This window comes from Rhodoferax sp. LS1P39 (assembly GCF_056521425.1).
The window spans coordinates 57,408-113,325 of record NZ_JBWMAV010000015.1 but is presented as its reverse complement, the minus strand read 5'-3'; the positions used below and the strand labels follow the sequence as shown (position 1 = coordinate 113,325).

At 64.5% G+C, this 55,918-nt stretch carries 56 protein-coding genes and 1 pseudogene (2 of these 57 only partly in view); 30 read left to right on the top strand and 27 right to left on the bottom strand.

All coding sequences use genetic code 11. The annotated features are described in order from the left end of the window. Positions 1–1,693, bottom strand: partial view of a PhoX family protein gene (locus tag AC097O_RS20245; RefSeq protein WP_479594654.1) — the 5' portion only. 215 nt of this gene lie to the left of the window's left edge; the window shows 1,693 of its 1,908 coding nt (coding positions 1–1,693); the start codon lies at positions 1,691–1,693; its stop codon lies off the left edge, out of view. Positions 1,694–1,802: 109 nt separating this feature from the next. Between AC097O_RS20245 and AC097O_RS20240 the strand changes: the two are divergent. After that, positions 1,803–1,994: pseudogene (locus AC097O_RS20240) on the top strand (methyl-accepting chemotaxis protein); the annotation flags it as partial. 84 nt (positions 1,995–2,078) lie between these two features. Here AC097O_RS20240 and AC097O_RS20235 read toward each other — a convergent pair. The 7 genes from AC097O_RS20235 to AC097O_RS20205 form a co-directional block, all read right to left on the bottom strand. Next, on the bottom strand, positions 2,079–2,414 hold the full coding sequence (locus AC097O_RS20235; RefSeq protein WP_479594653.1) for an SMR family transporter: 336 nt from the start codon (positions 2,412–2,414) through the stop codon (positions 2,079–2,081). A 201-nt stretch (positions 2,415–2,615) separates the two neighbouring features. Next, positions 2,616–3,701 carry an ABC transporter ATP-binding protein gene (locus AC097O_RS20230; protein WP_479594652.1) on the bottom strand — a complete coding sequence of 362 codons (1,086 nt, stop codon included), beginning with the start codon at positions 3,699–3,701 and terminating at the stop codon, positions 2,616–2,618. A 10-nt stretch (positions 3,702–3,711) separates the two neighbouring features. After that, positions 3,712–5,958 carry a glycoside hydrolase family 2 protein gene (locus AC097O_RS20225; protein WP_479594651.1) on the bottom strand — a complete coding sequence of 749 codons (2,247 nt, stop codon included), beginning with the start codon at positions 5,956–5,958 and terminating at the stop codon, positions 3,712–3,714. A gap of 12 nt (positions 5,959–5,970) precedes the next feature. Continuing rightward, complete coding sequence (locus AC097O_RS20220) at positions 5,971–6,789, bottom strand: carbohydrate ABC transporter permease (protein ID WP_479594650.1); 819 nt, start codon at positions 6,787–6,789, stop codon at positions 5,971–5,973. Then, positions 6,789–7,619 (bottom strand): carbohydrate ABC transporter permease, encoded by an 831-nt coding sequence (locus AC097O_RS20215; protein WP_479594649.1) that lies wholly within the window; start codon positions 7,617–7,619, stop codon positions 6,789–6,791. The genes AC097O_RS20220 and AC097O_RS20215 overlap by 1 nt, the downstream gene beginning before the upstream one ends. Positions 7,620–7,748: 129 nt before the next feature. Further along, positions 7,749–9,023, bottom strand: a complete 1,275-nt coding sequence (locus tag AC097O_RS20210) for an ABC transporter substrate-binding protein (protein WP_315187364.1) — start codon at positions 9,021–9,023, stop codon at positions 7,749–7,751. A 282-nt stretch (positions 9,024–9,305) separates the two neighbouring features. Continuing rightward, positions 9,306–10,130 carry an HDOD domain-containing protein gene (locus AC097O_RS20205; RefSeq protein ID WP_479594648.1) on the bottom strand — a complete coding sequence of 275 codons (825 nt, stop codon included), beginning with the start codon at positions 10,128–10,130 and terminating at the stop codon, positions 9,306–9,308. 210 nt (positions 10,131–10,340) lie between these two features. Here AC097O_RS20205 and AC097O_RS20200 point away from each other — a divergent pair, with 210 nt between their 5' ends. The 4 genes from AC097O_RS20200 to AC097O_RS20185 all read left to right on the top strand — a co-directional run bounded on the left by AC097O_RS20200 (position 10,341) and on the right by AC097O_RS20185 (position 14,727). Then, on the top strand, positions 10,341–11,165 hold the full coding sequence (locus tag AC097O_RS20200; protein WP_479594647.1) for a creatininase family protein: 825 nt from the start codon (positions 10,341–10,343) through the stop codon (positions 11,163–11,165). A 34-nt stretch (positions 11,166–11,199) separates the two neighbouring features. Next, on the top strand, positions 11,200–12,333 hold the full coding sequence (locus tag AC097O_RS20195; protein WP_479594646.1) for a YncE family protein: 1,134 nt from the start codon (positions 11,200–11,202) through the stop codon (positions 12,331–12,333). A gap of 45 nt (positions 12,334–12,378) precedes the next feature. Further along, the gene (locus tag AC097O_RS20190; RefSeq protein WP_479594645.1) at positions 12,379–13,782 is read left to right on the top strand and encodes an exonuclease domain-containing protein; all 1,404 of its coding nucleotides are present in this window, start codon (positions 12,379–12,381) and stop codon (positions 13,780–13,782) included. A gap of 93 nt (positions 13,783–13,875) precedes the next feature. After that, a complete protein-coding gene (locus tag AC097O_RS20185; protein WP_479594644.1) occupies positions 13,876–14,727 on the top strand; it encodes an HDOD domain-containing protein in 852 nt (283 codons plus the stop codon). 83 nt (positions 14,728–14,810) lie between these two features. Here the strand turns inward: AC097O_RS20185 and AC097O_RS20180 are convergent, their stop codons facing one another. Then, the gene (locus AC097O_RS20180; protein ID WP_479594643.1) at positions 14,811–17,015 is read right to left on the bottom strand and encodes a 3-hydroxybutyrate oligomer hydrolase family protein; all 2,205 of its coding nucleotides are present in this window, start codon (positions 17,013–17,015) and stop codon (positions 14,811–14,813) included. Positions 17,016–17,172: 157 nt separating this feature from the next. Then, positions 17,173–18,066: a LysR family transcriptional regulator gene (locus AC097O_RS20175; RefSeq protein ID WP_479594642.1), complete on the bottom strand. Its 894-nt coding sequence runs from the start codon at positions 18,064–18,066 to the stop codon at positions 17,173–17,175. Between the two features lie 75 nt (positions 18,067–18,141). On the opposite strand from AC097O_RS20175, the gene AC097O_RS20170 reads away from it, so the two are divergent. Further along, complete coding sequence (locus tag AC097O_RS20170; protein ID WP_479594641.1) at positions 18,142–18,948, top strand: DODA-type extradiol aromatic ring-opening family dioxygenase; 807 nt, start codon at positions 18,142–18,144, stop codon at positions 18,946–18,948. Positions 18,949–18,962: 14 nt separating this feature from the next. After that, complete coding sequence (locus AC097O_RS20165; RefSeq protein WP_479594640.1) at positions 18,963–19,646, top strand: alpha/beta hydrolase; 684 nt, start codon at positions 18,963–18,965, stop codon at positions 19,644–19,646. 67 nt (positions 19,647–19,713) lie between these two features. Here the strand turns inward: AC097O_RS20165 and AC097O_RS20160 are convergent, their stop codons facing one another. After that, positions 19,714–21,474 (bottom strand): putative bifunctional diguanylate cyclase/phosphodiesterase, encoded by a 1,761-nt coding sequence (locus AC097O_RS20160; RefSeq protein ID WP_479594639.1) that lies wholly within the window; start codon positions 21,472–21,474, stop codon positions 19,714–19,716. 63 nt (positions 21,475–21,537) lie between these two features. Further along, complete coding sequence (locus AC097O_RS20155; protein ID WP_479594638.1) at positions 21,538–21,927, bottom strand: PAS domain-containing protein; 390 nt, start codon at positions 21,925–21,927, stop codon at positions 21,538–21,540. 126 nt (positions 21,928–22,053) lie between these two features. Between AC097O_RS20155 and AC097O_RS20150 the strand changes: the two genes are divergently transcribed. Beyond that, the gene (locus AC097O_RS20150) at positions 22,054–22,554 is read left to right on the top strand and encodes a hypothetical protein (RefSeq protein WP_479594637.1); all 501 of its coding nucleotides are present in this window, start codon (positions 22,054–22,056) and stop codon (positions 22,552–22,554) included. On the opposite strand, the gene AC097O_RS20145 is transcribed toward AC097O_RS20150, so the two are convergent. Together AC097O_RS20145 and AC097O_RS20140 are read right to left on the bottom strand one after the other, a co-directional pair. Continuing rightward, entirely contained in the window at positions 22,551–23,012 is a 462-nt protein-coding gene (locus tag AC097O_RS20145) for a hypothetical protein (protein WP_479594636.1), read from the bottom strand. The genes AC097O_RS20150 and AC097O_RS20145 overlap by 4 nt on opposite strands. Positions 23,013–23,146: 134 nt before the next feature. Continuing rightward, positions 23,147–23,791: an NAD(P)-dependent oxidoreductase gene (locus tag AC097O_RS20140; RefSeq protein ID WP_479594635.1), complete on the bottom strand. Its 645-nt coding sequence runs from the start codon at positions 23,789–23,791 to the stop codon at positions 23,147–23,149. A gap of 97 nt (positions 23,792–23,888) precedes the next feature. On the opposite strand from AC097O_RS20140, the gene AC097O_RS20135 reads away from it, so the two are divergent. The 6 genes from AC097O_RS20135 to ppsR all read left to right on the top strand — a co-directional run bounded on the left by AC097O_RS20135 (position 23,889) and on the right by ppsR (position 28,803). Next, a complete protein-coding gene (locus tag AC097O_RS20135; RefSeq protein WP_479594634.1) occupies positions 23,889–24,791 on the top strand; it encodes a LysR family transcriptional regulator in 903 nt (300 codons plus the stop codon). Positions 24,792–24,918: 127 nt separating this feature from the next. After that, entirely contained in the window at positions 24,919–25,500 is a 582-nt protein-coding gene (locus AC097O_RS20130; protein ID WP_479594633.1) for a nucleotidyltransferase domain-containing protein, read from the top strand. Beyond that, positions 25,487–25,906 carry a hypothetical protein gene (locus tag AC097O_RS20125; protein ID WP_479594632.1) on the top strand — a complete coding sequence of 140 codons (420 nt, stop codon included), beginning with the start codon at positions 25,487–25,489 and terminating at the stop codon, positions 25,904–25,906. The genes AC097O_RS20130 and AC097O_RS20125 overlap by 14 nt, the downstream gene beginning before the upstream one ends. A gap of 433 nt (positions 25,907–26,339) precedes the next feature. Further along, on the top strand, positions 26,340–27,284 hold the full coding sequence (locus AC097O_RS20120; protein WP_479594685.1) for a carbohydrate kinase family protein: 945 nt from the start codon (positions 26,340–26,342) through the stop codon (positions 27,282–27,284). A 4-nt stretch (positions 27,285–27,288) separates the two neighbouring features. Beyond that, a complete protein-coding gene (locus AC097O_RS20115) occupies positions 27,289–27,945 on the top strand; it encodes a transaldolase family protein (RefSeq protein WP_479594631.1) in 657 nt (218 codons plus the stop codon). A 36-nt stretch (positions 27,946–27,981) separates the two neighbouring features. Then, positions 27,982–28,803: a posphoenolpyruvate synthetase regulatory kinase/phosphorylase PpsR gene (gene ppsR / locus AC097O_RS20110; protein WP_315187428.1), complete on the top strand. Its 822-nt coding sequence runs from the start codon at positions 27,982–27,984 to the stop codon at positions 28,801–28,803. Positions 28,804–28,820: 17 nt separating this feature from the next. Here the strand turns inward: ppsR and AC097O_RS20105 are convergent, their stop codons facing one another. Continuing rightward, a complete protein-coding gene (locus AC097O_RS20105; RefSeq protein ID WP_479594630.1) occupies positions 28,821–29,111 on the bottom strand; it encodes a hypothetical protein in 291 nt (96 codons plus the stop codon). 226 nt (positions 29,112–29,337) lie between these two features. On the opposite strand from AC097O_RS20105, the gene AC097O_RS20100 reads away from it, so the two are divergent. Further along, positions 29,338–31,047 (top strand): diguanylate cyclase domain-containing protein, encoded by a 1,710-nt coding sequence (locus tag AC097O_RS20100; RefSeq protein ID WP_479594629.1) that lies wholly within the window; start codon positions 29,338–29,340, stop codon positions 31,045–31,047. Positions 31,048–31,150: 103 nt separating this feature from the next. Here the strand turns inward: AC097O_RS20100 and AC097O_RS20095 are convergent, their stop codons facing one another. Both AC097O_RS20095 and AC097O_RS20090 read right to left on the bottom strand, forming a co-directional pair. After that, positions 31,151–31,702, bottom strand: coding sequence for a hypothetical protein (locus AC097O_RS20095; protein ID WP_479594628.1), 552 nt, complete (start codon positions 31,700–31,702; stop codon positions 31,151–31,153). 162 nt (positions 31,703–31,864) lie between these two features. Next, complete coding sequence (locus AC097O_RS20090) at positions 31,865–32,668, bottom strand: beta/gamma crystallin-related protein (RefSeq protein WP_479594627.1); 804 nt, start codon at positions 32,666–32,668, stop codon at positions 31,865–31,867. Positions 32,669–33,016: 348 nt separating this feature from the next. Here AC097O_RS20090 and AC097O_RS20085 point away from each other — a divergent pair, with 348 nt between their 5' ends. After that, positions 33,017–33,427, top strand: a complete 411-nt coding sequence (locus AC097O_RS20085) for a response regulator transcription factor (RefSeq protein WP_479594626.1) — start codon at positions 33,017–33,019, stop codon at positions 33,425–33,427. Between the two features lie 20 nt (positions 33,428–33,447). Here the strand turns inward: AC097O_RS20085 and AC097O_RS20080 are convergent, their stop codons facing one another. Next, complete coding sequence (locus tag AC097O_RS20080) at positions 33,448–34,080, bottom strand: response regulator transcription factor (protein WP_315187443.1); 633 nt, start codon at positions 34,078–34,080, stop codon at positions 33,448–33,450. Positions 34,081–34,139: 59 nt separating this feature from the next. Between AC097O_RS20080 and AC097O_RS20075 the strand changes: the two genes are divergently transcribed. From AC097O_RS20075 to AC097O_RS20045, 7 genes are all read left to right on the top strand, one after another. Next, complete coding sequence (locus AC097O_RS20075; RefSeq protein ID WP_479594625.1) at positions 34,140–35,504, top strand: CHASE3 domain-containing protein; 1,365 nt, start codon at positions 34,140–34,142, stop codon at positions 35,502–35,504. 175 nt (positions 35,505–35,679) lie between these two features. Next, positions 35,680–35,844, top strand: a complete 165-nt coding sequence (locus AC097O_RS20070) for a DUF1328 family protein (protein ID WP_315187450.1) — start codon at positions 35,680–35,682, stop codon at positions 35,842–35,844. Positions 35,845–35,876: 32 nt separating this feature from the next. Then, on the top strand, positions 35,877–36,263 hold the full coding sequence (locus AC097O_RS20065; protein WP_479594624.1) for a hypothetical protein: 387 nt from the start codon (positions 35,877–35,879) through the stop codon (positions 36,261–36,263). A 19-nt stretch (positions 36,264–36,282) separates the two neighbouring features. Continuing rightward, positions 36,283–36,660, top strand: a complete 378-nt coding sequence (locus tag AC097O_RS20060; protein ID WP_479594623.1) for a hypothetical protein — start codon at positions 36,283–36,285, stop codon at positions 36,658–36,660. After that, positions 36,657–37,160, top strand: a complete 504-nt coding sequence (locus AC097O_RS20055) for a hypothetical protein (protein WP_479594622.1) — start codon at positions 36,657–36,659, stop codon at positions 37,158–37,160. Before AC097O_RS20060 ends, AC097O_RS20055 begins: the two co-directional genes overlap by 4 nt. A gap of 7 nt (positions 37,161–37,167) precedes the next feature. Beyond that, positions 37,168–37,449, top strand: a complete 282-nt coding sequence (locus AC097O_RS20050) for a circadian clock KaiB family protein (RefSeq protein WP_479594621.1) — start codon at positions 37,168–37,170, stop codon at positions 37,447–37,449. A gap of 7 nt (positions 37,450–37,456) precedes the next feature. Then, on the top strand, positions 37,457–40,216 hold the full coding sequence (locus tag AC097O_RS20045; RefSeq protein WP_479594620.1) for a bifunctional diguanylate cyclase/phosphodiesterase: 2,760 nt from the start codon (positions 37,457–37,459) through the stop codon (positions 40,214–40,216). Between the two features lie 2 nt (positions 40,217–40,218). Here AC097O_RS20045 and AC097O_RS20040 read toward each other — a convergent pair whose 3' ends face one another. The 6 genes from AC097O_RS20040 to AC097O_RS20015 form a co-directional block, all read right to left on the bottom strand. Next, positions 40,219–41,046, bottom strand: a complete 828-nt coding sequence (locus tag AC097O_RS20040; RefSeq protein WP_479594619.1) for a universal stress protein — start codon at positions 41,044–41,046, stop codon at positions 40,219–40,221. Between the two features lie 20 nt (positions 41,047–41,066). After that, entirely contained in the window at positions 41,067–41,465 is a 399-nt protein-coding gene (locus tag AC097O_RS20035; protein ID WP_479594618.1) for a DUF2177 family protein, read from the bottom strand. 147 nt (positions 41,466–41,612) lie between these two features. Beyond that, positions 41,613–42,989, bottom strand: coding sequence for a cardiolipin synthase (cls, locus tag AC097O_RS20030; RefSeq protein ID WP_479594617.1), 1,377 nt, complete (start codon positions 42,987–42,989; stop codon positions 41,613–41,615). 18 nt (positions 42,990–43,007) lie between these two features. Beyond that, the gene (locus AC097O_RS20025; protein ID WP_479594616.1) at positions 43,008–44,312 is read right to left on the bottom strand and encodes a PQQ-dependent sugar dehydrogenase; all 1,305 of its coding nucleotides are present in this window, start codon (positions 44,310–44,312) and stop codon (positions 43,008–43,010) included. A gap of 1 nt (position 44,313) precedes the next feature. Beyond that, positions 44,314–44,472: a DUF3309 family protein gene (locus AC097O_RS20020; protein WP_479594615.1), complete on the bottom strand. Its 159-nt coding sequence runs from the start codon at positions 44,470–44,472 to the stop codon at positions 44,314–44,316. 71 nt (positions 44,473–44,543) lie between these two features. Beyond that, positions 44,544–44,762, bottom strand: a complete 219-nt coding sequence (locus AC097O_RS20015) for a hypothetical protein (protein WP_479594614.1) — start codon at positions 44,760–44,762, stop codon at positions 44,544–44,546. A 109-nt stretch (positions 44,763–44,871) separates the two neighbouring features. Here AC097O_RS20015 and AC097O_RS20010 point away from each other — a divergent pair, with 109 nt between their 5' ends. Continuing rightward, on the top strand, positions 44,872–45,609 hold the full coding sequence (locus tag AC097O_RS20010) for a Crp/Fnr family transcriptional regulator (RefSeq protein ID WP_479594613.1): 738 nt from the start codon (positions 44,872–44,874) through the stop codon (positions 45,607–45,609). A gap of 74 nt (positions 45,610–45,683) precedes the next feature. Here AC097O_RS20010 and AC097O_RS20005 read toward each other — a convergent pair whose 3' ends face one another. From AC097O_RS20005 to AC097O_RS19995, 3 genes are all read right to left on the bottom strand, one after another. After that, complete coding sequence (locus tag AC097O_RS20005) at positions 45,684–47,705, bottom strand: AsmA family protein (RefSeq protein ID WP_479594612.1); 2,022 nt, start codon at positions 47,703–47,705, stop codon at positions 45,684–45,686. Between the two features lie 34 nt (positions 47,706–47,739). Then, complete coding sequence (locus tag AC097O_RS20000) at positions 47,740–48,237, bottom strand: pyridoxamine 5'-phosphate oxidase family protein (protein WP_479594611.1); 498 nt, start codon at positions 48,235–48,237, stop codon at positions 47,740–47,742. A gap of 109 nt (positions 48,238–48,346) precedes the next feature. After that, a complete protein-coding gene (locus tag AC097O_RS19995) occupies positions 48,347–48,835 on the bottom strand; it encodes a hypothetical protein (RefSeq protein WP_479594610.1) in 489 nt (162 codons plus the stop codon). Positions 48,836–49,094: 259 nt separating this feature from the next. Here AC097O_RS19995 and AC097O_RS19990 point away from each other — a divergent pair, with 259 nt between their 5' ends. The 6 genes from AC097O_RS19990 to AC097O_RS19965 all read left to right on the top strand — a co-directional run. Beyond that, positions 49,095–49,337: a hypothetical protein gene (locus AC097O_RS19990; protein ID WP_479594609.1), complete on the top strand. Its 243-nt coding sequence runs from the start codon at positions 49,095–49,097 to the stop codon at positions 49,335–49,337. Between the two features lie 32 nt (positions 49,338–49,369). Continuing rightward, a complete protein-coding gene (locus AC097O_RS19985) occupies positions 49,370–51,568 on the top strand; it encodes a catalase (RefSeq protein ID WP_479594608.1) in 2,199 nt (732 codons plus the stop codon). A gap of 81 nt (positions 51,569–51,649) precedes the next feature. Further along, positions 51,650–52,471, top strand: a complete 822-nt coding sequence (locus AC097O_RS19980; protein WP_479594607.1) for an alpha/beta fold hydrolase — start codon at positions 51,650–51,652, stop codon at positions 52,469–52,471. 95 nt (positions 52,472–52,566) lie between these two features. Further along, positions 52,567–53,382: a glycine-rich domain-containing protein gene (locus AC097O_RS19975; RefSeq protein WP_479594606.1), complete on the top strand. Its 816-nt coding sequence runs from the start codon at positions 52,567–52,569 to the stop codon at positions 53,380–53,382. A gap of 52 nt (positions 53,383–53,434) precedes the next feature. Further along, on the top strand, positions 53,435–54,454 hold the full coding sequence (locus AC097O_RS19970) for an SPFH domain-containing protein (RefSeq protein WP_479594605.1): 1,020 nt from the start codon (positions 53,435–53,437) through the stop codon (positions 54,452–54,454). A 9-nt stretch (positions 54,455–54,463) separates the two neighbouring features. Then, on the top strand, positions 54,464–55,918 hold the 5' portion of the coding sequence (locus tag AC097O_RS19965) for a DUF4178 domain-containing protein (RefSeq protein ID WP_479594604.1). Its footprint extends 54 nt past the window's final position; only the first 1,455 of its 1,509 coding nucleotides appear in the window; it begins with the start codon at positions 54,464–54,466; the stop codon falls past the right edge of the window.

The window sequence follows — 55,918 nt, the reverse complement described above, 5'->3', positions numbered from 1 at the left end:
CGGTGAGGAAGCGGCGGGTGTCGCCCGTGGCCGGGTCACAAGCCAGCATCTGGTTGTTGCCAATATTCTTCATCTCACCCTTGTACATGGCGGCGGCGGCGGCATCGGTTTGAATCCACAACACGCCGCGTTTGTCGATGCGGATGCCGTCCGGGCAGCAGTAGATGTCGCCATTGATGTTGCCTCTGGCATCGGCCCGTTCATTCGCCGGGTCGCCCGCCAGCACCAGGTGGTTCCACGCAAAACCAGCGCCGTCAAAATCGCCATCGTCCTTCCAGCGGATGATTTGGCCCATGGTGTTGTTGGCGCGCGGGTTGGCGGCGTCCACACCGGGCTGGTCAGGCTGGCCCCGGTTGCTGTTGTTGGTCAACGTGCAGTAGACCCAGCCACTTTGGGTGTCAATCGTCAACCACTCGGGGCGGTCCATTTTGGTGGCCTTCAGGGCATCACTGGCCTGACGTGCCTTGATCACCACTTCGCCCTGGTCGGCAAAACCGTTGGCCACCGTGAGTGGCCCCTGGCCATGCACCAGCGGCAACCACTGGCCGCGCCCGCCCGCATCAAAACGCGCTACGTACAAGGTGCCGTGGTCCAGCAGTTCGCGGTTGGCTTTGGCACCACCGGGGGCAATTTTGTCGCGGCTGACAAATTTGTAGATGTACTCAAAGCGTGAATCTTCACCTGAATAAACCACCGCCCGCCCGTCTTTGGTCACCCCCACCCAAGCGCCCTCATGCGCGGCGCGGCCCATCGCCGTGCGCTTGACGGGTGTGCTGGTGGGGTCCATGGGGTCTACTTCCACCACCCAGCCAAAACGGTTGGGTTCGTTGGGGTTTTTCACGGCATCAAAGCGCTCATCAAACTTGTCCCACATGTAAGCGCCATCTTTGCGGGCACCCCAGCGTTTCTGGTGGTCGGTGAGTTTGTCGCCGTGGCCAAAGTAACCCATCCAGTTTTCTTCACCTGACAAATAGGTGCCCCAGGGAGTCTGGCTGCTGGCGCAATTGTTCAGTGTGCCCAGCACGATGCGCCCGGCGGGGTCGGCAGCGGTTTTCATCATGGCGTGGCCAGCAGCTGGGCCACCCACGGTGAAGGGCGCATCCATGGTGAAGCGCCGCGCATAACGCGATGGCCGCACCATCTGCCAGTTGCCGCCTTTGAGCTCCACCTCATAAACAGCAAGACCGTGGGCGTTTTGTGCCTTCTTCACTTTCTCGGCGTTCATGTTGTTGAAGCCGCCCACGTGCAGCAAACCGTCATCGGTGTACTCATGATTGATGGCGATCAGGCCGCGTGTTGAGCTGCCCTCCAGCGGGAAGAACTCAACGCCGTCATGGTGCATGCCCATCTGCACCGCCTGGTCGGCAGCACTGTTGGAGGCATCGTATTTGAAGGCGGGCATGTTGCCCGGCACGCCAATCGGCTCGCCCCAGGCGGCAATGGCCGTGGCGACATAACCCTCTGGCACCACCAGCTTGTCCCCCATACCCACCGGAATGCCCTTGAAGCCCAGCCTGGGGCCACTGGCCATCCCACCTGTTGTGGCACAGCCTGCCAACGGCCCCATCACCGACAGCATCGCGGCAATGGCGCCGCCCCGCAGCACGATGCGCCGCTGCGGGTCTGAAACCTCGTGAATGCTGGAGTTGGACGAGCGGTTGCTGTCCTCCATCGAGCTGAAATCTTTTGCCATGGTTTGCTCCTCGTTGTGGAATGAAAGTCTCTGTGCCGAGACTGTCGTCAACCATAGCAGGTTCAATCCAGCAAAGGCGAGTTGCCCTGAATGAAGCACGGGTCAGGAAGTAGGGTGGAGAAACGGTGCCATGTCCGAGCAAAGCATTGCTATCAGCCAGATCAACCAGGCCGTAACCGAGATGGACCAATCTACCCAGCAAAATGCTGCGCTGGTGGAGCAATCCACCGCCGCCTCCTCGGTATTGAATGAGCGGGCGCAGAATCTATCGCGCACGGTAGCGTCCTTCAAACTGGATTGAACCCAGGTCCGGCAGTTGGACCCGCCCATGGTGGCTGCGCCACCCGCCAAAAGCCTATCGCACACCGGAACGTACAGGCCCGTCTCAGTGCCCCGCCGTCTTGGAAAACACGTTCACCACCACCACCCCGGCAATGATCAGCCCCATACCGGCGATGGCGGGCAGGTCCAGGTTTTGGCCGAACCACCACCAGCCCACCAGCGAGATCAGCACGATGCCGGTGCCCGACCAGATGGCGTAGGCCACTCCCGTGGGTATGGTGCGCAGCGTGAGCGACAGGAACAAAAAGGCGATGGCGTAGCCCACCACGGTGATGACGCTGGGCCATAGGCGGGTGAAGCTGTCCGAGCTTTTGAGGAAGCTGGTGGCCACCACCTCGGCGACGATGGCGATGAAAAGGTAGAGGTAAGCGGTGGACATGGTGGGACACAGTCTTGCCCGAATCGACCCCGCCCGCCCCTACCGGCGCGACGGCTTCTGGCCGGGGCGCGACATGGTAGTGCGCATTTACTCTTTTTTTGATAGCTGCTCGCGCTTATGGAATGGGCGGTAGGGGCTGTTTTGATATAAATCGGGAACCGACCCCCACCCCAACCCTCCCCCGGGAGGGGAGGGAGCAAGTCAGTAGATGCGTGCGCCGGTTTGGCGGTCGAACAGCAGGGCAAGTTTTGTTTGGAACCTGGCATCGAACGCCTGCCCCATGCGCAGGCCCCGGCCATGCTCGGTTTTGATGACCATCAGCCCGCCCGACTCGGCGCGGGCGTAGGCGAAGGTTTCGCCGCCCAGGTGCTCAAGCATGTCGATGGTGAGCTGCAGGTGGCCGTCGCCATCCTCGCGGAAGTGCTCGGGGCGCACGCCCACCGTCACCTCGGCCCCGGTGGCCGGTGCCGGGCCGGTGAACGGGATGGACACGACCTTGCCGCCGAAACCGGGCAGCTCCACCTGGCAGTGCGCGCCGTCCACGCCGCGCACCACACCATCCAGAAAGTTCATCTTCGGCGAGCCGATGAAGCCCGCCACAAAGGTGTTGGCCGGGTTGTCGTAGACCTCCAGCGGCGCGCCTACCTGCTCGACCTTGCCTGCGCGCAGCACCACGATTTTGTCGGCCAGGGTCATGGCTTCGACCTGGTCGTGGGTGACGTAGATGATGGTGGAGCCCAGCTCGCGGTGCAGGCGGGCGATCTCAATGCGCATGTGCACGCGCAACTCGGCATCCAGGTTGGACAGGGGCTCGTCAAACAAAAACACCTTGGGGTCGCGCACGATGGCGCGGCCAATGGCCACGCGCTGGCGCTGGCCGCCCGACAAGGCTTTGGGCTTGCGGTCCATCAGCGGGCCCAGGCCTAGGACCTGTGCCGCTGCGTCCACCTTGGTGGCCACTTCGGCCTTGGGCACACCGGCAAAGCGCAGGGCAAAGCCCATGTTCTCGCGCACCGTCATGTGCGGATACAGCGCGTACGACTGGAACACCATGGCGATGCCGCGCTTGGACGGGTCCAGGTCGTTGACGCGCAGGCCACCGATGTCCAGGTCGCCGCTGGTGATGTCTTCCAGCCCGGCCACCATGCGCAGCAGGGTAGATTTTCCGCAGCCGGACGGGCCGACGAAGACGACGAATTCGCCCTTGTTGATCTCCAGGTCCACGCCCCGGATCACATGGGTGTTGCCGAAGGATTTGGTGATTTGGGTGAGTGTGACGTCTGCCATTTCCTGCTCCTTACGCCGCTGCGAGCGTTACAACCTGGCGGCCCAGCCGCCGGGTGGACACCGCTACCTGCGTGTCCACATGCGCGCCGGTGCTCTCTACCCAGAAGCCCGCCACACCGCCTTTGAACAAGATGAGTTCCGGCCCCAGCAGCTTGGCACCGCCGCTCACTTCCACGCCCACCACATCGTCCAGAAACGGCAACACGCGGCCACACTGGTCGAGGGCGCGCACGGTGAAGCGCACCGCATCTTTTTCGCCTGCCAGCAGCGTGGTGCTGTCGGCCACCACCTCCAGCGTGGTGGGCAGCGGGTTGCCGCTGAGGGTGACGCAGGCCACAGCCTGGCCGCCCACAAAGCCAGTGATGCTGCAGTCCAGCCACTGCATGCCCCAGGCACCCACTTCGGCCATGTCCACCTGGCGGCTGTCGATGGTGACGGGGGCGTACGGCAGGTGCGGGTACTTGGCGCGGTCGGGCTCGGCGCGTTTCACGGGGAAGTCGCCGAATTGGAATTCGAGGTAGTCGCAGTTGGTCAGCACCAGCAGGGGCAGCACTTCGCAGCGGTCTTTTTCGCCGCGCGCCCAGTAGGTCACGGGCTCCAGCACCACCTGCTGCTGGGGCGGGCACTGGCTGGCGTACACCGCAGCGGCAAACTTGGGCGCGCGGAAGATGTCCATCACGCCGTGGTGGCAGATGCGGTCGCCCGCGCCAAAGTCTTTGTGGGTGTTGTAGTCGAACATGCACCAGCCAATGGCCCCGGCAATCTGCGGGTTGGCGTAGGCGGCGTTGAGCACCTCCAGGTGGCGGGTGGCGTGCTCGGCCTGGCGGTCTTCGGGGTCGATACGTTTGGTGGGGTACATGTGGCCGTTGAACTCGGTCACCAGGTAGGGCACGTCGCTGGCCAGGCCGGTCACGTCGCGGGTTTGGCGCAGTGGCGCGGGGGTACGGCCCGGCAGCCAGTCGGCGGGTGCGATGTGGAAGAAGTCGTTCATGGTGTACACGTCTTCCAGCAGTTCGCTGTTTTCAATGCAACGCACGCCGCCGGTCTGGCGGGTGGTGTCCAGGGCGCGGGCCATGGCGTTGGTGCGGGCAAAGAAGTCGTGGTTGTCGGCAGATTCGTTGATGCGCACGCCCCACAGGATGATGCTGGGGTGGTTCCAGTCGCGCTGCACCATGCGGCGCACGTTCTCCACCGACTCGTCTTGCCACACCGCGCCGCCAATGTGCTGCCAGCCCGGGATTTCTTCAAACACCAGCAGGCCGATTTCGTCGCAGCGGTCCAGAAAATACGGCGACTGCGGGTAGTGCGAGGTGCGCGCCAGGTTGCAGTGCAGCTCATTCTTCAAAATGTCGGCATCCAGCTCCTGCGCACGGCGGCCCATGGCGTAGCCCACGTAGGGGTAAGACTGGTGGCGGTTCAGGCCGCGGATTTTCAGCAGCTTGCCGTTCAGGCGGAAACCGTCGCTGGCAAAACGCGCGGTGCGAAAACCGAAGCGGGTATCCAGCGTGTCCTGGCCGTCGGGGGTATCGATGTGCAAAGCCACGCGGTAGAGCTGGGGCGAGTCCAGTTCCCACAGCGCCAGGCCTGCCAGGTTCTCGAACACCAGGCGCACCGTGTCGCCGGTGAAATTTACGGTTTGCTGCTGCAGCACCGTGCCGTCCAGCGCACACAGCTCGGCCCGCGCCGTGCCTGCCAGCGCCACGCCACGCGGGTTGGCCAGGGTGCCGATGGCGGTGACGGCTTTGGCATCGCTGAGTTCAAACGCAGTTTCCACCTTGATGCGGGCAATCGATACCGCATCGGTCACTTTGAGCCACACATCGCGGTAGATGCCGGCGTAGGTCAGGTAGTCGATCTGGCCGCCGAAGGGCGGGATGTCGGGGTTCTCGCTGCCGTCGATCTTGACGGTGACGAGGTTGTCGCCCGCCTTCAATAGCCCGGTAAGGCGCGCCTCGAAAGGCGTGTAGCCATCGGCATGCTGGGCGACCTTTTCGCCGTTGACCCACACCACCGAGTTGGCCATGGCACCGTCAAACACCAGCGCCACTTCCTGGCCCTCGAAGGCGGGCTGCCAGGGCAGGTGGAGCTGGTAGCCAAACTCTTTCTGGAACGACTTTTCGTCGAAGTAGTTCATCTCCAGATCGACCGCGTTGTGCGGCAGGCGCACGGCTTCACCGGGCTTTGCACGCGCAATCAAGTCTTGCGAAAAATCGGCGTGGAAGATCCAGCCGTCGTTGATTTTTTGAACTAAACGCATTGTGATAAAACCTTACTTCACGGAGCCGAGCATGCCTTCGACAAACTGGCGCTGCATGGCAAAAAAGACGGCGAGTGTGGGGATGGTGGCCATGATGGTGGCGACCATGATCACGCCAAAATCGGGCGTATACGACGAGCCCAGGGACGACAGCACCAGGGTGATGGTTTTGAGCTCCAGCGACTGCAACACGATCAGCGGCCACAAGAAGCTATTCCAGGTGGCCATGAACACAATGATAAAAGCAGCAGCGTAGGTAGAGCGCATCACCGGTACATACACGAACAAAAATATCTGCCACTCCTTCAGCCCATCGACCCGCGCCGCGTCGCGCAGCTCAGTGGGAAACGCCTTGGTGTTTTGCCGAAAGTAAAACACCATGTAGGCCGAGGCGATGGTGGGCAAAATCACCGCCATGTGGGTGTCGAGCATGTCGAACGAGGCCAGCAAAATGAACAGCGGAATCATCAGCGTGGCAAACGGAATCATCATCGACACCAGAATGCCCTGGTAAAAACGTTCGCGGGTGGGCGACTTGAACACCTCAAACCCATAGCCCGCCAGGGACGACACCAGCAGGGTGAGCAGCGAGCCCACGACGGCGATTTTTCCGGAATTCCAAAACACCTGGCCTACATCGAACAGGGCCGCAAACTTCTGGTAGTTGTCTACCAAGGCGTTGCCCAGGGTGATCTTGCCTTTGGTGACGTCGTTGCTCTCGTTGGTGGCGCTGATCAGCATCCACAGAAACGGAAAGATCGACAAAAACGCCATCAGCCACAAAAAGGCGTAGACCACGGCCATGCGCAGTTTCTCCGTCGAGATGGACATCATTCTTTCTCCCGCGCCAGGTAAAACTGGAAGAAGGCCAGGATCGCCACCAGGATCACGATCACATACGACACCGTGGCCGCGTAGCCAAAGTTGGGCACAAACTTGAACGACAGGTTGTAGATGTACAGCGACAAGGTCAGCGTGCTGTCGGCCGGGCCGCCATTGGTAATGTTCATGGCCTCGTCAAACATCTGCAGCGTGCCGATGGTGGAGGTGACGGTAGTGAACAGAATCACCGGTTTGAGCACCGGAATGGTGATCGACAAGAACCGGCGCGTGGCCGAAATGCCGTCGATGCGGGCGGCCTCGTAGATGGATTTGTCGACGTTTTGCATGGCCGCCAGGTAGAAGATCATGTTGTAGCCGGTCCAGCGCCAGGTGATGGCCGAGATCACCACCACCCGGGCCCAGAAGGGGTCGGTCAGCCAGGGCACCGGCTGGTCGATCAGCCCCGTCCACAGCAGCGTGGCGTTGACCAGGCCGTCGTACGAAAACATGCTTTTGAACAGCACCGAGTACGCCACCAGCGAGGTGACGCAGGGCAGAAAAATGGCGGTGCGCAGCAGGCCGCGAAAGCGCAGATTCGGCATGTTCAGGGCGGATGCCAGCACCAGCGCCAGCACAATCATGATGGGCACCTGCACGATCAGGAAGATGAAGGTGTTGGTCAACGCCCGCAGGAACATCGGGTCGTTGACCAGCCGCTCCACATTGCCCAGGCCCACAAACTGCACCATGCTGCCCTGCCCTGCGTGCAGCGACATCCACAGCGATTTGCCGATGGGGTAGACCATGAAAGTGCCGATCAGCAGCAACGCCGCCGACACAAAAGCCCATCCGTTGATATCGTAGAAAAGGCGATATCCCGGCCTGCTTGCTTGCCGCATAAAAGTCTCCAGAGTGTGGGCGATGGGGCGATGGCAACTTGACTTGCCGCACCCCATCCAGCAGGGTGTTTACTTGACCTGGGCGGCCAGTTGCTGGTGGATCTTGTCGATCAGCTGGTCTACCGGCACGCCCTGGTTCAGGGCGGGCAACTGGGCCGACACGGCGGCATCGCCTTCGTAGGTGTACATGCCGTAGTTCACGCTGGGCACCTTGGCCAGCCAATCGCTGAAGCGCAGCCACACCTGGGCCCCGCCAAAGAACAGATCGGCATCGCTGTAAGCCTTGCCTGCGCGCGAGGACATCAGGGTGCCGACCGCGCCGCGCGAGATCAGGATGGTTTGGTAGAACTCGGTGTCTTTGGCGAAGATTTCATTCAGGAAATCGACCGCCATGGCTTTCTCTTTGCCGCCCGACAGCACGTACCAGCTGGAGCCGCCCAGGTTGGAGGCGTGCGTGGCACCTGGCACGTTCAGCTTGGGCGTGGGGGCCACGGCCCACAGGCCGGCCTGGCTCTTTTCGGACTTGACCGCACCGGTGATCCACACGCCGGTGGTGATGCTGGCCACGTCGCCCTTGTTGACCGCACCTACGTACTCGGCCCAGTTGGTCACGGGCTTGACGATGCCCGCCTTGAACAGCTTGGCCTGGGTTTCCAGCGCGGCCTTGAAGGCGGGGTTGCCCTTGATGTCGAGCTTGCCGTCTTTGTCGAAGTACCAGCGCCCGGCGGACTGCATCATCACGCGGATCAGGCCGTTGTCATTGGGGTCGATGCCCAGCATCTTCTTGCCGGTAACGGCGGTGACTTTGGTGCCGATCTCGATATAGCGGTCCCAGCTGATGTTCTCCATGTCCTTCTCGGAAAAACCGGCCTTGGCCAGCAGATCCTTGCGGTAGTACATGCCGGTCACACCCGAGTCGAAAGGCAGGCCGTAGACCTTGCCGTTGACCGTCATCAGGTCCACCTTGTACTTGGCAAAACCGGCGTAGTTGACGGTGCCCGACATGGGCTCGAAAGCGCCGGGGAACGAGCGCAGGTATTTTTGCGCGTTGTAGTCCTCTACCAGCACGATGTCGGGCAGCGACTTGCTCACCCCCGAGGCCAGCATGGTTTGCAACTTTTGCTCCAGGTCGGCCTTGGACATGTCCACGATCTTGAACGTGGCATCGGGGTGCTTGGCGGTGTAGCGGGCAGCCGCGTCCTTCATGATGGCGATGTTGAAGTTCGGGTCCCAGGCCCAGACTGTCACTTCCTTGGCCGACACTGCCGCGGCAGTCATCAGGCCCACGCTGGCCAGGGCCAGGCTGGCAGCCGCGCGCACAAAGGTAGGTTTCGCAAAATGCATGGTGTGTTCTTTCGTCTCTTTGGAGGTTGCCGGGGCCGCGTGTGGAACGCCTGCAGACCCCGGGTTCAGGTGGTTTGGCCGTGGCCACTCACCTCCATTAATAATACAAATAAACCTCAGAAATCCACCAAGGGAATACCCTGAACCCCAGTGCATACCGAAAATGTCGACAAACACCCTATACGCTCACTACGTTACCGGTGACAGTCCCACCCAATCATCATATTTTTAAAGCAGTCGCCCCGAAACGGACACCAAGTGGTGCCTGCAAGCCCTGAAAGCCTAGGCGAAGTCCCGCGCCTCGTCTGGCGCGGTCCACTCGATGGCATCGCCGGTACACAGCTGCGCCTCGCCCTCGGTGCAGCCAATCGCATCGGCCACGCGGCGGGGGTACTGCTCCAGCATGCTGGGGGTGTCCAAGTCGAGTTCGTGGGCGCGCCCGCCCCAGATGGCCAGGTACACGATGCCGGCCAGGGTGTCGGTGGCCGTGTCCTCCTGCGGGTTCGGGTGGTGCCGGATGGCATCCACAATCTCCTGCGGGAAACGCCACTTGGCGGCAAAGGCCGCGCCCACATCGGCATACGAGTAACCCAGCTCGGCCATTTGCCGGGCGTAGCGGTTGCCGTCCTTGGCAAAGTCGGGCTGCATGCAGGGCTGGTCGGGCATGGCCATTTTCATCATCAGGTCGCCCACGCCGTGCAGCAGCCCGGCGGTGAAGGCCAAGCCTTTGTCCATGCGCATGGTGGCGGCCAGCGACTGGGCGATCTTGGCCACGTCCAGGCTGTTGCGCCAGAACTCGGGCATATTCACCCCGGGCACCATCCGAAAAGCCCCGCCCACCGCCGCCGCGCTGACCAACTGCTTGATGGCCTTGAGCCCCAGCAGCGGAATCGCGGCCTCCATGGTCCCAATACGGCCACCACTGCCGAAACGGGCCGAGTTCAGCACCCGCAGCACACGCACCGTCAGCCCCACTTCGGCCGACACCAGGGCCGTGATCCGGCGCACATCCGGATCGGGCTTCTGGAATTCACCAAATATCTGCGCAATGGTGGCCGGCAGCGAGGGGATCAAGGTGTCGGAAGCAATCAGTTCGTCGAGTGTCATGGAGGTCTTTTCGGTGGATGGGCACCCAAACCGGCACGCCAATGGGTCCCAATATAGTCCGATTTGGCCCGCCAATAAGTCCATGGGCCCATCAGGGCCTGTGCGTGCCATCACACCACTTTACGTTGCCTTGACGCTAAACAAAGCGCCGGGGCGGTAACTGCGGATACGCTTGCGGTTCGGTCCACGCCGCACTCCAAAGCCCTTTGTATGCACTACCCCTTCCTGCGCACGCAGACCACGCTGGCGGGCATCGCCCTGCTCCTCCTCGGCCATGCCGCCTGGGCCCAGACACCCCACACCGTGTTTCTAGAAGACCTGACCTGGACAGAGCTGCGCGACCAGGTGCGCCTGGGCAAGACCACCATCCTGGTGCCCATCGGCGGCACCGAGCAAAGCGGCCCCTATGTGGCCCTGGGCAAGCACAACGCGCGGGTCAAGGCGCTGTCGCAGCGCATCGCCGAGGGCCTGGGCAATGCCCTGGTGGCCCCAGTGATCGCCTATGTGCCCGAGGGCGGCACGGCCCCCACCAGCTCGCACATGCGCTTTCCCGGCACCATCACCGTGCCCGATGATGTGTTCCAGAAAACCCTAGCATCCGCCGCCAACAGCTTCAAAGTGCACGGCTTTCAAAACGTGGTCTTCCTGGGCGACCACGGCGGCTACCTGAAGAGCGTGCAGCAGGTGGTGGCCCAGTTGAACAAAAGCTGGGCCAGCAGCGGGGCCAAGGCCATCCTGCCCGAGGCCTACTACCGCACCAGCTCCGACGGCTACGCCCAGATCCTGCGCCAGCGCGGCATCCGCGACGATGAAATCGGCACCCACGCCGGCCTGGCCGACACCGCCCTGCTGCTCGCCGTGGCACCGCAGATGGTGCGCCAGGATGCCATGCGCAGCGGCCCTAAGGTGGGCCAGGCCGACGGCGTGTACGGCGGCGACCCGCACCGCGCCACGGCCGAACTGGGCCAGCTCGGAGTCGATGCCATCGTCGGCAAAACCGTGCAGGCACTCAAGGCGGCTACGGCAACACGCTAAATTAACGCTATTTCCTTCACCGGCTCCCTACCCCATGCACAAACTTATCCCACTTGCCGCCGCCCTGGCCCTGTGCCACAGCGTATTCGCCGCACCCGCCACCGCCCCCGGCATGCCGCCGGTAGTCAACCCCAGCAACCTGTACAGCGAAGCCGGTGCGGGCCGCCTCAGCCCTGGCGTGGCCACTGCCCTACCGCGCATCTACGTACCTAACCTGCGCTCCAACAACGTATCCGTGATCGACCCCGCCACCATGAAGGTGGTGGACACCATCCCGGTGGGCCACAGCCCGCAGCACGTGGTGCCCGCCTGGGACCTGCAAACCCTGTGGGTGGCCAACAATGCCGAGGGCAAGAACACCGGCAGCCTCACCCCCATCGACCCCAAAACCGGCAAGCGCGGCCCGGACGTGCCGGTGGACGACCCCTACAACATGTACTTCACCCCCGACGGCAAGCAGGCCATCGTGGTGGCCGAAGCCTTTGCACGGCTGGACTTTCGCGATCCCCACACCATGGCGCTGCAGTCCAGCCTGGCCGTGCCCGAGTGCAAGGGCATCAACCATGCCGACTTTTCCATCGATGGCCGCTACGCCCTGTTCACCTGTGAATTCGGCGGCAAGCTGGCCAAGATCGACATGGTGAACCGCAAGGTACTGGGCTACCTGCTGCTGGACAAAAAAGGCATGCCGCAAGACATCCGTATCTCGCCCGACGGCAAGGTGTTCTATGTGGCCGACATGATGGCCGACGGCATCCACGTGGTCGATGGCGACAGCTTCACCAAGATCGGCCAGATCCCCACCGGCACCGGTGCCCACGGCCTGTACCCCAGCCGCGACGGCACCCGGCTGTACATCTCCAACCGCGGCAGCAACATGGTGCACGGCAAGCGCAAAGGCCCAGGCAGCGTCTCGGTGCTCGACTTCGCCACCCGCAAAGTGGTCGCCACCTGGCCCGTCCCCGGCGGCGGCAGCCCCGACATGGGCAACGTCAGCGCCGATGGCAAGACCCTGTGGCTGTCGGGCCGCTTCGACGACAAGGTCTACGCCTTTGACACCAGCACCGGTGCCGTCACCTCCATCAAGGTGGGCGCTGAACCCCACGGCCTGACCGTCTGGCCGCAACCGGGCCGTTATTCGCTGGGGCATACGGGCAACATGCGCTAAAGCCCTGCGGTGCGCGGCCTAGCTCGGCAGTGCTAGGCTGTGGGGATGCATTCTGATTTCCCGCCCCTGGCCTTTGTAGACATTGAAACCACCGGCGGCAGCGCCGGTCGCGACCGCATCACCGAGGTGGGCATCGTTGAAGTAGACGGCCCCCATGTGCGCCGCTGGAGCCAGCTGATCCACCCCGGCACGCGCATCCCCGCCTTCATCCAGAAACTCACCGGCATTGACGATGCCATGGTGGCCGACCAGCCGCCCTTTGAGGCCGTGGCCGCCGACATCCTGGACCGGCTGCGCGGCAAGCTGTTTGTGGCCCACAACGCGCGCTTTGACTACGGCTTTTTGCGCGCCGAATTCAAGGCCTGCGGCATCGCCTGGCAAGCCCCCGTGCTGTGCACCGTGCAGCTCTCGCGCCGCCTGTTCCCCAGCCAGGCGCGGCACAACCTCGACAGCCTGATAGCCGCCCACAACCTGCAAATGCCCGCGCGCCACCGCGCCCTGGCCGATGCCGACGCGCTGGCCCAGTTCTGGCAGGTGCTGCACACCCGCTTCGATGCTGCCACCCTGGGCGCGGCGGTCAACGCCCTGTCGGCCCGCCCTGCCGTGCCGCCGCAGCTGGATGCCGAGCACATCGACCGTCTGCCCGAAACCCCCGGCGTGTATGTGTTTTACGATGCGCAACGCCGCCCGCTCTACATCGGCAAAAGCAAAAACCTGCGCAGCCGCGTGCTGGCCCACTTCAGCGCCGCCCTGTCCAATCCCAAAGAAATGCGCCTGAGCCAGCAGGTGGCCGATATCGACTGGCTGGAAACCGAGGGCGAAGTCGGCGCGCTGCTGCTCGAAGCCCAGTGGGTCAAACACCACCAACCCAGCATGAACGTGCAACTGCGCCGCCAGCGCGACCTGCATGCCTGGCAGCTGGACGACACCAGCGCCCTGCTAACCCCCATGGTGCCGCGCCTGGTCAACGGCCCCGACATCGCGCTGGGCGTGCAAGACAACCTGTTTGGCCCCTTCCGCTCCCGCCGCGAAGCCCTGCAGTTGCTGGAAACCCTGGCTACCACCCAGGGCCTGTGCCGCGGCGTGCTGGGCCTGGAAAAGCTCGCCCCCGGCCGCCCCTGCTTCGCCCACCAGATCCGCCAGTGCGCCGGGGCCTGCGTGGGCACCCAGCCCCTGGCCCAGCACAACCTGGCCCTGCTCACCGCCCTGACCCGCCACAAAGTGCAGCGCTGGCCCCACCCCGGCCCCATAGGCCTGCGCGAAGGCCGCGACCTGCACGTGCTACACGACTGGCGCTACCTAGGCACCGCCAAGAGTGACGAGGAAGTGGCCGAGCTGCTGGAGTCCGGCCACACCGCGTTCGACTTCGACACCTACAAGATTCTGAGCAAAGCGCTGGCCAAGGCGCGGGTGGGGCAGATTGTGCGGCTGGGCCAGGCAAATTCCTGATTTGATAGCTGCTCACGCCCATTCCATAAGCACGGGCGGCCGATTTGGCATTGAACATTGGTAGTTTTCAGCACGTGCTGTACATTGGCTTACATGTCTGCCCCCCAACTCACCCAAGCCCTGCCCGACCTCGCGGCCTGGACGCGCTACTGCACCACGGCCGAGATCCCGGTCATGGCCGAGACGGCGCAGGCGCTGGAGGTGTTGCGGGCCAAGGAAGACGAGGTGGACGCGGCCATGCTGGCCAAGGCCATCCAGACCGACCCACTGATGACCATCAAGGTAATGGCCCATGTGGCCAGCCTGCGCCGCCCCGATGTGCACGTGATGGATTCCAGCAAAACCGAAACCATCACCGGGGCCCTGGTGATGCTGGGGATTGCACCGTTCTTCCGCCACTTTGGCCCACAACCCACGGTGGAAGACCGCCTGGCCAACCAGCCGCAGGCGCTGGCCGCCGTGCGCGAGCTGTTGCAGCGGGCCGAGCGGGCCCGGCTGTTTGCGCTGGGCTTTGCAGTACACCGCGCGGATATGGATGTGGACGTGATCCTGCACGCCGCGTTTTTGCACGACTTTGCCGAGCTGCTGCTGTGGTGCCACGCCCCGGCCCTGGCGTTGCAGATCCAGGCCGCGCAGCAGGCCGACCCGGCGCTGCGCAGCGCCGCCATCCAGAAGACCGTGCTGAACATCGAGCTGGACGACCTGGCCCAGCAGCTCATGCGCCAGTGGAGCCTGCCGGCCATGCTGGTGCGCATCAGCGATGCCCGCCATGCCGAGCAGGCCAATGTGCTCAATGTGGTGCTGGCCGTGCGGCTGGCGCGCCACACGCTGCACGGCTGGGACAACCCCGCCGTACCCGACGACGTGGAAGCCATCGCCAAACTGCTAAACGCCACGCCCCGCATCGCACTGGCCTACCTGCACAAGATCGTGGCGGACTTGTAGAACATTTTGATAGCTGCCTGCGCCCTATCCATAAGCGCCAGGGCCGTTTTTATCTTCAATGCCAGTCTACCGGTGCGGCACCGTTAATTGGGCACCTGGACCGCACCGGCGGCAAAACCGATCTGGTCGGCCAGCACGGGCGCGGCGCTGATGGCCGGCAACTGGGCGGCGGTCAGGGTGGGCGCGGCCCCCGGCACACCGCCGCGAGGTGTGGTGCGCACCACCTGGTTGGGGGGCAAGTGGGCGCCGGTGCGCAGGCGGGCGTACATGGCGTTCATGGCCTGGTTAAAGTAGGCGTGCAGCGGGATGTAGCGGCTGTCAAAGCCCGAGAAGCCCAGGAAACCGTCGAAATGTTGGGCGTTGGTGACCTCGATGTAGCGCAGTTCGCTGGCATTGGCTTCCACCGACCGGTTGAAGGCGGTGTAGGCCCGCGCCGAATGGTTCACCGGGATCAGCGCGTCGCTGCGCCCGGCCACCACCAGCGTGGGTTTGCCGCGCAGGTTGCCACTCAACAGCGTCTCGCCCATGCCCGAGCGCACCGCGTCGCTCTGGGCCTTGGTAGGCGTGCTGCTGGCGCTGAGGGCGGCACCGCTGGCGGTGTCCACACCCGTCACCAGGGCCCGCTGGCACAGCGCCGCGTCCAGCGCAAAGTCGGCCAAGCCGCTGCCCGGCGACACCGCGGTTTGCCAGGAATGCGCGCCACCCACGGCATCGTTGTAGACCGGCGTAGCTGGCGCGCCGTTGGCCGTGCCGTTGCCGGTGGCATAGCTGGCGGCTTGGGCGTTGATGCCCACAGCCACGGGCACGCCGGTCGCGTCCACCGCCGCCAGGCTCATGCCACACAGGTTGTCGACCACCGAGAAACGGCCATAGGCGCTGGGGTACATGGTGGCCAGGATGGGCTGGTTGCCCAGGGCGTAGTGGGCGTTGTGCATGGTGTCGTTGTCGCTGGTCCAACCGTAGGCGCGCAATCTGGCCAGCGCATCGCTCGCCTGGTCGGCCAACGTGGCCCCGGTCAGCAGCCCTTTGGCGGCCAGCGCGGTGCAGCGGTTGGTGGCCCGCAGCGTCATGTTCGCAAACGGGATGTAGTTGAAGAGCGAGGTTTCGGCCATGGTCGCGCTGCTGGCCAAGGCGGCGCAGGGCTGGTACAGGTTGGCGTAGGTCACGTAGTCGGCCAGGGGCTTGCCGCAGGCCGCTACGGCGACACCGCCGAACTGCACGCCATAGCCGCTGGTGCTGGCTGGCTGGGCATTCGGCTCAAAGGCCACCACGCCGTCGATCAGGCCGCTGCTGTCCTGCTCGGCGGCCCGCAGCACCGCCGAGCCACCATTCGACACCGAGGCGGCGATCACCAGGGTATTGGCAGGCGTGAACCGCACCGCCTTGCCGCTAGACAGGGACTCACCGTATTCCTGGTTCAAGGCGTACAGCGCGTAGCGGGCGGCCGCCAGCGTGTCGTTACCCCAGTCCTTCTCGGGGTTCTGCTGCGAATGGGCCTGCTTCAGCGCCAGCCGGTTCGGGAATGCGGTGTTGAAGGCAGTGCGGGCGCTGTCGCTTAGCGCGGCCGCGAAATGCGCCAGGCTGCCCGCCGCCGTACGGGTGGCGCGGGTGCCGTCAATACGGTGCACCGTGTCGTCGGTCAAGTTGTACAAGCCCATGCCCTTGCCCGCGTCGGTCAAGGCCACCGCGCAGCCGCGCTTCAAGCCCCATTCGGCACCCGTGGCAATCGCACCAAAGACGCCGCGCGAACCGGACGACGGTGCCAGCACCACGCAGGGCGCGCTGACATCAAAGCTGTCGGGAATCTGCACTGCCATGGTGACGCGCTTGGTACCCGCCGCGTTGTCCAGCACGCCCAGGTATTCCAGCCCCGGCACCAGGCCCTCGCTGGCGGTGGCATTGCCGCCCAGGTCCACATTCGGCCCGAACAGGGTGCCAAAGCCGCCCTTGGCCGTGACATCCACCAGCCCCCGGTAGTTGGACTGCACCGCGTTGCGCCGCAGCTCGGACGAACTTGGCTGGGTCGGGTCGGCATAGGCGGGCAAGGCGGCGGTGCTGATCAAGCCGCTTTTGCCCAGCCCTGCCGTCAGCAAATCCTGCGTGGTCGGTGAACTGCCAGTACCCACCGTGGTGGCCCGGTAGGCCACCCGGCTGATGTGGGCCACCCCGGACGGCAAAACGTTGACCTCGGGTTCGCCGTCGCCACAGCCCCCCAACAGGACGCTGCCCAATCCCAGCAAGGCCGTGCGTTGCGCCGTTGTCCATAAACCATTCCGTGGCTGATGCATGTGTAACTCCCTTTGGTAGGCGGTTCGAGGTGATCCGCCAGGCCGGAAGGATCGCCGTTTAGGCACCTTGGCGGCAAGGAAATACCCTTGGAAAGGTCGCGGGCCGACCGGTTTTCATCCTATTTGAGGAGAACACGCGCTCTGGGTCGCCCCCGCCTCACCACCCCCCCGCCGCCAACTTCCCCGCCAAAAAGTCCACCAGCGCCCGCACCTTGGGCGACACGTGCTTGCGCGTGGGGTACACGGCGTAGACGCCCATCGTCAGCGAACGGTACTGCGGCATCAGCTCCACCAGCGTACCCGCGGCCAGGTCGCCGCCCACCAGAAACGTGGGCTGCAGGATGATGCCCTGGTGCGCCAGCGCAGCAGCGCGACAGGTGTCGCCGCTGTTGGTGTGCATGCAGGGGCGGGTTCTGGCCGTGACCGTTCCACCGGGCCCGTCGAAGTGCCATTCGTCCTTGCTGGCCCAGTAGCTATAGGCGATCACCGCGTGGTCGGCCAGGTCGGCCGGGTGCTGGGGCGTGCCGTGCGCGGCCAGGTAGGCGGGCGACGCGCACAGCACGATGCGGGTGCTGGCCAGGCGCTTGCTCACCAGGGTGGAGCTGGGCAGGGTGGCGATGCGGATGGCCACGTCATAGCCCTCCTCCACCAGGTCCACCACCCGGTCGGACAGGGTGATGTCCAGCGCCACCTGCGGGTGCATGCCGCGGAACACGCCCCACAGCGGTGCCAGGTGCAGGTTGCCAAAGGTCACCGGCGCGTTGATGCGCAGCAAGCCGCTGGCGGCAGCGCTGCGCGAGCTGGCCTCCATTTCGGCCTCGTCCACCGCGGCCAGCAGCTCCCGGCAGCGGGCGTGGAACACCTGGCCTTCTTCGGTGAGCGACAGGCGGCGCGTGGTGCGCTGCAGCAGGCGGATACCCAGCCGTGCCTCCAGCTCGCCCACGTAGCGCGACACGGCGGCCTTGGACAGGCCCAGCGCCTCGGCGGCCTTCACGAAGCTGCCCGCGTCCACCACGGCGCTAAAGGTTTGCATCTCCAGAAAACGGTCCATTGTGCTTCCAGGTGAAACAATGAATCTTATTTTAGGCTGTTTATCTCTGCAGACGCAGCTTATACAGTAGCGGCTATGACATCCACACCCACCTTAGCTCCGGTCCTGTTCGTATCCCACGGTGCCCCCACGTTTGCCGTCGAGCCCGGCACACTCGGCCCTTTGCTGGCCTCGCTGGGCCAGACGCTCACGGGCATCACCGCCGTGCTGGTGGTGTCACCGCACTGGCAAACCCGCGGCGTGCAGGTGATGGCCAGCGCCGCGCCCGAGACGGTGCACGACTTTGGCGGTTTCCCTCAGGTGCTGTACAGCCTGCGCTACCCCGCGCCCGGTGCCCCGGCCCTCGCCGCCGAGGTGCAGCGCGTGCTGGCCGAAGCAGGCTGGCCCGCCACGCTGGACGCACGGCGCGGCCTGGACCACGGGGCCTGGGTGCCCCTGCGCCATCTGCTGCCTGCGGCCAACATTCCCGTGTTCCAGGTGTCGATGCCGCACGACCTGGATACCGCCGCCGCCCTGCGCCTGGGCCAGGCCCTGGCCCCCCTGCGGGCGCAAGGCGTGCTGGTGCTGGCATCGGGCAGCATGACGCACAACCTGTACGAGTTTCGCCATGCCCACACCGGGGCGGCAGACTACGCCGTCGAGTTCGCCCACTGGATCCGCCAGGCCGTGACTGGCAACGCGGTGGACAAGCTGGTGGACTACCGCCGCCTGGCCCCCCACGCCGAGCGCGCCCACCCCACCGAAGAGCATTATTTGCCCCTGCTGGTCGCCATGGGGGCCCGCCATGCCGATGAAACCCCCACGGTAGTAGACGGCGGCATCACCCACGGCGTACTCTCCATGGAGTCGTATGCCTGGGGTCTACCCACCAGTAGCCATTGAAAAAGGAAATCACCATGCCTACCCTGCACACCAGCCCCGATTTCGCCCTGAGCTTTCGCGTGCTCCAGCCGCAACCCGCCCGTCCCACCGCCCTGGTCCTGCTGCTGCACGGCGTGGGCGGGTCGGAAACCAACCTGATGGAGATGGCTGCCGCCATTTCCGCCCAGCAGCCCGGCACCCTGGTGGTACTGCCGCGCGGCCCGCTGGCCCTGGGGCCGGGGCAGTTTGCCTGGTTCCGCGTGGCCTTCAGCCCCACCGGGCCGCGCATCGACGCAGCCGAGGCCGACAGCAGCCGCCTGGCGCTGATCCGCTTCATCGGCCAGTTGCAACAGGCCCACGGCATCGCACCCCAGCACACCGTAGTAGCGGGCTTCAGCCAGGGCGGCATCATGGGTGCGGGCGTGGGCCTCACGGCCCCGTCCACGGTGGCGGGCTTTGGCATTTTGTCGGGCCGCATCCTGCCCGAGCTGGAGCCGCACCTGGCCCCACCCGCGCAGCTCACCCAAGTGCAGGCCTTCGTGGGCCATGGCGATTTCGACAGCAAGCTACCCGTGGCCTGGGCCGAGCGCTCCGACCAGCTGCTGACCACCCTGGGGATAACCCACCAGAGCCGCCGTTACCCCATAGACCACAGCATCAGCGCAGCCATGCAAGCGGACTTTCTGGCCTGGCTGCAAGCGCTGTTGCCTACCCGGTAGAAATGCTCCTGTTTCAATAGCTTGTTGCGCTTATCGAATAAGCGCTGGAGGCCAATTTGGCACTTAACTATTCAGCCGCATTGATCCAGTGCACCAGGTCGTCGGCCCGCAGCGGTTTGCTGAACAAATAGCCCTGGCCTTTTTCGCACTGCAGGGTGCGCACCACGGCGGCCTGGGCTTCGGTTTCTATGCCTTCGGCCACCGTGCCCATGCCCAGGCTGTGGGCGACCCGCACCGTGGCCTCGATCAGCACGCGGTGGTGGTGGCTGGTATCGGCCTGGCTCACAAAAGAGCGGTCGATCTTGACGGTATCCACCGGCAGCTGGTGCAGGCTGGCCAGCGAGGAATAGCCGGTGCCAAAGTCGTCCAGCGCCAGGGTCAGGCCCAGCGCCTTGAGCGCATGCAGGCAGGTTTGCACGTTCTCGTCTTGCGCGGCCAGGCTTTCGGTCACCTCCAGCTGCAGTTGCGCCGGGGCCATGCCGGTGCTGCGCAGCAGTTCGGCCACATACGCCACCCAGCCGGGCTGGGCCAGCTGGGCCCGCGACAGGTTGACGGCCAGCAGGCGCGGTGCGCGCGCGCCCAGCTGGGCCTGCCACTGCACAAACTGGCGGCAGGCGGTGGCCAGCACAAAGTCGCCCAGCGCGCAGATCAGGCCGCATTCTTCGGCCACGCCAATGAATTCAAACGGTGGCACCACGCCCCGCGTGGGGTGCTGCCAGCGCACCAGCGCCTCGACACCCGCAGAGCGGTCCACCGAGCCATCGGCCCGCTCCGGGCCCAGCAGGCCCACCACCGGCTGGTACACCACAAACAGCTGTTCCTCGGCCAGCGCCAGGCGCAGCTCGGCTTCGATGCCCGAGCGCTGGGCGGCGCGCGCATACATAGCGGGCTCAAACACCACGTAGCGCCCGCCCCCGGCGCGCTTGGCCTCGGCCATGGCAATGCTGGCGCACTGCAGCACCGCATCCGCATCCCCCCGCGCCTGCGCGCGCAGCACAATGCCCATGCTGACGCTGCAATGCAGCTGCTGGCTGCCCATGCCATAGGGCTTGGCCAGCACGTCGAGCAGGCGCTGCGCCACCAGGTGCACATCGTCGGGGTGCTCCAGGTCGTCCAGCACCACCACAAACTCGTCCCCGCCGATGCGCGCCGCCATCTGCTCGCCGCCCTGGGGCGGGCCCTGGCGGCTGCGCGCGCGCAAGGTGGCCCGCAGGCGGTCGGCCAGCATGGACAGCACCTCGTCACCCACCGTATGGCCCTGGGCGTTGTTGATCTGCTTCAAGCGGTCGCAGTTCAAAAACAGCACGCCAAACGCATAGCCGGGGTCTGCGGGCTCCCGGTCCATGGCCCGCTGCAGGCGCTCCAGGGCCACCTCGCGTTTGGGCATGCGGGTCAGGTTGTCCATGCGTGCGGCGGCACTCAGGCGGCGGGCCAGGCCTTGCTGCTCGCGCTGCACTTCCCGGGTGATGTCGCTGAGCACGGCCATCAGCCGGTCGGGGCCGAGCTTGAGCAGGTTGAACGACAGCATCTGCGGTGCCGCCTGGCCCCGGCCATCGGCTTGCAGCGGGATGCGCACCGACTCACACACCACCCCGCTGGCCGGTGCAAAGGCTGCGACCATGCCACGCAGGTGCGGTGCCACATCGGCCAGCACGTCAAACAGGTTGTCCAGGCTGCCGTCGGGCGACACCGGCATCAGCAACTGTGCCGACATGGGGTTGGCCATCTCGATGCTGCCGTCCAGACGGGTCTGGGCCAGCCCGATCGGTGCCTGGTAGAGAAATTGGATCAGCGCCTCATAGGCTTCGGCGGCGGCATGGTCGGGCATGGGGGGGATCCTGGATGGCGGTACGTTGACCGCGGGCGGCTGGGGGAGGAACGGAACGGGGGGCTAGGCGGCGCGATACACCAGCACGTAGCGCACTGCGTGGCCGGGCTCGGCCAGCAGGCGCAGCGCCACCTTCACAGGCCGCATGCGCAGGGTCAGGACGTAGGCTAGGGTGGCATCCAGCGGCTCGGCGTTGTCATCGGCATCTTCAAAACGCTGCGCCACCAGGAAGTTGTTCATGCAGGGCGCCACCACGGTAAACAGGGGGTGGCCCAGCACCCGCTCGGGGGACAAACCGGCCGCTTGGGATTCATACACGTTGTAGCGCGTGACCACGGTGTCGGCATCGAAGCCAATCACGCCAAAATCAAGTCCATCCAATTCCACCGGGCTGAGACTCTCCAGCCGGGCCGCCATATCGGCGCTATGGAAAGTTAGTGGAGGTAGGGCCATTACGACAAACGCTCCTGTATGTATTTGTAAGCTTTCGGACCAGCGCCATTTATACCTGAACACGCCGGTAGCGGCGCCAGCCTTTGCTTTCTAAAATGGCCGGTGCTGTATGGAGAACCTAAGCCCATGACCATCGATACGCACGCGCGTTACCGCAGCCTGGCCACAGAGATTCCCCTGACCCTGCTGCACATCGGGCCGGACCACACCGAGGTCACGGTCGGCACCGGTGCCCAGGCCAACGGCAGCCTGGAGCTGGCCCTGGGCGCGCACAAGACAGCCGCCAAGTTCTTCCGCCACAACCCGCCCACGCCCGGCGAGCTGGAAAATGCCATCCAGTGGGTCGAAGACGAGGTGAACCGCGCCCGCACCCTGGTGGCGGGCCACCCCGCTCTGTGGACCACCGATACCTGGGTGTCGGACATGGCGCAGCTCGCGGGTGTAACGGGCACGGCCCTGTCCATTGACGCGGTCGAGCGCCTGTTCGACCTGCTGGCCGCCCTGTCGCAGGGCCGCCCGGCGGCCAGCGCAGGCATCCCTAACACCCCCGCCTTCGCGGCCACGCTGCTGGTGCTACGAGAATTTATGCACCACCTGGGATTTCAGGAGATCCACTGGACGGCTTAAGCCACCAAAGCCTCGGGCAGCAGCAAGGCAATACGGTCACGCAGCGCGTTGGCCCGCTCGGGTCCGGCGGCACTTTCCACCTCGGCCAGTATCGTGTGGCCGACCTCCAGCATGGAACTGCGGTCGCGGGCGTTGCGCAGGGCTTCGCGCAAGGTTTCGGCCAGAGCGGGCGCACGCCTGGCGAACATGCGCTCGCAGATGTCAAACAAAAACATGCGGGTGGTGGCCAGCGAGCGCTTGCCGTCAAACGGGTCGGCGGCCACCACGGGCTGCGTGAGGTAGCCGTCGCGCAGCAAGCGCAGCACCAGCGCCTCGCCCTCGTGCCCCAGGTAGGCCGCCATTTCCAGCGCGGTCTTGCGCCCGTCGGCCAGCAGCAGCAAGGCCCGTTCGCGCTGGCCCAGGTTGCGCTGGCCGGGCTGTAGCTCGGCGCGCGCTTTGTCGGTTTTGGTCAGCCCCATGGTCGCCTATGGAATTTAATAGGACTTACGCAGCGCCCCTGTGTCGCCCTGCGGGCTTACAGGGGGAACTTGCGTAAATCCTGTTCAAAAAACGATTGAAGCAAACCGGTGTTACGCCGGTATGACGGAGCGCGTCAGTTAGCCACGGTAAAGCGTTTCTGCACGTGCTGGGGCGTTTCAATCTCGTCCACCATGGCCACGGCCAGGTCGGCCACGCTGATGCCTGCAGGAGCCTCGCCCACACCGGGCAGCAACTCGTCGGCACCCACGCGGTACTGGCCGGTGCGCGCGCCGGGGGCGAGGGCAATGGGGGGCGAGAGGAAGGTCCAGTCCAGCGTGGTCTCGCCCTGGATTCGGTTGAGCAGCTCACGGGCGGCCAGTGCGCCCTGCTTGTACTCGGCGGGGAACGGCGGCGTGTCCACCAACTGCACGCCAGGGGCCACAAACAGGCTGCCCGCGCCGCCTACCACCAGCACGCGCTTGCCACCGGCTTTTTTAACGCCATCCAGAATCGCCTGGCTGCCTTGCAGGAACAGGTCGTGGATCTGCGGCTCGGTCCAGCCAGGGTTGTAGGCGCTGATGACGGCATCGGCACCGGCCACGGCTTGGGCTACCTGCGCAGCATCCAGCACGTCGGCGGCCACCACGGTCAGGCCGGGCTGGGCGGTGAACTTGGCCGGGTTGCGCGCCAGCGCGGTGACCTGGTGGCCGCGGCTGAGCAGTTCGGTGAGTACGGCGCTGCCTACAAAGCCGGTGCCGCCGATGAGTGCGATTTTCATGGTGAATTCCTGGTGGTTGAAAGAATAACGCTAGTGTCTGCGCTTCACGAAGCCGTGACTAGATGGTTAAATTCGCCAATACTCTGAAGTAAAACTTATGAATAATCCCACAGACCAGCTCAAACGCATGGCGGTATTTGCGGAGGTGGTGGCGGCGGGCTCGCTAACGGCGGCGGCGCAGCGGCTGGGCATGACCCCGTCGGCGGTAAGCCAGCACCTGCGCCAGTTGGAGAAGTCGCTGGGCCTGGCGCTGCTGCACCGCTCCACCCGCAAGCTCACGCTCACCGAGGCCGGAGCCCGCTACCACGTGGGCTGCGCGGCCATGGTGGCGGCGGCGCGCGCGGCCGAGCAGGCACTGAGCCTGCTGCGCGACGAGCCCGAGGGCGAGCTGCGCCTGGCCGCGCCCATCGGTTTTGCCAGCCTGTTGGCCGTGGCCCTGCAGCCGCTGCGCAGCTACCCCAAACTCACGCTGCGCCTGCTGCTGGACGACGCGGTGATTGACCTGATCGAGGCGCGGGTAGACATTGCGTTGCGCGTGGGCAGCCTGGCCAACTCCAGCCTGGTGGCGCGCAAGCTGGGCAGCATGGAGCGCAGGCTCTGCGCCGCACCCAGTTACCTGGCCGAGCACGGCTGGCCCGCGCAGCCGCAAGACCTGCTGCAGCACGCCTGGCTGGGCAGCGGCTCGGCCCACACCACGTTCGACACGCTGGAATTACACGGGCCCGGCGGCGCACGGCAAACGGTGCAGCTCGAAGGCCGGGTGCAGGCCACCCAGGTATCGGCCCTGCACGCGCTGTGCTTGGCCGGCTGGGGCATCTGCATGGCCGTGCGGCAAGAAGACTTCCAGGCCCTGGCCGATGGCCGCCTGGTCCCGGTGCTGCCCGACTGGCACATGGACGATCTGCCGGTGTACGCCGTCACCCAACGGCGCGGCGAGCAACCGGCCAAGGTGCGGCATGCGCTGGAGGTGCTGGGCGGTTACTTTGCGGCTGCGGCGTAGTGGTTCCTGGGGTCAGCGGAGAATCGACTCCGCGAAGACCAACCGAGACGCAGGCAAGTAATAAAGTGCCACGATGAGCGCCGCCGAAATCGTGCCAATAAATAGCCCAATCATGCTAATATTTGGCATGTCCATCGCAGCCGCACTGTTCACCGACAGCCAATCGCGCCTCTATGTGTGGCTGTTTGGTCAACCGGACCGTGGCTACCACCTCAACGAGCTACGCCGCCTGACCGGCCTGGGCAGCGCATCCTTGCAGCGGGAGCTCAACCGCCTGGCCACGGCAGGTCTGGTCGATACACAAGCGGTGGGCAACTTACGGCGCTTCCAGGCCAACCCCCAATCCCCTGTCTATGCGGAATTGGTCGCCTTGACCCGCAAAACACTGGGCATAGTGCCGATGCTGCGCACCGCCTTGCAGACCTTGCAGCCCGGTCTGGTATCCGCCTGGGTCTATGGCTCGGTCGCCAAGCAAACCGACACCGCCCGCAGCGACATCGACGTGATGCTGGTGGGCAACGATTTACTGCTGAGCCAGGTCTTGGCCACCTTGGAGCCCGCCGAGGCGCAATTGGGCCGAAAAATCAACCCAAGCTGCTACTCGCTCCAAGAGTTCGCGCGCCGCCGTGCCGAGCCAGACTCGTTTGTCAACCGGGTGCTGTCGCAACCCACATTGCCATTGATAGGGGATGCCCATGGGCCTGCCTGAATTGGACAACCTGGTGCGCATCGGCCAACTCAAAGCCGAGCCGCGTAATACCCAGGAAGTCATCCGCATGCTCGCCATGGCCCAGACCCGCCTGAGCGATGCCAAACTGAGCAGCTTGTCGCTGGAAGGCCGCTTTACCAGCGCCTACAACGCAGCCCACGCCGCCGCCTTGGCGGCCTTGCGCTGGCACGGATACCGAAGCGAAAACCGCTACGCCGTCTTTCAGTGCCTGACGCATACCTTGGGCTGGCCCGCCAACCGCTGGCGTGTGCTGGACGCGGCGCACCAAAAACGCAACCTGGCGGAATACGAAGGCTATCTGGAGGTGGAAGAGTCCACCACGAGCGAGCTGTGTGGTTTGGTCCAGGGCCTGATTGCCGACGTGCAAACATTGACGAGCAAATAGCACCGTAGTGGCCTGATTGGCACACCTTGCCAAAGACGTTTGAGCGGATGGAACCACCGACCAGAAGATCCTTTACGCGGATATTTCCAGCTCCAGCGTAAACACCTGCTCGGCCAGTTACCGGCCCTGGGCATCAACGCGTCGGGCAGTGTCGAGAAGTACCAGACTGGTGCGTTTGCGTACCAGTCTGCGCCGGGCGGCCCCGGCACGGGCCGGTGCAGCCCAAATTAACTTGGCGGGCGGCCACAAGAAATTACTATATTTTTCATAGCTTCTTGCGCTGATGGAATAAGCGCTAGAGGCCTAAAACACCTTTGGTTTTCAGGTAACCACCGTGTTACCTCCCAGCCCCTGCCCACAGTAAGATGGTTGGCCGTTTTTGCCACACCCCTGTCCAACAACAACACCACCACAGAGACACACCATGCCCGACATCCGCATTGCCATCGTTGGCGAATCCCTGATCGACTTTGCCGCCACTGGCGGCCTGAACTTTGCCGGCCACGAAGGTGGCGCGCCCACCAACAGCGCCATTGCCACCGCCCGCCTGGGCCAGGCCATCGGCATGGTGTGCCAGCTCTCCACCGACATGTTTGGCGAGCGCCTGCTCAAGCATATTGAGAGCAACGGCGTGGACACGCGCTGGGTGCTGCGCAGCGACGCGCCCAGCACGCTGGCCTTTGTGGAGCGCACGCCCACCACCAACCGCTACGCCTTCTACATGAACGGCACGGCCGACACGCAATGGAACCCCTCCACCCTGCCAGTGCTGCCCGAGAGCTGCCGTTTTCTGCAGTTCGGCTCGATCTCGCTGCTGCATGAGCCAGCGGCCAGCCGCATCATCGACCTGGTCAAGGCCCAGCAGGGCCAGCGCATTGTGCTGTTTGACCCGAATGTGCGCCTGAGCCTGATCAAGGACCTGCCCGCCTTCCGCGCCAACATCTACCGCTGGTCGGCCTACAGCAACCTGATGAAGTTCAGCGACGAAGATGCCGCTGCGCTGGCCCCGGGCCTGGGCCTGGCCGAGGTGGCCGCCAGCTTCATGCAAACCGACACCGGCCCGCGCGCCGTGGTCATCACCCGCGGTGGCGACGGGGCCACGCTGTTCCGCCGTGGCAAGGCCGCACTGGAAATTGTGGCCCCCAAGATTACCGTGGCCGACACCATTGGCGCGGGCGACACCTTTGACGCGGGCCTGACCGTCGGCCTGCTGGAGCAGGGCGTGGAGCAGGTGGCCCAGCTCGACAGCCTGCCCGATGCCCAATGGCTGGAGGTGCTGCGCTTTGCCGCCCAGGCCGCCGCCATCAACTGCACCCGCGAAGGCGCCAACCCGCCCACCCGCGCCGAGCTGCAGGTGGCGCTGGACGCGGCAGAGTAGCAGCATGACCGCCTTCCACCTCTACCTCGACAGCGCCGATCTGGCCGATCTGCAAACCTGCCTGCCCCACCCCGCCGTGCACGGCATTACCACCAACCCCACGCTGCTGCGCCGCGCAGGCGTGACCCGCGACAGGTTGCCCGCGCTGCTGACCCACGCCATCAAGCTGGGTGCCAAGCAGGTGCAGGCCCAGGTGCATGCGGCCGATACCGACGGCATCCTGGCCGATGCCCGGCAACTGGTGCGCCAGTTCAACCCCGGCCAGCTGGTGGTGAAAATCCCCGCCACCCGCGACGGCCTGCGCGCCGGGGCCGAGCTGAGCGCCGGGGGCATTCCGGTCACCTACACCGCCGTGTACGCACCCGAGCAGGCCCACTTTGCCGGGCAGCTGGGTGCCGCCTACGCCGCGCCCTACCTGGGCCGGCTGGAAGACTCTGGCGTGGACGGCCTGGCCCTAATCGGCCAGATGCAAAGCCTGTTGGCAGGCACCAGCACCCGCCTGCTGGTGGCCAGCATCCGCTCGCGCGCAGCCTACCTGGCGTTGCTGCACCTGGGCGTGGGCTCGATCACCATTCCGCCCAAACTGTTCGCCGAGCTGTTCGACCACACGGCCACGCTGGATGCGGAGCGTGGTTTTTTGGCGGATGCGGCGGCGTTGTAGGGGCTATAGGCGGTTGGCATCCTGCAAAATGGGGTCATGACCGACCGCACCGTATTCTTTATCTCCGATGGCACCGGCATCACCGCCGAAACCTTTGGCAACGCCATCCTGGCGCAGTTCGCCATGGCCCCGCGCCATGTGCGGCTGCCGTTTACCGACACGGTAGACAAGGCCCACCAGGCGGTGCGGCAGATCAACCACACGGCCGAGCTAGAGGGCAAGCGGCCCATAGTATTCACCACGCTGGTGAACATGGACGTGCTGCGGGTGATCACCGACAACTGCAAGGGCATGCTGCTGGACATGTTTGGCACCTTTGTGAACCCGCTGGAAGCCGAGCTGGGCATCAAGTCCAACCACCGCATTGGCCGCTTCAGCGATGTGAGCAAAAGCCAGGCCTACCACGACCGCATCGAGGCTATCAACTTCAGCCTGGAGCATGACGACGGCCAGACCCACCGCGACCTGGGCAAGGCCGATGTGATCCTGGTGGGCGTGAGCCGCAGCGGCAAAACCCCTACCGCCCTGTACCTGGCCATGCAGTACGGCCTGAAGGCGGCCAACTACCCGCTGATCCCCGAAGACTTCGAGCGCCGCCAGCTACCGCCTGCGCTGCTGGAGCACCGCCGCAAGATCTTCGGCCTGTCGATCCAGCCCGAGCGCCTGAGCGAGATCCGCAACGAGCGCCGCCCGAACTCGAAATACGCTTCGCTGGAAAACTGCCGCATGGAGGTCAACGAGGCCGAGTCCATGATGCGCCGCAGCGGCATCCGCTGGCTGTCCAGCACCACCAAGTCGATCGAAGAAATTGCCACCACCATCCTGCAGGAGATCAAGCCCGAGCGGCTGGTGTACTGAGGAAGTTTTCTACAGCGTCAGATCGGCAGCGTGTAGACCAGCGCCGCCGCCCGCTCGGTGGCGTTGTGGCCCTGCAAAGCCAGGTCCCATTCGGTGCCCATGGCCCCGGTCTCGGGCACCAGGCCCTGGGTCATCACCGTGACCTCTTCCACCATGGCATCGAACTCGGCGGCAAGTGCGCGCGACGGCAAGAACAGCCGCGCCACCATCGACCCGCCGGAGTCGATCACCACCAAAAAGCGCGCCGGTGGCCGATGGGCGGTCGGGTCGGTGCTGCGCGGCGTTTCCATCCCAAATGTTTGGCTCATGCAGCTATCTTGCCACACAAGGCGCGGCAGAGGTAGCCGCAATTGCGCGGCGGGGCGCAGGTCGAGATACAGTGTTGGGCACGCGTTACATTTACCGTTCAGCGCATCCGCCCCTGCTTGAGATACTACACTTTCCATAGCTTGCCACGCTTATCCCATAAGCGCTGCAAGCCTCTGGGATGCATGGCAAGGCACAGAATGCACTGGCCGTTGAAAGGTCCTCTGCATGCTTGTCCGTTTCTCGCTGCGCCAATGGCTGACCATTCCCTACGTGGCGCTGGTGCTGGGCGTGGCCACGCTGGTGGGGGCCTTGTCGTACCGCACTGGCAGCGAGGTGGTGGACAGCCTGTCGAACCAGTTGCTGCTGGAAACCGTGGCCCGCATCGAGCAGGCGGTAGACCGGCATCTGCTGGGCTCGGCCGCCGTGCTGGAAACCGCCTTTCCCCATGGCCAAAGCACCACCCCCGATGTGCTGAGCGACCAGGCCGCCCTGCGCGCCCGCTTCTGGGCCGCCACCGCGCTCTACACCAACCCGAACAACCACGCCTACTACGGTAACGAGGCCGGGCAGGTGGCATCCCTGTACCGCCGTGGCCCGGAACTGGCCGACTGGGGCACCCGCAGTGGCCCGCAGTCACCCCGGGAGATTTTTACCGTGCGTAGCATCGACGGCCCCCTGACCGACAAGCGCCTGAGCCTGGGCCCGCTGGACCCGCGCGCCCGCCCCTGGTACACCCTGGCCAAAACCAGCACCACGCTGGTGTGGACGGCGGTGTACATCGACGTGCTGACCAACGACCTGGTGGTGACCCGGGCCAAGCGCGTGCTGGACGGCCAGGGCCAGATGCAGGGCGTGGTGGCCACCGACGTGGCCCTGACCCGCCTGAACGAGTTTGTGCGCACCCTGGCCATCAGCGAACACGGGCTGGCCTTCATCATCGAGACCGATGGGCAGCTCATTGCCTCATCGCGCACGCCCAATGTCCGCCTATCCACCGACCAGCCGCGCACCCGCATCAATGCCGAAGCCAGCGGCGACCCGCTCCAGGTGGCGGCCTACCGCACGGTCCGGGCCCAGATGCGCCCGGACAGCGTCGCAGGCTCTGGCGCACGGCAGCCCGTGTCCATGCGCGTCAACGGTCCCGAAGGGGTGGCGGTGCAACTGGCCTTCAGCCGACTGCGCGACGATGCCGGGCTGGACTGGCAGGTGGTGGTGGCCGTGCCGCGCAGCGACTTCATGCGCGGCGTGAGTGCCAACGTGGTCCGCACGGCGGCCATTGGTGCCGGGGCGGCCATCGCGGCAGTGGCGCTGGGGCTGCTGATCCTGAACTGGCTGAGTGCCGATCTGCAGCACCTCACCGTGGCCGCCCGCCGCGTGGGCGAAGGCCACCTGGATGCGGTATTGAACGTGCAGGGCCGGGGCACCATCGGCGAGCTGGCGCAGACCTTTCGCGAGATGCAGCTGCGCCTGCGTACCGACGCGTTGACCCGCCTGCACAACCGCGAATGGCTGATGCGCACCCTGGGTGACCGGCTGGAGCGGGGCCGCCGCCAGGCCGACCAGCAGCCGTTTGCCGTGCTGTTCATCGACCTGAACAAGTTCAAGCACATCAACGACACCCTGGGCCACGACGCAGGCGACCGGGTGCTGGTGGCCACCGCCGAGCGCCTGCGCCTGGCCACCCGCAGCAGCGACACCGTGGCCCGCTACGCCGGTGACGAATTCGTGGTGCTGCTGGACCCGGTGGCCGACCAGGCGGTGGCCGAGCAGATCCGCGACAAAGTCGACCAGGCCTTGCGCGCGCCTTTGCCAGGACTGGCCGCCGACACCTTTCGGGGCGCGTCTATCGGCATCGCCTTGTTCCCGGGCACGGCGGTGGACGCCGAAGACCTGGTGCGCCAGGCCGATGCCGACATGTACCGGCGCAAAGCCTGACTATATTTTTGATAGCTTCTCGTGCTTATGGAATAAGCGCTAGAGGGCTAAAAGGCATAAAAAAAGCCGGTATACACCGGCTTTTTCAGCGAAACCCTAGGGCTTAAGACTTACCGAACTGGGCCTTGGCGGCGGCAATGCAGCTGTCTTTGGCGTTACCAGCCAAAGCGTCGCACTTCTGGGCAGCGACCTTGTAATCGGCATCGCGCTTGTCTTCGGCGGCATCCTTCTTGACTTCACCGACTTTTTCAACGGTACGGGCATCGGCCAGGGCCTTCACTTCGACGGCCTTGGCTTCCTTCACGCACACCGACTTGTCGTTACCGGCCTTGTCGTCGCACTTTTCCTTGGCCACGGCGTAGGCGGTTTCGGCCTTCACTTCCATGTGCTTGATGTGGTCGGCGGGCTTGCCAGAGAAAGCGTACTTGAGTTCAGCACTGGCGACTTTTTCCTTGGCCTTGGCTTCTTCCATGCAGACATCCTTGGCGTTCTTGGCCAAAGAGCCGCAAGCCGCCTTGTCGGTCTTGTAGTCGGCGCTGATGCGGGTCTTGCCCACTGCTAAATCATCCTTGCTGATGTTGGCCGCATAGGCGGACGACAGCACCAGCATGGAGGCGGCGAGGAGCGAGGCTTTGAGGTTGAAATGTGTGCGCATAAGAATCCTTTGGGTGTAGTGAAAATCGAACTGCAGTGTGTCTGCGGTTGGGTCCGTGGCACAGCAGACAGCGCCGCAGCTTGGTGTAGCGGATGTCCTACACAAGCCCGCACGCCCATAAAAAACGGCCCCGAAGGGCCGTTGTTCAGCGCAGCGCCCGCATCAGACCCTGGGCTCGCCCTGGCGGTTCACGGTGACGGTACGGCCGGGCTCCGTGGTCATCTGGATACGGTGCTCCTGGCCCCGGAAGTTGTAGGTCACATCCCAGTAGGCGGGGCGTGCTGCGGGCTCATTCACGCAGCGCTGCACGTCCTGCTGGACAGGTTGGCCCCGGTTGCGCCCGACCTGGGAACCCAGGGCGGCACCGGCGACCGCACCGCCTGCGGTGGCAATGTCCTGGCCGCGTCCGCCACCCACCTGGTGGCCCAGCACGCCACCCAGCAAGGCACCGACGACAGCACCGCCGATGTTGGCTCCGCCTTGCTGTTGCTGCACCTCTTCTTTTTCCATCCAGCAGCGCTGCTGGGGCGGACCCACCACGGCGCGCACCGAGCTCACGTCGGCCTGGTACAGGCGTTCGTTGTTACGGCGGCGGTTGTCGTACACCGGCTGGGGCGGCGGGGCGTAGCGGCCGTCGTCCACCCGGCGGTTACCACCGACCACGCGCACCGACGACACGCGGTCGTTCAGGCCCATGGCGGCCAGCGAGGGGTAGCGCCCCGGACGCAGCACTACGCAGCGGCCACCGTATTCCGAGTCTTCGCACACTTCCTGCCGTTGGCCCAGCACCACCACCGAAGAGGCCCGGTCGTTGAAGCCAAAGCGCTGAAAATTGTCGACCTGGTTCTGGCTGGTGAACGAGCGCCCCTGAAAATCTTCACGCTCGTAAAACGTGGCCTGTGCCAGCGCTTGCCCGGCGAATGCCAAGGTGGCAATGGCCAGAGCGGTTTTGATACGGTTGTGCATAGCGGTCTCCTGTAGATTTTGGATAATCCCGGAACGCGGCGGTCCGGGGCTTATCCCCAGTGTCGGCAGCCCAGCCCGCCCTGCGAAGCGGACGGCACCACGGCGCGCGGTAGTATTTGTCCTACAGCCGCCAGGCCTTCTTCAGGCCAGCTTCCATGGTTTGTAAGAATTGTCTTACACGGCGTAGCGCGTGTGCCCGATGGCCTGTGAGGGCTTTCAAAGGCATACTCATTCCATGTTTTGTATTTGTAGTTTTCCTGCGGCGCGAATTGCATCCAAACCGCAGAATTTGGTAACGTAGGGGCAGTGCCTTCCCGCGCTGGAACCCAGGAAGTAGTGTCAGAGTCCATGCCCCAACTCAAGACGTATATCGTCGAAGACAGCCCCGTCATCCGCGAAAGTCTGATCGCTACACTGGAAGAGCTCGTCCCAGTGAAAGTGATTGGCACCGCCGAAGACGAAAGCACGGCCGTGCAGTGGTTGACTGCGCCCCAAAACCACGCGGATCTGGTGATTGTGGATATTTTCCTGAAAGCCGGTTCCGGCCTGGGCGTGCTGCGCTCGGCGCATGGAGTCCATGCATCGCGCCATCTGGTGGTACTGAGCAACTACGCCACGGCGGACATGCGGCGCAAATGCATGGAGCTGGGTGCCGACCGGGTGTTTGACAAATCCAACGAAATCGATGCGCTGATCACCTACTGTGGCCGACTGGCCGAGGGCGGCACCGGCGATACGGACGCAGCCAACCTGGCATGACCCGTACCGTAGGCCGCCGCCTACTGGATCAAGCCGTTTTTCAGCGCGTAGTAGGTCAGGTCGCTATTCGACTCCAGCTGCATTTTCTCCATCACGCGCGTACGGTAGGTACTGACGGTTTTCACACTCAGCGACATGCTGACGGCCATGTGGCCAATGGTTTCGCCCTTGGCCAGCCGCAAGAACACCTGCAGTTCGCGCTCGGACAATTGCTCGTGCAAAGGCTTGTCGCCCCCGCCTGTGAGGCCATCGGCCAGCCGCTCGGCCACACCGGCGGTGATGTACTTGCGGCCACGGCACACGGTGCGGATGGCTTTGACGATTTCTTCGGGGTCGCAGTCTTTGTTCAGGTAGCCGCTGGCCCCCTGGCGCAGCAAGGTGGTGGCGTAATGCTCTTCGGCAAAGCCGCTGAGAATGAGCACCGGCAGATCGGGAGCGCGGGCCTTGATGGCCAACAGGGCATCGACACCGCTGTGGTCGGGCATGGAGATGTCCATCACCACCACATCGACCTCCCCCTTGCGCACGATGTCCAGCGCCTCCCGGCCATTGGTGGCTTCGGCCACCACGCAGAAGTCGATCTGGTCGGCAAAAAACTGGCGCAAGCCAGCGCGAACCATCGCGTGGTCATCAACAATAGCAATTCGGATCATGGTGTTTAAGAGTACTTCTTTCTCCTACATGATCACACATTTTTGACTGAGCCCAAAAGATGAGATTTCTCAAGGTCGTAAGAGGCAATCGGATCGTATTTTTGCTGGCCGGTGGTTTCGCTCTGTCGATTCTGCTGATCAGCGAGGGCTCGTACCAGCGCTCGGTCGCACGGCTGGACGCTGTGCCCGCCATGCTCAAGGCCCAGGACAGTATCCAGAACCTGGCCGAGGGCGTGGCGAACGCCGAAACCAGCGAGCGGGGCTACCTGGTCACGGGCCGCAAAGAATACCGCGCACCCTACGACGATGCGGTCAAAAAAGTCCGCGCCTCATTGGACTATCTGGTGCCGTACTTCAGCGCCAGGTCCGAGGGCGCTGCCATGATGTCCAGGCTACACGAAGCCACCGAAACCAAGCTGTCGGAGCTGGCGCTGACCATCCAGATGATCGACGACGGCAAGCCGGAAGCCGCCAAGGACATCATGCTCAGCGACATCGGCAAAGAGCAAATGGATATTGTGCGCAAAACCAGCAGCGAGCTGTTGGAGTACCAGTCGCGCACCATCACGCAAAACCGCCAGGGCATTTATGCCTCTTTGCTGCTCAGCCGCATTGGCGTGGCAGGTTTAATGGTGCTGGGGCTGCTGGCGCTGTTCATGTACCTGCGGCAGATTTTTCTGTTCACACAGCAACAGACCGAGCTGCAACGCATGCTGCAGGCCGAACGCGACCGCCTGGAGGCCGAAGTGCTGGAGCGCACGGCGCAACTCACGCACCTGGCCCAGCATTTGCAAACCGCCCGCGAGGACGAACGCCACCGCCTGGCGCGCAACCTGCACGACGACCTCGGCTCGCTGCTGACCTCCGCCAAGCTGGATGCGGCGCGCATCAAGTCGCGCCTGGCGGCTACCGCCCCCGAGGCTTTGGACCTGCTGGCGCACCTGGTGAGCACCCTCAACAGCGGCATTGCCCTGGGACGGCGCATCATCGAAGACCTGCGTCCATCGGCACTGAGCAACCTGGGGCTGGTGTCCACCCTGGAGATTCTGGCGCGGGAGTTTGCCGACAGCACCGATGTGCAGGTGCATTGCTCGCTGGCCCCGGTCGAACTCAGCCCGGCTGCCGAACTGATGGTCTACCGGTTGGTGCAGGAGGCCATTACCAACATCACCAAGTACGCCAAGGCGCAGCAGGTGTGGATTGAATTGGGCTCCCAGCATGGCGAGGTGGAAGTGTCGGTACGGGACGACGGGGTGGGCTTCCATACCAGCGCCAAACCCCAGTCGGCTTACGGGCTGGTGGGCATGCGCTTTCGGGTGGAGGCCGAGGGCGGAGTTCTGTCGCTGTCGTCGGCACCTGGCCAGGGCACGCTGATCCGCGCCAAACTCCCGGCGGCAAGCCCCAAGGACACGGCCACTCCATAAGCTGCGGTGTCAGCGCTGTCCTACACGGGCTCCCGCGTTCTCCCCACAGGGCTACGGCGACGCTGCCTATCGCCCGCCACAGCCGGTCGGCAGACACTTGGGACATCGCAGCAACACTGCCTGCGACCCCCAAGAACCCGGGCATTCAAGCCGCCCATCTAGTCAAGGAACTGCCATGTTGCATTACGCCGTTGTCTTCTTCGTGATCGCACTGATCGCGGCCCTGTTTGGCTTTACCGGCATCGCCACCAGCGCGGTAGGCATTGCCAAGATTTTGTTCATCGTGTTTGCCGTGCTGGCCGTCGCCAGCTTCTTGTTCGGTTTGATCAAGAAAAAATAAGTTCCCGTTTTTATAACCCTTAAGGAATTACCATGTTGAATTTGAATACCCATCCTGAAGACACCACCAACACCCTGGCCGACCAGGCAGCCAACACCGCTACCGATGCCATCAAGTCGACCCAGCGTGCCGCCAACAGCACGCTGGACGGCTTGAACAACACGGTGCAAGACCTGCGTCGCCAAGCCGCACCGCTGCTGAACCGCGCCGCTGAAACGGCCAATGCCTACCTAAAGCAAGGCCTGGATGCCGTGCATGGCAGCTCCGACAAAGTGCGCGCCCAGGCCCGCAGCGCATCGGACCGCACGGTCAACTACATCAAGGACGAGCCGGTCAAAGCCATCCTGATCGCGGCAGCTGCCGGTGCCGTGCTGACTGCCCTGGTGCAGATCGCCAGCCGCTCGCGCGACGACCGTTAAACCCACTAGGCCCTTGCATATGCACCCCCTGCTCCGCCTGGTGGCGACCCAGCCCCAGTTGCTGGTAGACCACGTCGAGGCCTACGCCGATCTGGTGGCCGAAGAAATCGGCCATGTATCGAGCGCCTGGAAACTGCGTATCCTGTTGTACGCAGTGGCCTTGTGCAGCGTAGTGGTAGCGACGGTGTTGGCAGGGGTGGCACTCATGCTGTGGGCCATAGTGCCTTTTTCGGAAATGCATGCGCCCTGGGCCTTGGTAGCGGCACCGCTGCTGCCCATCGCCGCAGCCATTTGGTGCCTGGTGGTTGCCCGCCGGGAACCCGGTAACGGATTTGACAATCTGCGCCAGCAGGTCAAGGCCGACATAGGAATGTTGCGTGAAGCGAGCACGCCGTGAGCGCGGCTTTGGCTCTGGCGCAGACCACCGCCACAGAGCGGCTGGAAAACTCGCGCGCCTTGCTGCGCCAAGCCCTGCAAGGCAAAACCAAAAACACGACCGCTAGCGGGACGCGCCCATCGGCACCCGCATGGGTTACCCATTTGAAGTCGATCCCGGTGGTCACCGTGCTGGTCGAGGCCGTCACCAGCTGGTGGATGCAGCACCCGCTGCGCGTTGCCAGCCAACTGGCAGCCGAGACCGCGCTGGCCGTGGTGCAGCCCCTGGCACGGCGGAACCCGCTGGGTTTGGCTTTGGGTGCGCTGGCCCTGGGTGCCCTGGTGGCCTGGACCCGCCCCTGGCGCTGGGTGCTGAAACCGGCATTGTTCGCCGGGCTGTCGTCCCAGTTGTTGTCCAGAGGCATCGCCAATTTGCCACTGAAATCATGGCTGGCGGCCTTGGGGGCCGCCACAGCGCAAAAACCGCCTGCACAGACACCTGCCGCCCCACCGGGTACGTAAGACCCATATGTTGCGGCGTACCTTATTCAAATTTCGGTTGTACGTGGTCGGTGGAGCACAGAACTCCATGCGGGCCATCTCCAACCTCAAGGCGCTGTGCCGCAGCCATTTGCCGAACCGGCACAAAATCGAAATCATCGATGTGCTGCAGGAGCCACGGCGTGGGCAGGCAGACGGCATCTCCATGACACCGACGCTAGTAAAAGTGGCACCGCAGCCGGAGCGACATATCGTGGGCAGCTTGAGCCAAACCCAAACCGTGCTGCGAGATCTGGGGCTGGACAGCTGAGAACGGTATGGACAGCGCAAATTCGCCCCCTGTGGCCCCCCGCGCCCAGGAAGTCGAGGCGCTGATCGAGGTATTGCACAACACCGAGCAACGCCTGGAAGAGCTCACGGGCGGCGAAGTAGACGCGGTCACCAACCAGATTGGCCGCACGCTTTTGCTGCGGCGTGCACAAGACAACTTGCGGCTGTTTGAGGCCCGCAAACAAACCGCCATCCTTAACGCCATACCGGCGCATATTGCCTTGCTTGATGCCCAAGGCATCATCATCTCGGTGAATGACGCATGGCAACGGTTTGCCAGCGCAAACGTGCTGCACAAGACCGACTATGGGCTGGGCCTGGATTATCTGGCGGTATGCGACGCAGCCGTGGGAGAAGCCGCATCGGAAGGTGCAACCGTGGCCGCCGGTATCCGTGCGGTGCTGGAGGGGCGGCTACCAAGCTTTTCCATGGAATACCCCTGCCATTCGCCCACCGAACTGCGCTGGTTTGAACTGACAGTGACGCCACTGGAAGACGGTGTACGCAGTGGCGTGGTGGTGATGCACATGGACAGTACCGCCAAGAAGCGCGATGAGATGGCTTTGCTGCGCTTCAGTGCGGCCATGGACGCTATTGCCGATGCCATTTACCTGGTGGACCGCACCAGCATGCGCTTTGTGCACGTGAATGACGCAGCCTGCAGCATGCGCAGCCAAACCCGCGAGGCGCTGCTGGCAGAAATGCCTTGGGACATCCCTTCCATTTCACGCGCGGAGCTGGAACACACCTACGACAGCATCATCGCCAGCGACGGAAATACAAAGCCAGTAGAGATGTTGCAAAGCCGCAATGACGGCAGCAAGGTCTGGCTGGAACTGCGCCGCCACGCGCAGTTCGCCAGTGGACGCTGGACCATTGTCACCCTGGTCCGCGACATCACCGAGCGCAAAAAGTCCGAAGACCGCATCCTCCACCAGAACCGGGTCTACGCCATGCTCAGCGGTATCAACGCGCTGCAGGTGCGCGTGCGCGACCGCAAGGTACTCTTCAGGCATGCCTGCCAGATTGCGGTTGACGAGGGCGGCTTCCGCGCCAGCTGGATCGGCCTTGTCGACCATGGCACCATGAAGATCGTGCCCGTAGCCTCGCACGGTCTGGAAGGCGAATTTCTGACCACCCTCAAAGACCGCATGGCCATGGAAACTTTCGACCCCAAAAGAAAGTCCCTGGTGAGCACCCTGCTGGGTGCCAAATCTGCGGTGGTGTCCAACGATGTTCAAAACGACCCCAAGGCCCTTTTCCCCCAGTTTCACCAGCAGCAAGGGATACGCTCGGCGGTCATGCTGCCGCTCATGATTGCGGACGAAATCGTCGGCGTGTTTACGCTCTACGCACGTGAACTGGACTTTTTTGGCCCGGAAGAAATGGCCTTGCTGAAAGAGCTGTCGGGAGATGTCGCGTTCGCCATCGACCACATCGACAAGCAGGACCAGCTCAACTACCTGGCCTACTTCGACGCGCTGACCGGTTTGGCCAACCGGCATCTGTTTCTGGAACGGGTCACGCAGTACATGCGCAGCGCCAGCAGCAGCCAACACAAACTGGCAGTGTTTCTGATCGACCTGGAAGGCTTCAAGAACATCAACGACAGCTTTGGCCAAACCGCGGGCGACGCGCTGCTGGTACAGGTAGGCGTATGGATAACGCGTTTTGTAGGCGACTCCAATTTGGTGGCGCATCTTGGGGCCGACCACTTTGCGGTGGTGATGCCCGAGTTTGCGCAGGCCGACGACATTGCCCGGGCGCTGGACAAAGGCAAAGCAAGCTTTCTAGAACACGCGTTCAACGTGAACGGTACCCCGTTTCGGATCGCAGCCAAAGCCGGTGTGGCCTTGTTCCCGGACGATGGCAGCACTGCCGATGTATTGCTCAAGCACGCCGAAGCGGCGCTGAAAAAAGCCAAGGCCCGCGGCGACCGTTATCTGTTCTACACCCAGAAAATGACCGAGTCGGTGCTGGGCAAGCTGACGCTGGAAAACCAGTTGCGCCAGGCCGTAGAGAAAGAAGAGTTTGTGCTGCACTACCAGCCCAAGATCCACCTGCACACCGGCAAACTCACCGGTGTGGAGGCGCTTATCCGCTGGAACGATCCGCGCACCGGCCTGGTCCCGCCAGGGCAGTTCATTCCGCTGCTGGAAGAAACCGGGCTGATCTACGAGGTGGGGCGCTGGGCGCTGGGCAAAGCGATTGCCGACCACCTGCGCTGGCGCAGCACGGGGCTACAGGCGGTGCGCATTGCCGTCAACGTGTCGCCCCTGCAGTTGCGCCACCGCAGCTTTGTTGCCGAAATCCGGCAGGCCATTGGGCAAGACATACATGCCGCGGCCGGGCTGGAGCTGGAGATTACCGAAAGCCTGCTGATGGAAGACATCAAGCTCAGTATCGACAGCCTGCAAACCATCAGGGCCATGGGCGTGAGCATTGCCATCGATGATTTTGGCACCGGATTTTCGTCGCTCAGCTACCTGTCCCGGCTCCCCGTGGATACCGTCAAGATCGACCGCTCCTTCGTGGTGGACATGACCACCGGTCCCCAAGGATTGGCCCTGGTGTCCACCATCATCGATCTGGCCCACGCCATGAAGCTCAAAGTGGTGGCTGAAGGTGTGGAAACCGAAAAGCAATCGCGCATGCTGCGGCGCCTGCAATGCGACGAAGTGCAAGGCTTTCTGTTCAGCAAACCGATTCCTGTGGAACAGTTCGAAGCCCAATACCTGGCTATATGAATTCAGTGCGACACCAGCAGGTAGCGGTCGGCGTGCTGTAGCAGTTTGCGGGTCACGCCGCCCATGGCCCATTCGCGCAGGCGGCTGTGGCCGTAGGCACCGGCCACAATCACCCCGGCACCCTGCTCCTCGGCAATCGCATCCAGCCCGGCTGCGTCGTCGCCGGAGGACAGTACCACCAGCGGCTGGGCCACCACCCCGTGCCGCCCTAGCCAGGCCACGACATCGTTCAGGCGTTTATGGGCCTCGGAAAAGTCGGCGTTGGCCGCCATCTCGGCCACCACCACGTGGGTGGCCTTTTGCAACAACGGCATGGCATCGGCCACGGCACGGCGGGCTTCGCGTGAATCCGTCCAGCCCACCACCACCCGGTCCAGTGAATGGTCTTCCAGCACCGGCGGCACCACAAAGATGGGCCGACCCAACTGCATGATCAGATCACCCACCGCCACCCCGCGCGACGGGTCCAGGCTGTCCTTGATACCACGCGCGGTAATGAGCAGGTCCACGCTACGGGCCTCGTGCACCACAAAGTCGGCCATGGGCGCAAACATCACCATGGAGCGCCACTCCAGGCCCCGCGCACGCGGCAGCAAGGCGCTGCGGAACTCGGCCTCGGCAGCGTCCACCTCGGCCTGCATCTCCTTCTTTTCCTGCGCAATCAATTCACCCGACAGATAGGCCTCGCCATACACCATCTGCATCGGTCGGCACACCGCAATGCCCACCACCTGGGCGTGGAAGCGCTCCGCCAGGTCCCCGGCGGCCTGCAGCACCGCCACGTTGGCATGCCCCGGCTCCAGTTGCACCATCAATGTTGTGTAGGCCATGGTCCGCTCCTTGTGAAAAGTCAGAACTTGTCAACGGCCAGCTTGCCTGCCGTGGCGGCGACCGCGCTGGCCACACTGCCCCAGGCCATGTCCACCAGCGACAGCCACAACGGCCAGTTTCTAAGCGTGGCCAGGTTGGATAAATCATAGGTCGCATACGCCACAAAGCCAAATAAGGCACCCATCCAAGCCGCGCCGTGCCAACCCTCGACGCCGAACCTGGGTGCCACCACGAACGCCACCAATCCCACGGCATACACCAGGTAGAACGCCAGCGCCGCCCAGGCCTGGGGCCGCTCGGCCATCAAATGGCCAATCCCGTCCTGGTACAGCGACTTGGCCAGGAAACCCAGCCACAGCACATCCATGGCCACCATCACCACGGCCACCACCCCACCTGCCAAAAAATATTTATTCATAAACGCATCGCCTAACAACAATGTCTCAGTCATAACGCACATAGCCCAGAAACACCGCAGAACTGGCTTTGCCAGGCTGCTGGTGTTGCCCCCTGCAAGGGGGTTGGAGAAAAGTGCGCAGCACTGGAGCCTGGGGGTGAGCCATATCTATAACCAGTATTCCCAAGCTCTCGCAAACCACTCTTTCAGACGTAGATCTACGGCGCGGCGCTGCCATTCGGCCAGCAGCACCTGCTCAGACGCGGCCAAGTCCTTGTCGAACATGGCCTGCACCTGGCTGCCAAAGTCGGAGCCCAGCACCACCGCGTTCAGCTCCTGGTTGTGCAAAAAACTGCGCCAGTCCAGGTTGGTGGAGCCCACCGTGGCCCAGACACCGTCGATCAGCGCGGTTTTGGAATGCAGGATGACCCCGCGCCGCTGGTAGATCTTGACCCCCGCCTCCAGCATCTCCTCGTAGTAGCGCCGCCCGGCGTGGAACACCAGCCACGAGTCGGTCTGGCTGGGCAGGATCAGTGCCACGTCCACGCCGCGCGCGGCAGCCGCCTTGAGGGCGGCGAGCAACTGCGGGTCGGGGGCAAAGTAGGCATTGGTGATGCGCACGCTGGATTCGGCACTGCCTATGGCCGACAGCAGCGTGACGTAAATTTGGCTATAGGCCTCGTCGGGTGAGCTGCCAATGGCCCGCACCACCTGCTGGCCTACGCGCTCGGGCGGTGGAAAGTAGTTTTTAGCGGCTAGCGGCGGGCCTTTTTGCGCCTCCCAGGTGGCCATGAACAGCTTTTGGAACTCGGCCACCACCGGGCCTTTGAGCTGCAGATCGGTGTCGCGCCAGGCCAGGCTGTCCTCGGTGGGCTCGGCTTTGTTGAGCCTGCGCGAACCGCCCGAGTACACGCTGCTGATGTTGATACCGCCCAGAAACGCGGTGCGGCCATCCACCACCAGCAGCTTGCGGTGGTCGCGCTGGTTCAGCGCCCAGCTCTTGCGCGCCAGCAAGGGGTTGACCGGGTTGAACTCCAGCACCTGGATGCCACTGTCGCTCAGCTGCTGGAAAAACGCCGCCGGGGTGCCCAGCGTGCCCACGCTGTCGCGGATCAGGTTCACCTGCACGCCTTGGCGTTGCTTGGCCATCAGCGCCTGGGCAAACTGCTGGCCCACCGCGTCGTCTTCCAGAATGTAGGTTTCCATGTTGATGTGGTCTTGCGCTGCCGCAATGGCCGCAAACATGGCCTGGTAGGTGGCCGGGCCGTCCTGCAGCAGCCGCACATCGTTACCGGCCATCAGCGGGCTGCCTACCGTGGCTTCTTCCAGCGCCAGGTGCCGGTCAAAAATACTGGTGGGCGTGCCCTGGCTTTGCAGGCGCACCAGAATGGCCTGGCTTTGTTGCGCCGACATCGCCCCGTGCGAGCCCGCCAGGCGTATCGGCGTACCGCGCGGCTGGGCGATCTGGGGGGTGATGGTGGGCAGGCTGCTACAGCCCACCAGGCCCAAGCCGATCGCAGCGACCACGGCACGCAAAAAACCCATGCTCTGCACTCCTTCTTTTCAATATTTCGCCGTCACCCGCCAGACCACATTGCCCACATCATCGGCCACCAGCAGTGCGCCCTGTTTGTCCAGCGCCACGCCCACCGGGCGGCCATGCGCCTTGCCCTCGCCGTTCAAAAATCCCGTCAGCACATCTACCGGCGTGCCCACGGGCTGCGCCCCCTGGAACGGCACGAAAACCACTTTATAGCCACTGTGCGGCTTGCGGTTCCAGGAGCCGTGCTGGCCCACGAACATGCCGTGGGCAAAGGCCGCTGGCAGGCTGGTGCCCTCAGCCGACACCAGACCCAGCGGCGCCACGTGCGGCCCCAGGGCGTAGTCGGGCGCCAGCGCTGTGGCCACCAGCGCAGGCTGGGGCGGCTGCACCCGCGCATCCACATGCTGGCCGAAGTAGCTGTACGGCCAGCCGTAAAAGCCGCCGTCGCGCACCGAAGTCATGTAGTCGGGCACCAGGTCGCTGCCGAGTTCGTCGCGCTCGTTCACCACCGTCCACAGCGCACCACCGGGGGCAAATGCCATGCCGTTGGGGTTGCGCAGGCCGCTGGCAAAGATGCGGTGCGCCCCGGTGCGCGCGTCCACCTGCCAGATGGCCGCCCGCTCTGCCTCGGCGGCCATGCCGCGCTCGCCCACATTGCTGTTCGACCCCACGGTCACATACAGATGCTGGCCGTCCGGGCTGGCCACCAGGTTCTTGGTCCAATGGTGGTTGATGGGGCCTGCGGGCAAGGCCACCACCTGTTGGCCAGGTGCGCTGATATGCGTATCACCCGGGGTGTAGGGAAAGCGCAGCACGGCATCGGTGTTGGCCACGTACAGGTCGCTACCCACCAGCGCCATGCCGAAGGGCGAGTGCAGGCCGTCGAGCAGCACGGTGCGCACATCCACCACGCCGTCGCCCTTGCTGGAGCGCAGCAGGGTGATGCGGTCAGCGCTGGCACCGCCCGCCCCGGCCCAGCCCATCACCAGGCCCATCACCCAGCCCTTGATGCCTTTGCCGTCTTCCGGCTTGGGTGGGGCGTTGGTTTCGGCCACCAGCACGTCGCCATTGGGCAGCACGAACAGCCAGCGTGGGTGCACCAGGCCGGTGGCCAGCGCCGCCACCTGGGTGCCCGGCGCAGCGGTGGGCCGCATGCCGTCTTCCCAAGGCTTGGCCGGTGCAATGTGGACCGTAGGCAACACGGTGACCACGGGCGCGGGCAGCACGGGCTTGGGGCCGGTGCCGTCCGCCACCGACAGCCGCGCGATCTCGCCGCAGCCCAGCAGGGCCACGCCCAGGCAGGTCAGGACGGCACCGGTTCGCACGCTAGATCTTGCCCATCAGCAGCAGCACGATGATGATCACTACCACCAGCCCCAGGCCGCCGGTGGGGCCGTACCCCCAGCTGCTGCTGTGCGACCAGGTCGGCAGCACGCCGATCAGCATCAAAACGAGAACGATCAAAATAATGGTGGTAATGCTCATGGCAGTTTCCTTGTGTGGGGTAGTCAGCAGCGGTTGCTGCATCCCGTGAATCTAGGGCTTGGCTGCGCGCTTTACCGTGCGTTAGCGCACATAGCGGGATGCGTCCGGCGCAGGTGCTCCAGCGTGTCGGCGCACTCCAGCACCACGGGGCACACCGGGTGGCCCGCGGCATCGCGCACCACGGTGTCGCGCAGGCGCGTCAGCACCGCCGCAAACAGGAGCTCCCAGTCCTCAAGCGCGACCCGAAAGGCCTCGTCGGGCAGGGGATTCGGTGGATAAGATGCGTGCATAAAAGCGTGAAATAAACGTAAGACTGGAATGTATGGGTGTAAGCACCTAGACAAAGTGTCAAATGACATGGTTGCTTTCCCCCCACAGCCACCCACACAAAGGAACCCCATGGATGAAGTCCGGTGCAGCGCCTGCCCTCTGCGGCCACTGCCCTTGTTTGTCGAACACAACGGTGACGAGCTGACGCTGGTGCAGTCGCTCAAGCGCCGCGAGATCCACCTGCGCGCAGGCGAAACCCTGATCTTTGAGGGGCAGACCGATGCCCCGCTGTACACCCTGCGCAGCGGCTGGGCCTTTCGCTACAAAACCCTGAGCGACGGGCGGCGGCAAATCCTGACGTTTTTGCTGGCGGGCGACTTCATCGGCGTGCAGCAAAAAATGGGCGATGCCGCAGCCCACGGCGTACAGACGCTGACCGATGCGCAGCTGTGCGTGTTCCAGCGCGATGCCCTGTGGGAGCTGCACCGCCAGTCGCCCACCATGGGCTTCAACATCACCTGGCTCACCGCCCACGAAGAGTCGATGGTGGACGACACCCTGCTGTCGGTGGGGCGGCGCAGCGCCGAGGAGCGCATCGCCATGTTGCTGATCATTTTGTTCAAGCGCGCTGCGGCCTTGCAGCCGGATGGTGGCAAGGCCGGTGTGCCGTTTCCGCTGACCCAGCAGCACATCGCCGACGGCCTGGGCCTGTCGCTGGTGCACACCAACAAGACCCTGCGCAAGCTGGAGCGCCGCGGCCTGCACCACATTGAAGATGGCACCTTGCACATGCGCGATGTGAAAGCCCTGGCCCGGCTGGCCGACCTATATGGCGATGGCAAGCCGCAGCCGCGTCCGCTTATTTAGCTATATATTTAGTAGCTGCCACCGCCCATGGAATGGGCGCTAGAGGCCTAAAAAGCTTAAATTTTTTAGAGGGCCTACTTTTTGCCTGTCGAGCGCTGCGTCAGTGCCGCACACCCGGCTGCACCGCGCTGGGCGGCCTCGGCATTGCCCAAGTCGATCCACGGAATCACCGCGGCCAGCGGGTTCACCAGGGCCAGCAGCAGCGATGCCGCCGCCTTCTTGGCCAGCGGGCCCTTCTCCAGCGACACCTGGGGGTTGCTGAATGTGCCCTGCACCTTGATGGGCGTGCGCACGCTCAGCGGGCTGAAGTCTTTGGGCACCACCACCGCGCGCAGGTCCAGCGCCTCGGTGGCCAGCGACAGCGAACCGTCGATCCACACGGCGGAGTCGGCGGTGTCCACCACCATCACCTTGGGGCGGAAGATGCCGTCCTTGGCCACCAGGTCGGCCACCGCGCATTGCACCGGCAGGGCATCATCGCCCTTGACCAGCATGCCCAGACCCTGGGCAATGTCCAGCCCGGCCAGCTCCATGCCCAAGTGCGACACGCTGCCGTTGCGCAAGGTGGTGCGTGCCGTGCCCTGCAGGCTGGCCAGAATCTGCGCGGTAGACCGGCCCTGCCCCGCCAGCCTGGCCTCGCCGTACAGCTGGCCCGAGACATACGGCGGGGCCCCATTGGCGCGGGTGATCTTGAGCCAGCGCTCCAGCCGCACCGCGTCCCAGCGCAGGTTGGCGGTCCACAGGGCCTTGTCACCCCGGCCATCCAGCGCCACCTCGCCGCGCAACTGGCCCTGGGCGGTGCGGGCCACCAGATCATGCAGGCGCAGCACGCCACCCTGCAGCTCCAGGTGTACCGCCAAAGGTTGCAAGGGCTCCAGGTAGCTGGTGTTCAGGTCGACCTCGCCGATGTTGATCAGCACATTGGCATCCATGGCACGCAGGGCGGGCAAATCGAACGCGCGGTCAGGCAGCACCCGGCCCTTGGCCTGGGCGTTGGTGGCCACAGGGGCTGCGGCATCGGCCATCTCGGCGGACGTGGTACCCACTACCGGCCCCAGGTCGGCCAGCAGCAGGCGGCTGCCGCCCAACTTGCCCGACAGCAGGGGCACACGGCCCGCAGGGTCAAAAGTGAACGCGCCATTCAGGCGGCTGGCCCCCACGGTGGCATCTTTCACCACCACCTGCCAGCGGCCACCGGTTTTGACCAGCGTGCCATTGGTTTTGAAAGCTGCCGTGGTGGGCAGCGTGACCCCCAACGGGTCGCCCACCGCCGCCAGCGAAGGGCCTTTAAGGCTGAAATCGCCGCTGAAATTTTGCGGCTGCAGCGCATCGGGGGCCATGCCCTTGAAGTCCAGTTGCGCGCGGCCTACGGTGGCGTTGATGGTCACAGCCACCGGCAGCGTCGAGGTCTTGCCGCCCTCTGAGGGCAGCACCGCCGACGATGCCAGCAGGATCTTCAGCGGCTGCTTGCGGTAGCGGCCCTTGGCTTCAATCTTCACCAGGCTGGTGGTCTGCCCATCGGCCCCCACACTGCCCGGCACCAGCGACAGCGTGGCATCCAGGTTGGCCGAGAGCGGCGCGTCTACGTAGTGCACCAGGCCGTTGGTCACCCGCAGCGTGCCGAATTGCGGCAGGCGGGTGGGGGTGTCGGGTGCGGCTACAGGCGGTGTCTTGCCAAACTGCCAGGAAGCCCGGCCATCGGCCATGCGTTCGATGTTGCCGTCCAGCGTGCGCGCCTGCAGGCTGTGGATGCGGATGGGCTCACCCTGGTAGGCGCGCCACAGGTCGGCATAGCGCAGCTCCAGCGCCACGTCCTCGGCCCGCAGCATGTGGGGGGTGGTGCTCCAGGCCGGGGCGGCGATGTGCAGCAAAGGGGCCTGCAAGCGGATGCCGCCCATAAAGCGCACCATGAAACCGGTGGCGGCGCTACCCTCGTCGGCAAAGCGCAGCTTGCGGTCCAGCTTGTCGGACAGAAAATTTTGCAGCGGCACCGCCAGAAACGGCCAGCCCATCCATTCGCCCACCGCCACCCCACCCGCAGCGCACAGCAGCACCGCTGCCAGCCCCACGCGCCATTTGGATCCGGTTCGCGTCACAGTTGTATTCATAGGGCCATGGTAACGGGGTGGATCAGGAGAGATTGGTTAACGTCTCGTGCTCGCCCAGGCCTACCGGGCGGCCCACCACGGCGGATGCGGCCATGGCCACCATGCGCACCATGCGGCTGTGCGGCACGTCCCAGTATTCAGCCTCTTGCGGCACAATTTTCAACAGCCCCAGGTGGGTGGATTCCACGCCATCGGGAAACCAGGGCCGGGCCATGGGGGTCCACAGGCGTTCGAGCTGCGCACGGTCTTCCACGATCTCGCCGCGGCCGGAAATCGACACGTAGGTGGACTTGTCGGAATCGGTAAAAGCCAGGTTCACCACCTGCAGATGTTCCACCTTTTCAGAGCGCAGATCGGTGAAGAACCACAGCGCGCCCTGGGCATCCATTTCCAGCGGCACCATGGGCTGGCTGACCAGCGCGCCGTGGTGGTCAAAGGTGGTCAGCATGGCCACGCGGATGGATTCGATCAGGCTGCTGATGTGGCCGAGTTCGGGCTTGGTTTGGGATTCAATGCGCATGGGGATTCCTGTTGGGAGTTATTCCCCATCTTGGCGGCGGCCCGCCCCTGGCGCCATCGGTGGCCGCCGGTTCTGCGTGTGGGTGGTCTCCTACAGCATCAGAAGCTTCTCAACCCATGGCCATGAACCGGTCGGCCCGCGCCGCATTCAGCACGCCTGCGGGGTTGGCCACCAGTACCTCGGCCGGTCGCTCGCCGTCCAGCCAGGCATTGGGCTGGGCAAACCAGGCCGCCAAGGCCCATTGGGAGTACACCGGGTTCAGCTCGGCCAGCACCGGTGCCAGTTGCGGCAACGGCACCATGTCCACCAGGTTGAACTGGAACAGGGGCATCCAGCTCTGCGCATGCCAGTCCAGGCACAGCACCTCGCGCTGCGCCATCCAGCGCGCCACAGTGGCCAGGTCCGGCCCGCAGCGGCGCATGAACAGCTCCAGCGTCTCCTGCGTGCGCGCCAGCCCACCGCTGGGCCGGTAGCTGTCGAGCAAGGCGATGAACTGCAGGTCCACCCCCAGCGCCACGGGCGCAGCCCCGCCACGGACTGCGAAATAGGGCATGAACGGCTGCGGCGTGCGGGGGGTGAAAGCGGGAGTGGGCTGCATGGCATCTCCATGGGTGGATGTAAGCAGCCTGGACGGTAAAAGCCCGCGCGGGGGCAGTCTGTGCGCTGGCGCACGTTGGTTGTTATTTGTCTACGCCAGAAATAGGCATGAAACTAGCCTCTACCGCCCATTCCATAAGCACAAGCAGCTACAAATTCCATAGTACTACCTTCCCCACCCCTATGTGCCCTACCGCACGGACGGGCCGCAGCGACCGGCATAACGTGGCACCACTCCAACCCCCAGCGAGGCAGCCACCATGCCCAAAAGAACCACTCCCGCCGTGCGCTCGGTCAACACCGCCACACCGGCCCGGCGCAGGCCCAACATCCTCAGCTCGACCACGCCCAAGCTGCCGCACGAGCAGGACCAGTCGGTCGGCATGACCGACGGCATCCCCAGCAAAACCGTGCAGCAGGCCTACCGGGACGTAACCCAGGGCCAGCAGGACACCGACCGCGGCCCCGAGGCCGACCGTGCCTACCAGAAGCTCAAGAAGTAAGCCCAAAGAACACCCCAAGACAAGGAATCTCCATGCCTAAAAAATCTGATGCCACATCCAAGAAGCAACTCGCCCAGGACAAGGCCGACTTCACCGCCGAGGGCGCGCCGCCGCCCGGCAAGGTGGCCAAGGCTGCACCTGTAGCCAACGCCGAGCCGCTGACCACCAACCAGGGCCTGGCATTCCCCGACAACCACAACTCGCTGAAAGCCGGTGGCCGCGGCCCCACGCTGCTGGAAGACTTCATCCTGCGCGAGAAGATCACCCACTTCGACCACGAGCGCATTCCTGAGCGCGCGGTACACGCCCGGGGCGCGGGCGCGCACGGCTTCTTCGAGGTGTACGAGGACATGTCCGAGCTCACCAAGGCGGGCTTTTTGTGCAAGCCCGGCGTACCGACCCCGGTGTTTGCCCGCTTCTCCACCGTGGCGGGGTCGCGCGGCTCGGCCGATACGGCGCGCGATGCGCGGGGCTTTGCCGTGAAGTTCTATACCGCCGAGGGCAACTACGACCTGGTGGGCAACAACATCCCGGTGTTTTTCATCCAGGACGCGATCAAGTTCCCCGACCTCGTCCACGCCGTCAAACCCGAGCCGCACAACGAGATTCCCCAGGCCGCCAGCGCCCACGACACCTTTTGGGACTTTGTGACGCTGATGCCCGAATCCACCCACATGCTGATGTGGGTGATGTCCGACCGCGCCATTCCGCGCAGCTTGCGCATGATGGAAGGCTTTGGCGTGCACACCTTCAAGCTGGTGAACGCGGCGGGCGTGGCCAGCTTTGTGAAGTTCCACTGGAAGCCCACATTGGGCGTGCACGGCCTGGCCTGGGACGAGGCGCAAAAGCTGGCCGGCAAGGATGCCGACTTCCACCGCCGCGACCTGTGGGAAGCCATAGCAGCCGGGCAGTTCCCCGAATGGGAGCTGGGCGTGCAGGTGGTGCCCGAAGAAGACGAGTTCCGCTTTAGCTTTGACCTGCTGGACCCCACCAAGCTGCTGCCCGAAGAGCTGGTGCCGGTGCGCCGCATTGGCCGCATGGTGCTCAACCGCAACCCCGACAACTACTTCGCCGAAACCGAGCAGGTCGCCTTCCACCCCGGCCACCTGGTGCCGGGCATCGATTTCTCCAACGACCCGCTGTTGCAGGGGCGGCTGTTTTCCTACACCGACACCCAGCTGTCGCGCCTGGGCGGGGCCAACTTCCACGAGCTGCCGATCAACCAGCCCAAGTGCCCGATGCACAACTTCCAGCGCGACGGCATCCACCGGCAAACCGTCAATACCGGGCGGGTAGCCTACGAGCCCAACACCCTGGCCGCGGGCAGTGAATTCCGCGCCGACGGCAAGCAAGGCCCCAGCCAGGGCTTCACCAGCCTGCCCGAGCTGCTGGAGTCGCCCAAGATCCGCCAGCGCAGCCCCAGCTTTGACGACCACTTCTCGCAGGCCCGCATGTTCTGGATCAGCCAGAGCCCACCCGAGCAAGACCACCTGGTTGCCGCCTTCCAGTTCGAGCTGTCCAAGCTGGGCACGCCCGCCATCCGCCAGCGCATGGTGGACAACCTGGCCCATGTGGATGCCGAGCTGGCCGCCCGCGTGGCCGCGCCGCTGGGCATTGGCGCACCCGACGCGCAGGCCGCCACCCAGTGGCCGGGCTTTCGCCACGCGCCGCACCCGGTGGATGTAGAGGCCTCGCCCGCACTCAGCATGCTGCCCACCGGCCCCGGCAGCGTGGCCACCCGCCAGGTTGCCATTCTGGTGTGTACCGGCGTGGACGGCACCGCCGTGGCCGCCGTGCAGCAGGCCCTGAAAGATGCCGGTGCCACCAGCAAGACCATCGCTGCCGCACTGGGCACGGTGGAAATGGCCGACGGCGGCCTGCTGGCGGTGGACTGCACCCTGGTGACCACGCCGTCTGTCGTTTTCGATGCCGTCTACCTGCCCTGCCTGGGCATGCACGCCGCCGCGCTGGTGGCCGACGGCGACGCGGTGCACTTTGTGCTGGAGGCCTACAAGCACTGCAAACCCATCGCCGCCTCGGGCTCCGGGGCCGGGCTGCTGGCCAGCCTAGGCATCACCATGCCCACCGACCCCGGCGTGACCCAGCCGCAGCCCGGCGTGGTGCTGGCAGCGGCAGGCGAGCTACCCAAGACCTTTGCGCCCGAATTCATCCAGGCCATGACCAAGCACCGCCATTGGGACCGCGCCGGTTTAAGTACCGTACCCGCATAACGCTGCATCTTTGATAGCTGCTAGCGCTTATTCAATAAGCGCTAGCAGCCGATTTGGCACTAAATTTCCAAGGAGAACGCCATGCACACCATCACCACCCAAGACAACACCCCGCTGTACGTCAAGGACTGGGGCACGGGCCGCCCGGTCATCCTGCTGCACGGCTGGCCGCTGTCGGCCGACAGCTGGGACGACCAGGCCATGGCGATTGCCGAGGCGGGCTACCGCGCCATCGCCTACGACCGGCGCGGCTTTGGCCGGTCGGGCCAGCCCTGGAGCGGCTACGACTACGACACCCTGGCCGACGACCTGGCCGCAGTGGTCAACTACACCGGCGCGGCCAACACCACGCTGATCGGCTTCTCGATGGGCGGCGGCGAGGTGGCGCGCTACATGTCGCGCCACGGCGGCAAGGGCGTGGTGCAGACCGCGCTGGTGTCGTCCGTACTGCCGTTTCGCCTGCAAACCGACGACAACCCCGAGGGCGCACCCGAGGCCGGATTTGCGGCCATCGCCGAGGCCTTGCGCGAGGACCGGGCCGGCTTTTTCACCGACTTCTTCAACGACTTCTTTGGCGTGGGCGTGCTCAGCCAGCCGGTCAGCGACGAGCTGCTGGCCTGGGCCCGCAACACCGCCATGCAGGCCAGCCTGCGCGCCACGCTGGAATGCCTGAAGTCTTTCAGCAGCACCGACTTCCGCCCCGACCTGCCCGCCTTCACCGTGCCCACGCTGATCATCCACGGCACCGACGACCGCACCGTGCCGATTGCCAGCTCGGCCCGGCCCACCGCGCAAGAGATCGGCACCTCCACCCTGCTGGAGTACGAAGGCGCACCGCACGGCCTGTTCGCCACCCACAAAGAGCGCCTGACGCACGACCTGCTAGCGTTTCTGGGCAAGTAGACAAAATACAAGCCAAATCAGCACCCCACGCTTATTCAATCAGCGCAAGCAGCTCCTATTTAAATAGCAACCGGATTTTGGCTACAGTGGGGTGTATGCCCCATGTACCACCCCTGAACCTGCGCCAACGTATCAATACCCTGGTATGGGCCCGCCGGGGCCTGTTGTGGGTGCTGCTGCCCTGGGCGGTCTGGAACGTGTTCAAGACCGGATGGGGCTGGCTGCTGGTGCTGGGCATGGGCTTGCTGCTGCAGGTGGCCTTCAAGTCCTGGGAGCTCGCCTTGCGCAGGCAGTTCATCCGCGATGCCGAGCTGCCGCGCTTTTTGACCAGCCACATCCTGGCCGCCCACCCCGGGCTACAGGCACGCGATGCCGAGCTGGTGCTGCGCGGGCTGCGGCAGTTTTTCATGGCGCATTTGCGCAGCGGGCGGCAGTTTGTGGGCATGCCGTCCAAGGTGGTGGACACCGCCTGGCACGCCTACATCTTGCACACCCAGGGCTATGCGCGCTGGTGCCAGGCGGCATTTGGCGGCATGCTGCACCACACGCCCGCCGAGGTGATGGGCAAGAACCGGCAGCACAACGACGGCCTGCGCCGCACCTGGTTCTGGACCTGCAAGGAAGAAAGCATTAACCCCCGCAAACCCAGCCGCCTGCCGCTGCTGTTTGCGCTGGATGCCAAGTTCGGCATCGAAGGCGGCTACCGCTACACGCCCGACTGCAAAGACATAGGCGCGCAAAGCGATGCCGGAGCCTACTGCGGGGCCGACTTTGGCAGCAGCAGCGACGGCGCAAGCAGCAGTAGCGACAGTAGCAGCGGCGACTTTGGCGGTGCCGATAGCAGTTCGGACGGCGGAGGCTCCGACGGCGGAGGCTCCGACGGCGGTGGCTGCGGCGGCGGTGGAGATTAGGCGGTGCCGGGTCGGATACCATGCCTGACCCAGTTAGCAACAGGAGCGCACCATGGCCTTGATGGACTTCATCCGCAAACAATTCATAGACATCATCCAGTGGACGGAGGACAGCGACGGCACCCTCGCCTGGCGCTTTCCGATGGCCGAGATGGAGATCCAGAACGGCGCATCCCTCACCGTACGGGCCTCGCAGGTGGCGATTTTTGTGAACGAAGGCCAGGTGGCCGACGTGTTTGGCCCCGGCACCTACAAGCTGACCACCCAGACCCTACCGGTCCTGACCTACCTGAAGAACTGGGACAAACTGTTTGAGTCGCCCTTCAAGAGCGACGTGTACTTCTTCAGCACCCGCCAGCAGATCGACCAGAAGTGGGGCACGCCCCAGCCCATCACCATCCGCGACAAAGACTTTGGCGCGGTGCGCCTGCGCGCCTTTGGCAACTACAGCTTCCGCGTGGCCGACCCGGCGCTGTTCCACACCGAAATCTCCGGCACCCGCGAGCAGTACGGCGTGGCCGATGTGGACGGCCAACTGCGCGGCCTGGTGCTGCAAAACATCAGCACCGCGATTGCCAGCAGCGGCATTCCGTTCCTGGACCTGGCCGCCAACCAGCACGCGTTTGCCCAGGCGCTGACCATCCAGCTGGTGCCCGAATTCGCCAAGATCGGCCTGCACCTGGACGGCATGACGGTGCAAAACGTCTCCCTTCCCGAAGACCTGCAAAAAGTGCTGGACCAGAAAATCGGCATGGGCATGGTGGGCAACGACATGGGCAAGTTCATGCAGTACCAGACGGCGCAGGCCATCCCCAAGTTCGCCGAGGGTGCGGGCGGCGGTGGTGGCGGCATTGCAGGCGATGCCATGGGCCTGGGCGCGGGCGTGGCCCTGGGCCAGGTACTGGCGCAGAACCTGCAAGCCGGTTTGCAAGGCAATGCCGCTCCCGTGGGCATGAAGCCAGACGAAGTCATGGCCACGCTGGAGAAGCTGGGCGACCTCAAAACCAAGGGCATCCTCACGCAGGAAGAGTTTGATTCCAAGAAAGCGGAACTCCTCAAAAAGCTCGTCTAAACCGCTTCTGTGGCGACCCCGTCCCCCCAACGCGCCTACCGCGCGCCCTGCCCTGGCTGCGGCGCGCCGGTCGACTTTCTCAGCGCCCAGTCCACCCACGCCGTCTGCGCCTACTGCCAGAGCACGGTGGTGCGCAGCGGCGAAACCCTGGCCCGCATCGGCAAGATGGCCGAGCTGTTCGACGACCACAGCCCCCTACAGTTGCAGGCCAGCGGCACCTGGAAAGCACAGGCCTTCACCCTGGTGGGCCGCCTGCAATACAAGTACGCCGAGGGCACCTGGACAGAATGGCATGCGGTGCGCGCCGACGGCACCAGCGCCTTCCTGAGCGAAGACAACGGCGCCTACGTCTTCACCACCCCGCTGCTGGCCCAGCGCGCCCTGCCGATGGCCGAGCAGTTCCGCGTGGGGGCCACCACCGCCATCAATGGCAAAACCTTCAGCGTGGCATCGAACCAGACGGTGTCGCTGATTTCCGCCCAGGGCGAGCTGCCGCACCTGCCCGCGCTGGGCGAGCCCTTTGCCATGGTCGAGCTGCGCAGCGCGGCGGGCGAAGTGCTCAGCGTGGACTACGGCACGCGGCCCCCCAGCCTGTCGATCGGCACGGCGGTGCTATTGGAGGATTTGCAACTGACGGGCCTGCGCTCGGATTCCGTCAAAGACGAGAAAGGCCGGCAGTTCGACTGCCCCAGCTGCGGCGCACCGGTGTCCGTCAAGCTGGCCAGCAGCAAAAGCATCACCTGCGGGGCCTGCCACAGCCTGATCGATCTAAGCAGTGGCATCGGCGGCGAACTGCGCCACGCCGCGCAGGACGACCCGGTGCAGCCGCTGATCGCCTTGGGGCAAACCGGCAAGCTGCAGGGCGTGGACTGGCAGGTGGTGGGCTTCCAGCACCGCATGGGCACCGCGCCGGGCGATGACGAGCAGTTTGGCTGGGAAGAGTATTTGCTCTTCAACGCCCAGCGCGGTTTTTTGTTTTTGGTGGACAGCACCGAGGGCTGGAGCCTGGTGAAGCCCGCCACCGGCGCGCCCGAGATGGCGGGCAGCGGCCAAAGCGCCACCTACCTGGGCAGCCGCTACCAGCTCAAGGAAAGCTACAACGCCGAGACCAGCTACGTGCTGGGCGAGTTCTACTGGCAGGTGCAGCGCGGCCAAAAAACCAGCAACCGCGACTTCGCCAGCGGTAAAAGCCTGCTGTCCATGGAGCAGTCGGCCCAGGAAGTGACCTGGTCAGTGGGCAGCCAGATCGACAGCGCCCTGGTGGCCACGGCCTTTAAGCTGGAGGGTAAAAAAGACCTGCTCAAACGCAGCGATGCCAGCCCGCTGGGCATGGGCGGCGCCAACATGGCCCCGAAGACGATCATGTGGATCATCGTGGTCGTGGTGCTGCTGGTGATTGTGCTGAGCAGCCGCCGCGACTGCGACCCGAATGTCGAAAACTGCAGTTCCAGTTCGTCCAGCAGC

Bases quoted from the DNA above. Each gene is read 5' to 3' on its own strand.
- AC097O_RS20235 (WP_479594653.1), bottom strand. From the start codon at position 2,414: ATGTCCACCGCTTACCTCTACCTTTTCATCGCCATCGTCGCCGAGGTG.
- AC097O_RS20230 (WP_479594652.1), bottom strand. From the start codon at position 3,701: ATGGCAGACGTCACACTCACCCAAATCACCAAATCCTTCGGCAACACC.
- AC097O_RS20225 (WP_479594651.1), bottom strand. From the start codon at position 5,958: ATGCGTTTAGTTCAAAAAATCAACGACGGCTGGATCTTCCACGCCGAT.
- AC097O_RS20220 (WP_479594650.1), bottom strand. From the start codon at position 6,789: ATGTCCATCTCGACGGAGAAACTGCGCATGGCCGTGGTCTACGCCTTT.
- AC097O_RS20210 (WP_315187364.1), bottom strand. From the start codon at position 9,023: ATGCATTTTGCGAAACCTACCTTTGTGCGCGCGGCTGCCAGCCTGGCC.
- AC097O_RS20205 (WP_479594648.1), bottom strand. From the start codon at position 10,130: ATGACACTCGACGAACTGATTGCTTCCGACACCTTGATCCCCTCGCTG.
- AC097O_RS20200 (WP_479594647.1), top strand. From the start codon at position 10,341: ATGCACTACCCCTTCCTGCGCACGCAGACCACGCTGGCGGGCATCGCC.
- AC097O_RS20195 (WP_479594646.1), top strand. From the start codon at position 11,200: ATGCACAAACTTATCCCACTTGCCGCCGCCCTGGCCCTGTGCCACAGC.
- AC097O_RS20190 (WP_479594645.1), top strand. From the start codon at position 12,379: ATGCATTCTGATTTCCCGCCCCTGGCCTTTGTAGACATTGAAACCACC.
- AC097O_RS20185 (WP_479594644.1), top strand. From the start codon at position 13,876: ATGTCTGCCCCCCAACTCACCCAAGCCCTGCCCGACCTCGCGGCCTGG.
- AC097O_RS20180 (WP_479594643.1), bottom strand. From the start codon at position 17,015: ATGCATCAGCCACGGAATGGTTTATGGACAACGGCGCAACGCACGGCC.
- AC097O_RS20175 (WP_479594642.1), bottom strand. From the start codon at position 18,066: ATGGACCGTTTTCTGGAGATGCAAACCTTTAGCGCCGTGGTGGACGCG.
- AC097O_RS20170 (WP_479594641.1), top strand. From the start codon at position 18,142: ATGACATCCACACCCACCTTAGCTCCGGTCCTGTTCGTATCCCACGGT.
- AC097O_RS20165 (WP_479594640.1), top strand. From the start codon at position 18,963: ATGCCTACCCTGCACACCAGCCCCGATTTCGCCCTGAGCTTTCGCGTG.
- AC097O_RS20160 (WP_479594639.1), bottom strand. From the start codon at position 21,474: ATGCCCGACCATGCCGCCGCCGAAGCCTATGAGGCGCTGATCCAATTT.
- AC097O_RS20155 (WP_479594638.1), bottom strand. From the start codon at position 21,927: ATGGCCCTACCTCCACTAACTTTCCATAGCGCCGATATGGCGGCCCGG.
- AC097O_RS20150 (WP_479594637.1), top strand. From the start codon at position 22,054: ATGACCATCGATACGCACGCGCGTTACCGCAGCCTGGCCACAGAGATT.
- AC097O_RS20145 (WP_479594636.1), bottom strand. From the start codon at position 23,012: ATGGGGCTGACCAAAACCGACAAAGCGCGCGCCGAGCTACAGCCCGGC.
- AC097O_RS20140 (WP_479594635.1), bottom strand. From the start codon at position 23,791: ATGAAAATCGCACTCATCGGCGGCACCGGCTTTGTAGGCAGCGCCGTA.
- AC097O_RS20135 (WP_479594634.1), top strand. From the start codon at position 23,889: ATGAATAATCCCACAGACCAGCTCAAACGCATGGCGGTATTTGCGGAG.
- AC097O_RS20130 (WP_479594633.1), top strand. From the start codon at position 24,919: ATGTCCATCGCAGCCGCACTGTTCACCGACAGCCAATCGCGCCTCTAT.
- AC097O_RS20125 (WP_479594632.1), top strand. From the start codon at position 25,487: ATGGGCCTGCCTGAATTGGACAACCTGGTGCGCATCGGCCAACTCAAA.
- AC097O_RS20115 (WP_479594631.1), top strand. From the start codon at position 27,289: ATGACCGCCTTCCACCTCTACCTCGACAGCGCCGATCTGGCCGATCTG.
- ppsR (WP_315187428.1), top strand. From the start codon at position 27,982: ATGACCGACCGCACCGTATTCTTTATCTCCGATGGCACCGGCATCACC.
- AC097O_RS20105 (WP_479594630.1), bottom strand. From the start codon at position 29,111: ATGAGCCAAACATTTGGGATGGAAACGCCGCGCAGCACCGACCCGACC.
- AC097O_RS20100 (WP_479594629.1), top strand. From the start codon at position 29,338: ATGCTTGTCCGTTTCTCGCTGCGCCAATGGCTGACCATTCCCTACGTG.
- AC097O_RS20095 (WP_479594628.1), bottom strand. From the start codon at position 31,702: ATGCGCACACATTTCAACCTCAAAGCCTCGCTCCTCGCCGCCTCCATG.
- AC097O_RS20090 (WP_479594627.1), bottom strand. From the start codon at position 32,668: ATGCACAACCGTATCAAAACCGCTCTGGCCATTGCCACCTTGGCATTC.
- AC097O_RS20085 (WP_479594626.1), top strand. From the start codon at position 33,017: ATGCCCCAACTCAAGACGTATATCGTCGAAGACAGCCCCGTCATCCGC.
- AC097O_RS20080 (WP_315187443.1), bottom strand. From the start codon at position 34,080: ATGATCCGAATTGCTATTGTTGATGACCACGCGATGGTTCGCGCTGGC.
- AC097O_RS20075 (WP_479594625.1), top strand. From the start codon at position 34,140: ATGAGATTTCTCAAGGTCGTAAGAGGCAATCGGATCGTATTTTTGCTG.
- AC097O_RS20070 (WP_315187450.1), top strand. From the start codon at position 35,680: ATGTTGCATTACGCCGTTGTCTTCTTCGTGATCGCACTGATCGCGGCC.
- AC097O_RS20065 (WP_479594624.1), top strand. From the start codon at position 35,877: ATGTTGAATTTGAATACCCATCCTGAAGACACCACCAACACCCTGGCC.
- AC097O_RS20060 (WP_479594623.1), top strand. From the start codon at position 36,283: ATGCACCCCCTGCTCCGCCTGGTGGCGACCCAGCCCCAGTTGCTGGTA.
- AC097O_RS20050 (WP_479594621.1), top strand. From the start codon at position 37,168: ATGTTGCGGCGTACCTTATTCAAATTTCGGTTGTACGTGGTCGGTGGA.
- AC097O_RS20045 (WP_479594620.1), top strand. From the start codon at position 37,457: ATGGACAGCGCAAATTCGCCCCCTGTGGCCCCCCGCGCCCAGGAAGTC.
- AC097O_RS20040 (WP_479594619.1), bottom strand. From the start codon at position 41,046: ATGGCCTACACAACATTGATGGTGCAACTGGAGCCGGGGCATGCCAAC.
- AC097O_RS20035 (WP_479594618.1), bottom strand. From the start codon at position 41,465: ATGAATAAATATTTTTTGGCAGGTGGGGTGGTGGCCGTGGTGATGGTG.
- cls (WP_479594617.1), bottom strand. From the start codon at position 42,989: ATGGGTTTTTTGCGTGCCGTGGTCGCTGCGATCGGCTTGGGCCTGGTG.
- AC097O_RS20020 (WP_479594615.1), bottom strand. From the start codon at position 44,472: ATGAGCATTACCACCATTATTTTGATCGTTCTCGTTTTGATGCTGATC.
- AC097O_RS20015 (WP_479594614.1), bottom strand. From the start codon at position 44,762: ATGCACGCATCTTATCCACCGAATCCCCTGCCCGACGAGGCCTTTCGG.
- AC097O_RS20010 (WP_479594613.1), top strand. From the start codon at position 44,872: ATGGATGAAGTCCGGTGCAGCGCCTGCCCTCTGCGGCCACTGCCCTTG.
- AC097O_RS20000 (WP_479594611.1), bottom strand. From the start codon at position 48,237: ATGCGCATTGAATCCCAAACCAAGCCCGAACTCGGCCACATCAGCAGC.
- AC097O_RS19995 (WP_479594610.1), bottom strand. From the start codon at position 48,835: ATGCAGCCCACTCCCGCTTTCACCCCCCGCACGCCGCAGCCGTTCATG.
- AC097O_RS19990 (WP_479594609.1), top strand. From the start codon at position 49,095: ATGCCCAAAAGAACCACTCCCGCCGTGCGCTCGGTCAACACCGCCACA.
- AC097O_RS19985 (WP_479594608.1), top strand. From the start codon at position 49,370: ATGCCTAAAAAATCTGATGCCACATCCAAGAAGCAACTCGCCCAGGAC.
- AC097O_RS19980 (WP_479594607.1), top strand. From the start codon at position 51,650: ATGCACACCATCACCACCCAAGACAACACCCCGCTGTACGTCAAGGAC.
- AC097O_RS19975 (WP_479594606.1), top strand. From the start codon at position 52,567: ATGCCCCATGTACCACCCCTGAACCTGCGCCAACGTATCAATACCCTG.
- AC097O_RS19970 (WP_479594605.1), top strand. From the start codon at position 53,435: ATGGCCTTGATGGACTTCATCCGCAAACAATTCATAGACATCATCCAG.